This is a genomic window from Serratia fonticola (assembly GCF_001006005.1).
Lineage (GTDB): Bacteria > Pseudomonadota > Gammaproteobacteria > Enterobacterales > Enterobacteriaceae > Chania > Chania fonticola.
The window spans coordinates 1612629-1668152 of sequence record NZ_CP011254.1 but is presented as its reverse complement, the minus strand read 5'-3'; the positions used below and the strand labels follow the sequence as shown (position 1 = coordinate 1668152).

General features: G+C 54.9%; 59 protein-coding genes (2 of these 59 running past the window's edge). 28 read left to right on the top strand and 31 right to left on the bottom strand.

Features of this window, described 5'->3' with window-relative positions; translation table 11 throughout:
• Window positions 1-608 carry the 5' portion of a formate dehydrogenase subunit beta gene (gene fdxH, locus WN53_RS07420; protein ID WP_024482936.1) on the bottom strand. 286 nt of this gene lie to the left of the window's left edge, so the window shows 608 of its 894 coding nt (coding positions 1-608); the start codon lies at window positions 606-608; the stop codon falls past the left edge of the window.
• 12 nt (window positions 609-620) lie between these two features.
• Complete coding sequence (gene fdnG / locus WN53_RS07415) at window positions 621-3668, bottom strand: formate dehydrogenase-N subunit alpha (RefSeq protein WP_115159583.1); 3048 nt, start codon at window positions 3666-3668, stop codon at window positions 621-623.
• A 467-nt stretch (window positions 3669-4135) separates the two neighbouring features.
• Between fdnG and WN53_RS07405 the strand changes: the two genes are divergently transcribed.
• A complete protein-coding gene (locus WN53_RS07405) occupies window positions 4136-4525 on the top strand; it encodes a hypothetical protein (protein ID WP_024482934.1) in 390 nt (129 codons plus the stop codon).
• Between the two features lie 42 nt (window positions 4526-4567).
• Here WN53_RS07405 and WN53_RS07400 read toward each other — a convergent pair whose 3' ends face one another.
• On the bottom strand, window positions 4568-4951 hold the full coding sequence (locus WN53_RS07400; protein ID WP_024482933.1) for a hypothetical protein: 384 nt from the start codon (window positions 4949-4951) through the stop codon (window positions 4568-4570).
• 227 nt (window positions 4952-5178) lie between these two features.
• Here WN53_RS07400 and WN53_RS07395 point away from each other — a divergent pair, with 227 nt between their 5' ends.
• The 5 genes from WN53_RS07395 to WN53_RS07375 are packed head-to-tail and all read left to right on the top strand — an operon-like array spanning window position 5179 to window position 8247.
• Window positions 5179-5598: a PPC domain-containing DNA-binding protein gene (locus WN53_RS07395; protein WP_024482932.1), complete on the top strand. Its 420-nt coding sequence runs from the start codon at window positions 5179-5181 to the stop codon at window positions 5596-5598.
• Window positions 5599-5625: 27 nt separating this feature from the next.
• Window positions 5626-6204: an ECF transporter S component gene (locus WN53_RS07390; RefSeq protein WP_024482931.1), complete on the top strand. Its 579-nt coding sequence runs from the start codon at window positions 5626-5628 to the stop codon at window positions 6202-6204.
• Window positions 6204-6914: an energy-coupling factor transporter transmembrane component T family protein gene (locus WN53_RS07385; protein WP_024482930.1), complete on the top strand. Its 711-nt coding sequence runs from the start codon at window positions 6204-6206 to the stop codon at window positions 6912-6914. The genes WN53_RS07390 and WN53_RS07385 overlap by 1 nt, the downstream gene beginning before the upstream one ends.
• On the top strand, window positions 6899-7576 hold the full coding sequence (locus WN53_RS07380; RefSeq protein WP_024482929.1) for an energy-coupling factor ABC transporter ATP-binding protein: 678 nt from the start codon (window positions 6899-6901) through the stop codon (window positions 7574-7576). Before WN53_RS07385 ends, WN53_RS07380 begins: the two co-directional genes overlap by 16 nt.
• Window positions 7570-8247: an ABC transporter ATP-binding protein gene (locus WN53_RS07375; RefSeq protein ID WP_024482928.1), complete on the top strand. Its 678-nt coding sequence runs from the start codon at window positions 7570-7572 to the stop codon at window positions 8245-8247. The genes WN53_RS07380 and WN53_RS07375 overlap by 7 nt, the downstream gene beginning before the upstream one ends.
• A 183-nt stretch (window positions 8248-8430) precedes the next feature.
• On the opposite strand, the gene WN53_RS07370 is transcribed toward WN53_RS07375, so the two are convergent.
• The gene (locus WN53_RS07370; RefSeq protein WP_021181835.1) at window positions 8431-9294 is read right to left on the bottom strand and encodes a YicC/YloC family endoribonuclease; all 864 of its coding nucleotides are present in this window, start codon (window positions 9292-9294) and stop codon (window positions 8431-8433) included.
• A 126-nt stretch (window positions 9295-9420) separates the two neighbouring features.
• On the opposite strand from WN53_RS07370, the gene rph reads away from it, so the two are divergent.
• Window positions 9421-10137 carry a ribonuclease PH gene (gene rph, locus WN53_RS07365; RefSeq protein ID WP_024482927.1) on the top strand — a complete coding sequence of 239 codons (717 nt, stop codon included), beginning with the start codon at window positions 9421-9423 and terminating at the stop codon, window positions 10135-10137.
• A gap of 82 nt (window positions 10138-10219) precedes the next feature.
• A complete protein-coding gene (gene pyrE / locus WN53_RS07360; RefSeq protein ID WP_024482926.1) occupies window positions 10220-10861 on the top strand; it encodes an orotate phosphoribosyltransferase in 642 nt (213 codons plus the stop codon).
• A gap of 240 nt (window positions 10862-11101) precedes the next feature.
• Here pyrE and slmA read toward each other — a convergent pair whose 3' ends face one another.
• The 3 genes from slmA to coaBC all read right to left on the bottom strand — a co-directional run bounded on the left by slmA (window position 11102) and on the right by coaBC (window position 13610).
• A complete protein-coding gene (gene slmA, locus WN53_RS07355; RefSeq protein ID WP_021181838.1) occupies window positions 11102-11698 on the bottom strand; it encodes a nucleoid occlusion factor SlmA in 597 nt (198 codons plus the stop codon).
• 258 nt (window positions 11699-11956) lie between these two features.
• Window positions 11957-12415, bottom strand: a complete 459-nt coding sequence (gene dut / locus WN53_RS07350) for a dUTP diphosphatase (RefSeq protein WP_037411293.1) — start codon at window positions 12413-12415, stop codon at window positions 11957-11959.
• Window positions 12393-13610: a bifunctional phosphopantothenoylcysteine decarboxylase/phosphopantothenate--cysteine ligase CoaBC gene (coaBC, locus tag WN53_RS07345; protein WP_024482924.1), complete on the bottom strand. Its 1218-nt coding sequence runs from the start codon at window positions 13608-13610 to the stop codon at window positions 12393-12395. Before coaBC ends, dut begins: the two co-directional genes overlap by 23 nt.
• 183 nt (window positions 13611-13793) lie before the next feature.
• Between coaBC and radC the strand changes: the two genes are divergently transcribed.
• From radC to mutM, 4 genes are all read left to right on the top strand, one after another.
• On the top strand, window positions 13794-14477 hold the full coding sequence (gene radC / locus WN53_RS07340) for a RadC family protein (RefSeq protein WP_024482923.1): 684 nt from the start codon (window positions 13794-13796) through the stop codon (window positions 14475-14477).
• 265 nt (window positions 14478-14742) lie between these two features.
• Window positions 14743-14979: a 50S ribosomal protein L28 gene (gene rpmB / locus WN53_RS07335; RefSeq protein ID WP_004931195.1), complete on the top strand. Its 237-nt coding sequence runs from the start codon at window positions 14743-14745 to the stop codon at window positions 14977-14979.
• Window positions 14980-14990: 11 nt separating this feature from the next.
• Window positions 14991-15158, top strand: a complete 168-nt coding sequence (gene rpmG / locus WN53_RS07330; protein ID WP_004392084.1) for a 50S ribosomal protein L33 — start codon at window positions 14991-14993, stop codon at window positions 15156-15158.
• Between the two features lie 82 nt (window positions 15159-15240).
• Window positions 15241-16050, top strand: a complete 810-nt coding sequence (gene mutM, locus WN53_RS07325; RefSeq protein ID WP_024482922.1) for a bifunctional DNA-formamidopyrimidine glycosylase/DNA-(apurinic or apyrimidinic site) lyase — start codon at window positions 15241-15243, stop codon at window positions 16048-16050.
• On the opposite strand, the gene coaD is transcribed toward mutM, so the two are convergent.
• The 3 genes from coaD to waaA are packed head-to-tail and all read right to left on the bottom strand — an operon-like array spanning window position 16051 to window position 18591.
• Window positions 16051-16536: a pantetheine-phosphate adenylyltransferase gene (gene coaD, locus WN53_RS07320; RefSeq protein ID WP_024482921.1), complete on the bottom strand. Its 486-nt coding sequence runs from the start codon at window positions 16534-16536 to the stop codon at window positions 16051-16053.
• Window positions 16537-16539: 3 nt separating this feature from the next.
• On the bottom strand, window positions 16540-17313 hold the full coding sequence (locus WN53_RS07315; protein ID WP_024482920.1) for a glycosyltransferase family 2 protein: 774 nt from the start codon (window positions 17311-17313) through the stop codon (window positions 16540-16542).
• Window positions 17314-18591 carry a lipid IV(A) 3-deoxy-D-manno-octulosonic acid transferase gene (gene waaA / locus WN53_RS07310; RefSeq protein WP_024482919.1) on the bottom strand — a complete coding sequence of 426 codons (1278 nt, stop codon included), beginning with the start codon at window positions 18589-18591 and terminating at the stop codon, window positions 17314-17316.
• Window positions 18592-18714: 123 nt separating this feature from the next.
• Here waaA and WN53_RS07305 point away from each other — a divergent pair, with 123 nt between their 5' ends.
• The gene (locus WN53_RS07305; protein WP_046808036.1) at window positions 18715-19731 is read left to right on the top strand and encodes a glycosyltransferase family 9 protein; all 1017 of its coding nucleotides are present in this window, start codon (window positions 18715-18717) and stop codon (window positions 19729-19731) included.
• A 50-nt stretch (window positions 19732-19781) separates the two neighbouring features.
• Here the strand turns inward: WN53_RS07305 and WN53_RS07300 are convergent, their stop codons facing one another.
• The 3 genes from WN53_RS07300 to rfaQ are packed head-to-tail and all read right to left on the bottom strand — an operon-like array spanning window position 19782 to window position 23082.
• Window positions 19782-20879: a glycosyltransferase gene (locus WN53_RS07300; RefSeq protein ID WP_024482918.1), complete on the bottom strand. Its 1098-nt coding sequence runs from the start codon at window positions 20877-20879 to the stop codon at window positions 19782-19784.
• Complete coding sequence (locus WN53_RS07295; protein WP_024482917.1) at window positions 20876-22006, bottom strand: glycosyltransferase family 4 protein; 1131 nt, start codon at window positions 22004-22006, stop codon at window positions 20876-20878. Before WN53_RS07295 ends, WN53_RS07300 begins: the two co-directional genes overlap by 4 nt.
• The gene (gene rfaQ, locus WN53_RS07290) at window positions 22003-23082 is read right to left on the bottom strand and encodes a putative lipopolysaccharide heptosyltransferase III (RefSeq protein WP_024482916.1); all 1080 of its coding nucleotides are present in this window, start codon (window positions 23080-23082) and stop codon (window positions 22003-22005) included. The genes WN53_RS07295 and rfaQ overlap by 4 nt, the downstream gene beginning before the upstream one ends.
• 215 nt (window positions 23083-23297) lie before the next feature.
• Between rfaQ and WN53_RS07285 the strand changes: the two genes are divergently transcribed.
• Window positions 23298-24260: a polysaccharide deacetylase family protein gene (locus tag WN53_RS07285; protein ID WP_024482915.1), complete on the top strand. Its 963-nt coding sequence runs from the start codon at window positions 23298-23300 to the stop codon at window positions 24258-24260.
• Entirely contained in the window at window positions 24257-25348 is a 1092-nt protein-coding gene (locus WN53_RS07280) for a glycosyltransferase family 9 protein (protein ID WP_024482914.1), read from the top strand. Before WN53_RS07285 ends, WN53_RS07280 begins: the two co-directional genes overlap by 4 nt.
• Window positions 25349-25399: 51 nt before the next feature.
• Here WN53_RS07280 and galE read toward each other — a convergent pair whose 3' ends face one another.
• Genes galE through rfaD form a run of 6 tightly spaced genes read right to left on the bottom strand, consistent with a single transcriptional unit; the run spans window position 25400 to window position 31797 of the window.
• The gene (galE, locus tag WN53_RS07275) at window positions 25400-26416 is read right to left on the bottom strand and encodes a UDP-glucose 4-epimerase GalE (protein WP_024482913.1); all 1017 of its coding nucleotides are present in this window, start codon (window positions 26414-26416) and stop codon (window positions 25400-25402) included.
• Window positions 26417-26439: 23 nt separating this feature from the next.
• The gene (locus WN53_RS07270; RefSeq protein WP_080660645.1) at window positions 26440-27681 is read right to left on the bottom strand and encodes an O-antigen ligase family protein; all 1242 of its coding nucleotides are present in this window, start codon (window positions 27679-27681) and stop codon (window positions 26440-26442) included.
• Window positions 27666-28829 (bottom strand): glycosyltransferase, encoded by a 1164-nt coding sequence (locus tag WN53_RS07265; protein WP_024482911.1) that lies wholly within the window; start codon window positions 28827-28829, stop codon window positions 27666-27668. The genes WN53_RS07270 and WN53_RS07265 overlap by 16 nt, the downstream gene beginning before the upstream one ends.
• Window positions 28826-29791, bottom strand: coding sequence for a lipopolysaccharide heptosyltransferase RfaC (rfaC, locus tag WN53_RS07260; RefSeq protein WP_024482910.1), 966 nt, complete (start codon window positions 29789-29791; stop codon window positions 28826-28828). The genes WN53_RS07265 and rfaC overlap by 4 nt, the downstream gene beginning before the upstream one ends.
• Before the next feature lie 2 nt (window positions 29792-29793).
• Entirely contained in the window at window positions 29794-30840 is a 1047-nt protein-coding gene (gene rfaF, locus WN53_RS07255; RefSeq protein ID WP_024482909.1) for an ADP-heptose--LPS heptosyltransferase RfaF, read from the bottom strand.
• A gap of 24 nt (window positions 30841-30864) precedes the next feature.
• Window positions 30865-31797 (bottom strand): ADP-glyceromanno-heptose 6-epimerase, encoded by a 933-nt coding sequence (rfaD, locus tag WN53_RS07250; protein ID WP_024482908.1) that lies wholly within the window; start codon window positions 31795-31797, stop codon window positions 30865-30867.
• Between the two features lie 240 nt (window positions 31798-32037).
• Here rfaD and kbl point away from each other — a divergent pair, with 240 nt between their 5' ends.
• Both kbl and tdh read left to right on the top strand, forming a co-directional pair.
• Window positions 32038-33234 carry a glycine C-acetyltransferase gene (gene kbl, locus WN53_RS07245; RefSeq protein WP_024482907.1) on the top strand — a complete coding sequence of 399 codons (1197 nt, stop codon included), beginning with the start codon at window positions 32038-32040 and terminating at the stop codon, window positions 33232-33234.
• A gap of 9 nt (window positions 33235-33243) precedes the next feature.
• Window positions 33244-34269, top strand: a complete 1026-nt coding sequence (gene tdh, locus WN53_RS07240; protein ID WP_024482906.1) for an L-threonine 3-dehydrogenase — start codon at window positions 33244-33246, stop codon at window positions 34267-34269.
• An 87-nt stretch (window positions 34270-34356) separates the two neighbouring features.
• Here the strand turns inward: tdh and WN53_RS07235 are convergent, their stop codons facing one another.
• Genes WN53_RS07235 through gpmM form a run of 3 tightly spaced genes read right to left on the bottom strand, consistent with a single transcriptional unit; the run spans window position 34357 to window position 38198 of the window.
• Complete coding sequence (locus WN53_RS07235; protein ID WP_024482905.1) at window positions 34357-35307, bottom strand: divergent polysaccharide deacetylase family protein; 951 nt, start codon at window positions 35305-35307, stop codon at window positions 34357-34359.
• 2 nt (window positions 35308-35309) lie between these two features.
• Window positions 35310-36644 carry a murein hydrolase activator EnvC gene (envC, locus tag WN53_RS07230; protein WP_046808034.1) on the bottom strand — a complete coding sequence of 445 codons (1335 nt, stop codon included), beginning with the start codon at window positions 36642-36644 and terminating at the stop codon, window positions 35310-35312.
• 9 nt (window positions 36645-36653) lie between these two features.
• Complete coding sequence (gpmM, locus tag WN53_RS07225) at window positions 36654-38198, bottom strand: 2,3-bisphosphoglycerate-independent phosphoglycerate mutase (RefSeq protein WP_024482904.1); 1545 nt, start codon at window positions 38196-38198, stop codon at window positions 36654-36656.
• Between the two features lie 303 nt (window positions 38199-38501).
• Between gpmM and WN53_RS07220 the strand changes: the two genes are divergently transcribed.
• The 9 genes from WN53_RS07220 to WN53_RS07180 all read left to right on the top strand — a co-directional run bounded on the left by WN53_RS07220 (window position 38502) and on the right by WN53_RS07180 (window position 44580).
• On the top strand, window positions 38502-38936 hold the full coding sequence (locus tag WN53_RS07220; protein WP_024482903.1) for a rhodanese-like domain-containing protein: 435 nt from the start codon (window positions 38502-38504) through the stop codon (window positions 38934-38936).
• A 26-nt stretch (window positions 38937-38962) separates the two neighbouring features.
• Window positions 38963-39211 (top strand): glutaredoxin 3, encoded by a 249-nt coding sequence (gene grxC / locus WN53_RS07215; RefSeq protein ID WP_024482902.1) that lies wholly within the window; start codon window positions 38963-38965, stop codon window positions 39209-39211.
• Window positions 39212-39293: 82 nt separating this feature from the next.
• On the top strand, window positions 39294-39764 hold the full coding sequence (gene secB / locus WN53_RS07210) for a protein-export chaperone SecB (protein WP_021181865.1): 471 nt from the start codon (window positions 39294-39296) through the stop codon (window positions 39762-39764).
• Window positions 39764-40783 (top strand): NAD(P)H-dependent glycerol-3-phosphate dehydrogenase, encoded by a 1020-nt coding sequence (gpsA, locus tag WN53_RS07205; RefSeq protein ID WP_024482901.1) that lies wholly within the window; start codon window positions 39764-39766, stop codon window positions 40781-40783. The genes secB and gpsA overlap by 1 nt, the downstream gene beginning before the upstream one ends.
• A gap of 98 nt (window positions 40784-40881) precedes the next feature.
• Window positions 40882-41703 (top strand): serine O-acetyltransferase, encoded by an 822-nt coding sequence (gene cysE / locus WN53_RS07200; protein ID WP_024482900.1) that lies wholly within the window; start codon window positions 40882-40884, stop codon window positions 41701-41703.
• 184 nt (window positions 41704-41887) lie between these two features.
• Window positions 41888-42211, top strand: a complete 324-nt coding sequence (locus WN53_RS07195) for a type II toxin-antitoxin system RelE/ParE family toxin (protein WP_024482899.1) — start codon at window positions 41888-41890, stop codon at window positions 42209-42211.
• Window positions 42198-42479, top strand: a complete 282-nt coding sequence (locus WN53_RS07190) for a helix-turn-helix domain-containing protein (protein ID WP_024482898.1) — start codon at window positions 42198-42200, stop codon at window positions 42477-42479. The genes WN53_RS07195 and WN53_RS07190 overlap by 14 nt, the downstream gene beginning before the upstream one ends.
• 40 nt (window positions 42480-42519) lie before the next feature.
• Window positions 42520-44025: a MocR-like pyridoxine biosynthesis transcription factor PdxR gene (pdxR, locus tag WN53_RS07185; RefSeq protein ID WP_024482897.1), complete on the top strand. Its 1506-nt coding sequence runs from the start codon at window positions 42520-42522 to the stop codon at window positions 44023-44025.
• A gap of 99 nt (window positions 44026-44124) precedes the next feature.
• Entirely contained in the window at window positions 44125-44580 is a 456-nt protein-coding gene (locus WN53_RS07180) for a GNAT family N-acetyltransferase (RefSeq protein WP_024482896.1), read from the top strand.
• A gap of 47 nt (window positions 44581-44627) precedes the next feature.
• Here WN53_RS07180 and rhaM read toward each other — a convergent pair whose 3' ends face one another.
• The 5 genes from rhaM to rhaB form a co-directional block, all read right to left on the bottom strand.
• Entirely contained in the window at window positions 44628-44942 is a 315-nt protein-coding gene (gene rhaM, locus WN53_RS07175) for an L-rhamnose mutarotase (RefSeq protein ID WP_024482895.1), read from the bottom strand.
• A 16-nt stretch (window positions 44943-44958) separates the two neighbouring features.
• On the bottom strand, window positions 44959-46107 hold the full coding sequence (gene fucO, locus WN53_RS07170) for a lactaldehyde reductase (RefSeq protein WP_024482894.1): 1149 nt from the start codon (window positions 46105-46107) through the stop codon (window positions 44959-44961).
• Window positions 46108-46174: 67 nt separating this feature from the next.
• Window positions 46175-46999, bottom strand: coding sequence for a rhamnulose-1-phosphate aldolase (gene rhaD / locus WN53_RS07165; RefSeq protein ID WP_024482893.1), 825 nt, complete (start codon window positions 46997-46999; stop codon window positions 46175-46177).
• Between the two features lie 10 nt (window positions 47000-47009).
• The gene (locus tag WN53_RS07160; RefSeq protein ID WP_024482892.1) at window positions 47010-48266 is read right to left on the bottom strand and encodes an L-rhamnose isomerase; all 1257 of its coding nucleotides are present in this window, start codon (window positions 48264-48266) and stop codon (window positions 47010-47012) included.
• Window positions 48263-49678: a rhamnulokinase gene (gene rhaB / locus WN53_RS07155; protein ID WP_024482891.1), complete on the bottom strand. Its 1416-nt coding sequence runs from the start codon at window positions 49676-49678 to the stop codon at window positions 48263-48265. The genes WN53_RS07160 and rhaB overlap by 4 nt, the downstream gene beginning before the upstream one ends.
• A 377-nt stretch (window positions 49679-50055) precedes the next feature.
• Between rhaB and rhaS the strand changes: the two genes are divergently transcribed.
• Window positions 50056-50877, top strand: a complete 822-nt coding sequence (gene rhaS, locus WN53_RS07150; RefSeq protein WP_024482890.1) for an HTH-type transcriptional activator RhaS — start codon at window positions 50056-50058, stop codon at window positions 50875-50877.
• A gap of 85 nt (window positions 50878-50962) precedes the next feature.
• Entirely contained in the window at window positions 50963-51802 is an 840-nt protein-coding gene (gene rhaR / locus WN53_RS07145) for an HTH-type transcriptional activator RhaR (RefSeq protein ID WP_037411283.1), read from the top strand.
• Between the two features lie 21 nt (window positions 51803-51823).
• Here rhaR and rhaT read toward each other — a convergent pair whose 3' ends face one another.
• From rhaT to cpxR, 4 genes are all read right to left on the bottom strand, one after another.
• Complete coding sequence (rhaT, locus tag WN53_RS07140) at window positions 51824-52858, bottom strand: L-rhamnose/proton symporter RhaT (protein ID WP_024482889.1); 1035 nt, start codon at window positions 52856-52858, stop codon at window positions 51824-51826.
• Between the two features lie 215 nt (window positions 52859-53073).
• The gene (gene trmL / locus WN53_RS07135) at window positions 53074-53547 is read right to left on the bottom strand and encodes a tRNA (uridine(34)/cytosine(34)/5-carboxymethylaminomethyluridine(34)-2'-O)-methyltransferase TrmL (protein WP_021807233.1); all 474 of its coding nucleotides are present in this window, start codon (window positions 53545-53547) and stop codon (window positions 53074-53076) included.
• 57 nt (window positions 53548-53604) lie between these two features.
• Window positions 53605-54975, bottom strand: a complete 1371-nt coding sequence (cpxA, locus tag WN53_RS07130) for an envelope stress sensor histidine kinase CpxA (protein ID WP_024482888.1) — start codon at window positions 54973-54975, stop codon at window positions 53605-53607.
• A protein-coding gene (gene cpxR / locus WN53_RS07125; protein ID WP_021181873.1) for an envelope stress response regulator transcription factor CpxR crosses the window boundary here: on the bottom strand, window positions 54972-55524 show its 3' portion. Its footprint extends 146 nt past the window's final position; the window shows 553 of its 699 coding nt (coding positions 147-699); the start codon falls outside the window, past its right edge — the gene reads right to left on this strand; its stop codon occupies window positions 54972-54974. Before cpxR ends, cpxA begins: the two co-directional genes overlap by 4 nt.

Below are 55524 nucleotides of genomic sequence, written 5' to 3'. Positions count from 1 at the left end.
AGCTTTTCGACCCGCTCCTGTGCCACGTCCAGCATTTCTGCCTTGGTGCCAAAGTGGATAGCGCCCGTCGGGCAAGTCTTCACACAGGCCGGTTCCTGGCCCACGCTGACGCGGTCAACGCACAGGGTACATTTGTACGCCCGGTTATCTTGCGGGTTCAGCCGTGGAATGTTGAACGGGCAGCCGCTGATGCAGTAACCACAGCCGATGCAGTGCTCGGACTGAAAATCCACGATGCCGTTGGCATATTGGATAATCGCCCCGGCAGACGGGCAGGCCTTCAGGCAACCCGGATCTGCGCAGTGCATACAGCCATCCTTGCGGATCAGCCATTCCAGCTTGCCGTTCTGCTCCACTTCCGAGAAACGCATCAGCGTCCAGGATTTGGCACTCAGATCGGCGGGGTTGTCATAAACCCCGACGCAGTGGCCCACTTCGTCGCGAATGTCGTTCCACTCGGAACAGGCCACCTGACAGGCCTTGCAACCGATGCAGGTGGAAACGTCAATCAGCTTGGCGACCTCGACCTTGTAATCACGCGCTTGCGGAGGCGGTGTCAGGGTGTTGGTGGCCGAACGTTTGATAATGTCTTGGGATTGCATGGACATAAATTCGGCTCCTTACACCTTTTCCACGTTAACCAGAAACGCCTTGTATTCCGGCGTTTGCGAGTTGGCATCGCCGACAAACGGCGTCAGGGTGTTAGCCAGATAGCCTTTGCGGGCTGCCCCTTCAAAACCCCAATGCAGTGGAATACCGATGGTGTCGACATCCTGCCCGTTAACCTTCAGGGTTTGCAGACGGCGGGTCACCACGGCTTTCGCCTTGATAAAGCCCCGCTTGCTGCTGACCTTGACGGTATCGCCTTGCTCAATCCCTTTCTCTTTCGCCAGACGTTCACTGATTTCCACGAACTGCTCCGGCTGCATGATCGCGTTAAGGCGCGCGTGCTTGGTCCAGGTGTGGAAATGCTCGGTCAGACGATAGGTGGTACCGACGTAAGGGAACTCGGATTTATCACCCATGCGCTTGGCGTCGGACGGATAGAGACGGGCCGCCGGGTTAGAGATCACGTTTGGATGCAGTGGGTTGGTGCCCAACGGCGTTTCAAACGGCTCGTAGTGTTCCGGGAACGGCCCTTCCGCCATTTTGTCGAGGGCAAACAGCCTGCCAAGCCCTTCCGGTTGCATGATGAACGGCCCAACGCCGCTGCCCGGTGCTGCGGTGTTGTAGTCTGGAATATCATTCCCGACCCACTTGCTGCCGTTCCATTCAATCAGCATGCGTTGCGGATCCCAAGGTTTACCCATTGGGTCGGCGGAGGCGCGGTTGTAGATAATGCGGCGGTTCAGCGGCCATGCCCAGGCCCAGCCCAGCGTGTTGCCCAACCCGGACGGATCGCTGTTATCACGGTTGGCCATCTGGTTGCCCTTGCTGGTCCAACTGCCGGTATAGATCCAACAGGCTGAAGCCGTGCTGCCGTCATCGCGCAGCATCGCGAAGGAATCCAGCAACTGGCCTTTTTTCGCCAGCAAGTTGCCGTTGGCGTCATACAGATCTTCCAGCGCGTAGCCGTTGCTGTCTTTGGCCACTTCCTCGGATTCAGGGTGATCTGGCCGTTCATAGTGCCAGCCCATTTTCAGTAACGGCTCGACACCTTTACCGCCTTCGCTGCCGTACATCTGGCGCAGACGATGGTACAGACCGGCCAGGATCTCGCCGTCGGTAATCGCTTCACCTGGGGCATCGCCGCCTTTCCAGTGCCATTGCAGCCAGCGGCCGGAGTTGGCGATCGAGCCGTCTTCTTCGGCAAAGCAGGTGGATGGCAGCCGGAACACTTCGGTTTGGATCGACGCGGTATCGACATCGTTCATCTCGCCGTGGTTCTGCCAGAAATTGGAGGTTTCCGTGACCAGCGGGTCGATGATCACCAGATACTTCAGCTTGGCCAGTGAGGCGACCACCTGATTCTTATCCGGGAAGGAGGCGACCGGGTTAAAGCCCTGGCAGATATAGCCGTTGACCTTATTCTGATCCATCATCTGGAAGTACTTCATGACGTCGTAGGACTGATCCCACTTCGGCAACCAATCAAAGCCCCAGTTATTCTCTTTCTGAGCAGCGTCGCCGTAGAAGCTCTTCATCAGGCTGACGAAGAATTTCGGGTAATTGCTCCAGTAGTTAACCTGGCCAGGCAAGGTGGCCTTTGGCGTATTGGCGGCCAGATAGGTAGCCAGATCGGTCTGTTTATCCGAAGGCAGCGTCAGGTAACCCGGCAGGCTGGTGGACAGCAGGCCAATATCGGTCAACCCCTGAATGTTGGAGTGACCGCGCAGGGCGTTGATGCCACCACCCGCCATGCCCATGTTGCCGAGCAGCAACTGGATCATCGCCATGGTACGGATGTTTTGCGCGCCGACCGTGTGCTGGGTCCAGCCCAAGGCGTACAGGAAGGTGGTGGTTCGGTCTGCTGCGCTGGTGGAAGCCAGGACTTCACATACCTTCAGGAAATCTTCCTTCGGGGTGCCGCAGATATTTTCCACCACTTCTGGCGTGTAGCGGCTGACGTGTGCTTTCAGCAGGTTCCAGACGCAACGCGGATGCTGGAGCGTATCATCACGCAAGGCATAGCCATCTTCACCAAACTGGTAGTTCCAGGTGGTTTTGTCGTACTGACGTTTGTTGTCGTCATAACCGCTGAACAACCCATCTTCAAACGTAAAGTCATCCCGGACCAACAGGTTGGCGTTGGTGTAATGCTTGACGTATTCAGCGTTGATCTTGTTGTTGGAAATCAGGTACAGCAATACGCCCGACAGGAAGGTAATGTCGGTGCCGGAGCGGATCGGCGCGTAGATATCGGCGACCGATGCGGTACGGGTAAAGCGGGGATCGACGACGATTAACGTGGCGTCGTTGTTGTTTTTGGCTTCCATCGCCCAGCGGAATCCCACCGGATGCGCTTCAGCGGCGTTGCCGCCCATCACCATAACAACGTTGGCGTTTTTGATATCAACCCAGTGGTTGGTCATCGCACCGCGACCAAATGTTGGAGCAAGACTTGCTACCGTTGGTCCGTGTCAGACACGCGCTTGGTTATCAACTGCCAGCATGCCCAGCGATCGGACAAACTTTTGTGTCAGCATGCCGGTTTCGTTACTGGCCGCAGAGGCGCATAACATCCCGGTGGAGAGCCAACGGTTTACCGTCACGCCAGCGGCGTTGGTGGCTTCGAAGTTGGCATCCCGGTCATTTTTCATCAGCCTGGCAATGCGGTCAAAGGCATCATTCCAGCTGATACGCTGCCATTTATCTGAACCAGGCGCGCGATACTCTGGGTAACGCAGGCGGCTATCGCTGTGGATATAGTCCAGCAGGCCGGCGCCTTTCGGGCACAGTGCCCCGCGGTTTACCGGGTGATCCGCGTCGCCTTCGATATGGAAAATCGTCGATTTGGCGTTTTTTGCCCCATCGCCCAGGCTATACATCAATAAACCGCAGCCTACGGAACAGTAGGTACAGGTGTTGCGGGTTTCTTTGGCGCGCAATAATTTGTAGTTGCGCGTTTCCGCTAACGCAGCCTTGGGCGCGAAGCCTAATGCTGCCACCGTGGTCCCAGCCATCCCGCCAGCGCAGATTTTAAAAAACTGTCTGCGATTGACGTCCATTGCTTTCCCTAATGCTTATCAGTGGTTTTTTAGTCATGGCAAACTAACAGCAATAACCCAAGCGTTATTGAGGGAAATCAAAATAAGGGAGAGTTAGCGGGAAAATACTCCTTAATAAGTATCCAGCGGCACGGCGAGTAATCCTTAATTTATCGCGATCGGTCTAAATTCGGTAAGTGGTTAATTTACCTTATTAATTTCAAGTGAAAACTTTATCTGAATATTGTAGATAAACCTGTTTCACCGATTGCCGGGAGAATTATCGACGGTATTTTGTTACTCATTTCCGAATGGGTATTGTTTTTAAGTGGTTATTTTCTTGCGAAAAATGGCGTTAATTTGGAATTTGCTTCGCAAAGTTGACACGCGATCCAATCGAATTGTTGAGTAGTTCGTTTTATGAGCAAAAATAGGTAGGGAACTAGCCGCGTGAATGACGGTTAGATTTTTTAAGGACGGAAACCATGATGCAGACCTACCTGACGTTACGTGCGTTAGCGAGGGGGATTAACCCGGAAACGGGGGAGTTTTTAAATCACACCTCGCTGGTTCATTCCCCAGAGACGATCCGGATGCTGTTTGCCCTGGCGGATGAGTTTTACGCCGAGCGAGAACGAGTGAAAAAGGCAAAGTTATCACCCGAGGAGCGGCGGCAGAAAAATATTGCCGAAGGCAGGCCAGCCAACTTCAATTTCCCCTGGTCGGAAGAAGACAGGAAGCTATTGGAGGAAGGTTACAGCGCTGGCAAAACGATAGAGGCGTTAAGCGTGGAGTTTGGGCGCTCCCTGCGCGGCATTGCGGTTCAGCTTGAAAAAATGGAGTTGATCACCGAAGAGCAGGCCGCTGCTTATAACTGACCGGGTTAAGCCTCCCTTCTGGAGGCCACTTGTCAGCAAGCTTCAATCCACCGGCGAGGTGGGTAGGCGAACGATGTCCTGATTGTCGTTACCCATCCAATAGACACCTTCTTTTGCCCAGAATGGGCCTTCGACAAAGTCGAGCAGGTCGGAATACTCTTCGTAGAACTGCTTGTCGTTTCGGTCATAAACCCGCATGTAGCCGGAGTAATGCCCGCCATCGCCAGGCATGGTGAAGCGCGGAATAAACTCGAAGGTTTTATAATAGCGCACCACATACTGCTGGTTGGGGCTCCACTCTTCGTATCGCAGTGTCCCTTGTTTCCACCACAGGTAGCAGCCAACAATGGCCGCCACCAGGATTGCTACCGCTACCCAGCGCTTACGCTCGCGTACCAGAGTTTCTTGGCTTTTTATTTTTGGCATCAGTGTTCTTTCAGACCCATTCCAATTTAGCTTTTGGCCAGCATACCAGCACCGCCGCTTTTACTGACCTATGTCACATACATAGGCCGCATCAATCTTTATCATGCTGCATAACGTCCGAGGTTCGGAGTTATTTGGAGTCACATCCCTCATGCAGCATCCTACCTTCCCGACGCCATTTCCCTATTTTCCGTATCACAAAACCCACTGGGGTAAAGGATCTTAGCGTGGAGACATCAACGCCGTCTACGGCACAGTTTTATGCCTTGCGTCTGTTACCGCAACAAGACCTGCTGGTTGCACTACGTGATTTTATCCGGCAGCAGAATTTGCGTGCCGCCTGGATCAGCGGCTGTGTCGGCAGCTTGAGCGAAGTGGCTTTGCGTTATGCCGGCTGCGAAGGCACCATGTTATTGAGCGGAAAATTTGAAGTGGTCTCACTGATTGGCACGTTGGAGGCCGGAGGCGAACATCTGCATCTGGCAGTGGCCGATGAGCATGGCCATATGACCGGCGGCCATGTGATGGCAGGCTGCACCGTGCGCACCACGCTCGAATTGGTGATTGGGGAATTGAACGATGTCGTATTTAGCCGACAACCTTGCGCGCTTTCAGGCTATGACGAATTAAACGTCGAGCAACGCTAATTTTCCTACTAGTTGAGTGAGGTTGTTATGGCACGTAATGGGTTATCGAGTCAGGCGTTGGTGTTGATGGTGATTTCAATAGCCATCAACATGATCGGCGGGCAGTTGGTATCGATGTTGAAGCTGCCTATTTTCCTTGATTCTATCGGTACCTTGCTGAGTGCAATTCTCGCCGGGCCGATTATCGGCATGTTGACCGGTTTATTGACCAACTTGATCTGGGGCCTGCTCACCGGCCCGATTGCGGCGGCGTTCGCACCGGTGGCAATGGTGATTGGTTTGGTGGCTGGCTTATTGGCTAGCATCGGCTGGTTCCGGACGTTACCAAAAGTGATCCTGAGTGGCGTGGTGATCACCTTGGCCGTGACGATAGTTGCCGTACCGATCCGTACTTATCTGTTTGCCGGGGTCACTGGCAGTGGCGCAGACTTCTTTGTCGCCTATGTGCATTCGATGGGCAGCAACCTGATCGAATCCGTCGCAATGACCGTGCTGGGGATCAATCTGATAGATAAAGTGCTGGTTGCCATTATCGTCTGGCTATTGGTGCGCAATATGTCGCAGCGAACACTGCGTAATTTCCCTGCAATGGCCGCCGTGCGTTAATGCACCCGTTTACCTCGCTGGCTCTTTGGCTGGTGCTGGGTACCAGCAGCTTGCTGATGCCGTTTGGCTATCCGTTGCTAGCCTATAGCCTGGTGAGCTTTCTGTTGCTGATCTTGATGAAAAGCACCCGGCATCGCTGGCGCTACGTGGCGTGGATCATGTTACCCATGGCGGGCGGTTTATGGCTGGTGCATAGCGGTTGGCTGGCGTGGTGGTTACGGGGGGAGGCGCGTGATGATAGCGAAATGCTCAACGCCGCCGCGCTCTGGCTACGCTTGTTGGCGTTGTTAAGTTTTGGGCAAATCTGGCTGCAATACGTGCCGCCACAGCGCGTTATTCGCGCTCTGTTTGCCAGCCGTTTGCCGCTCGGGCTGGCCTACCTGTTGGCGGGGCCGTTGCTGGTTGCCGAACAGCTGCGAGCGCAACTGGCCGCGATTTACCAGGCACAGCTGGCGCGAGGCGTGCCGCTAGACGGTTATTGGTATCAACGATTGCGCTACATTCCGGCATTGGTTATCCCGTTAACCCACAGTGCGTTGAATGATTTAACCGCGCGCAGCACGGCGTTGGATATGCGTGCTTTTCGGCTGCATCCCAGACGCACAACGCTATGGGCTCCGAGCGACAGCCCGCTGCAACGTAGCGTGCGCTATGGCTTGCTGTTGGTGGCGGCATTGGAAATAGGAGCCTGGCTGTGGTTGTGGCACTGAATGCGCTGAGCTTTATTCCTCAAGGTAGTCGCTGGCAGTTGGAAAGCATCGATCTACATTGCGAGGTTCCAGGTTTATATGGCATTAGCGGTGGGAATGGCAGCGGAAAAACCACGCTTGCCCAGCTGCTGGCAGGCTGTTTCCCCGACTTCTTACCCGGCACATTACAGGGATCGGGACTGGTCCTCGGTGAGGAAATAGGTTCGCGCCCGCTGGTTGAAATGGCGCAGCAGGTGCAGCTCATTCAACAGGCACCCCAGCTGCAACTTTCCGGCTGTACCTTCACGGTCGAAGAAGAGATCGCCTTCGGGCCGGAGAATCTGTGCCTGGATGAAGCCGAGATCTTGGCGCGTATCGAACAGGCGCTGACGTTTACCGATTGCCACGCTTTACGCCATCGTCACCCGGCCACGCTCTCTGGCGGCGAGGCGCAACGGGTGGTGATGGCCTGTGCGTTGGCGATGCGTCCTCGGCTACTATTGCTGGATGAAGCCTTTAGCCGCCTGACCCCCGATGCTACCACCAAGCTGTTACAACAGCTGGCCACCTACGCTAACCAGCAGCAGTGCGTGATTTTGCTCTTTGAACGGTCGCTCACCAAGGTTGCCGCTTATTGCCTGCAAACTTGGGCGTTGGAGCAAGGCAGGCTCTCATTATGCTGACGATTGAATCGCTGGAATATCAGTGGCCAGGGGTGAGCGAACCCATCATTAGCGGTTTGGATTTGACCATTGAGGCGGGGGAATGGGTGGCCCTGATCGGGGATAATGGCGCAGGGAAATCCACGTTATTACGCCTGATTGCCGGGTTGCTAAAACCGACCGGCGGCAAGGTTCTCTTGCAGGGGCAGAATATTGCCACCCTAAAAGCGGCACAGCGTGCTCCGTTGCTGGGGGTATTATTTCAGGAAGCGGAACGGCAGATATTTCGTAACCGGGTACGCGATGAGATCGCTTTTGGCTTACGCCATCAGGGTGTGCGTGGCGATAGTCTGGAGCAGCGAGTTGCCCAAACTCTGGCGCTTTGTGAGCTAACGGATGTTGCGGATGCTCACCCATTGGATTTACACGCCGGACAGCGGCGTATGGTTGCGGTAGCCAGCCTCGCAGCTGTAGCACCGCCTCTGATACTGCTGGATGAGCCCAGTCGTGACTTTGATAGCTATTGGTTGGGGGTATTTACCCGCTGGTTAGCGGTTTGCCGTTCGCAAGGCACCACCGTGCTGGCCATCAGCCATGATTATGCTTTTGTTAAAACGCACTTTCCTCGCGTGATCCGCTTGGCCGATGGGGTTATAGCGGAGGATGGCGATGCGGGTCGGATAGTGGGTTAGCCTTCAACTCCATCATCGTTTTATCCCATTCTTGACGCATATCGAGTGATGATTTTCCCTGGTTTTTTCTTACCGTATCAATGGCTGCCTGGGCATATTTGGACATAGGAAAACCTCGATGGGTGGTGATATTAAAAAGCCCGCTGTTATGCGGGCTCTCTGTTCAATGATGGCACTTAAAACTTACTCGATATTCTGAATTTGCTCACGCATCTGCTCAATCAGCACCTTCAGCTCGATAGCTGAAGTAGTCACTTCGGCATTGATCGACTTGGATGCCAGCGTATTCGATTCGCGGTTGAATTCCTGCATCATAAAGTCGAGGCGACGGCCAACGGCTTCTTTCTTCTTCAGGATATTGTGCGTCTCTTTGACGTGCGCTTCCAGGCGGTCCAGCTCTTCGGCGACGTCGATACGCTGTGCCATCAGCACCAGTTCCTGCTCCAGGCGAGTGTTTTCCAACTGTACCTGGGCTTCTTCCAGCTTGCTGACCAAACGTTCGCGCTGCCATTGCAGGATATTAGGCATCTGGGCGCGTACTTTGATCACTTCGGCGCTCACGCCGTCGAGGCGTTGCTCGATCAGGGCTTTCAGCGCGGTACCTTCGCTTTCGCGAGCCACGATGAAATCATCCAGTGCGCCTTCCAGCGCCTGCATCAGCTCGTTGCTGATGAGGTCCAGATCCTGTTCCTGAGCGGACATCACGCCCGGCCAGCGCAGGACGTCGATTGGATCGATTTCCCCTTCGTCGCTCTGCATTTTGACCCAGTTGGCGGCTTCAACCAGCTGCTTGGCCAGTTTTTCGTTCAGGATCATCGAGCTTTGCGCGCTTGGGTCGAGCTCAAAGCGCAGGTTGCACTCCACTTTGCCACGTGTCAGGCGGCCACGGATACGCTCGCGGATCACTGGCTCGAGGCTGCGGAACTGCTCAGGCAGGCGGATGTAGGTTTCTAAGTAGCGTTGGTTAACGGAACGCAGCTCCCAAGCTGCGCTGCCCCATTCACCCTTGATTTCACGCCGGGCGTAGGCGGTCATGCTGCGGATCATTGTGCGTACCCGTAAATAGGAAAAGATGGAACGATTATAGCGTTGCACCTGCGGGCAGGATAGGCATAACGTCACGAAGCCCGTATAATGCGCAGCCAAACGTTAATAAGAAGCCGGAGAGAGCCCATGCGTCCTGCAGGCAGAGCACCACAACAAGTTCGCCCCCTGACACTGACCCGTCACTACACGAAACACGCTGAAGGTTCAGTGCTGGTTGAGTTTGGCGATACCAAAGTTTTGTGCACCGCCACGGTAGAAGAGGGCGTTCCGCGCTTTTTGAAAGGCCAGGGGCAAGGGTGGATCACCGCAGAATACGGCATGTTGCCGCGTTCGACCCACAGCCGTAATGCCCGCGAAGCGGCCAAAGGCAAGCAGGGTGGCCGTACGTTGGAGATCCAGCGTCTGATTGCTCGTTCACTGCGTGCCGCAGTGGATCTGAAAAAGCTCGGTGAGTTCACCATCACCCTGGACTGCGATGTGCTGCAAGCCGATGGCGGCACCCGTACCGCTTCCATCTCCGGTGCCTGTGTGGCGCTGGCCGATGCGCTGAATGCGCTGGTTGCCGCCGGTAAACTGAAAGCCAACCCGATGAAAGGGATGGTTGCCGCAGTTTCTGTCGGTATCGTTGGCGGCGAAGCGCTGTGCGATCTGGAGTATGTGGAAGATTCCGCCGCAGAAACCGATATGAACGTGGTGATGATGGAAGATGGCCGCATGATCGAGGTGCAAGGCACCGCCGAGGGTGAGCCGTTCAGCCACGATGAGCTATTGGCGCTACTGGCGCTGGCCCGAGGGGGCATCGAAACCATCTTCCAGGCGCAGAAAGCGGCGCTGGCAGACTGATTTTTAAAGGCGACCAAGCAGTCGCCTTTTTTATGCCCGGAAAATAGAACCAAAGTTACCGACCAAATTAGGAGAAGCAGTAATGAAAGCCTACCAGCGCCAGTTTATCGAGTTTGCGCTCCGCAAGCAGGTATTAAAATTCGGCGAGTTCACCCTGAAATCCGGCCGTACCAGCCCCTATTTCTTCAATGCCGGCCTGTTTAATACCGGGCGTGATCTGGCGCTGTTAGGGCGTTTTTATGCCGAAGCGCTGGTGGATTCCGGCATCGAGTTCGATCTGCTGTTTGGCCCAGCCTACAAAGGTATCCCGATCGCGACCACCACCGCAGTGGCATTGGCAGAACATCACAATCTCGATGTGCCTTATTGCTTCAACCGCAAAGAAGCCAAGGAACATGGCGAAGGTGGCACGCTGGTAGGCAGCCCGTTGCAGGGCCGTGTGATGCTGGTGGATGACGTGATCACCGCCGGGACGGCCATCCGTGAATCGATGGAAATTATCAGTGCCCATAACGCCAGCCTGGCCGGTGTGCTGATTTCTCTCGATCGTCAGGAGCGTGGCCGTGCCGACATTTCTGCGATCCAGGAAGTGGAGCGTGATTATCACTGTAAAGTGATCTCGATTATTACGCTCAAGGAGTTGATTGCTTACCTGGAAGAGCAGCCGGAAATGGCCGAAAGCCTGGTCGCTGTGCGGGCCTATCGCGAGCAGTACGGGGTTTAAAATAATAGCGCCGGGTTGAACCCGGTTATACCCGTCGTCTTTCAAGCTGCAGCGTTGTTACCTGCACTTACTCACCCCAGTCACTTACGAAAAGTAAGCTCCTGGGGATGAGTAAGTTTGTCGCCTAGCTGTGATGTACATGGATGTACAAATGCCGCGAGCGCAGGGATGCGCAAGAGCGGCCAACTCAAAATCCATAGGGTATAAACGGCTATGGAGTACTACCGATTCAATCCTTTATTATTGCAGTTGCGCCGCTAACAGCGGCCAGCGGGCATCGAAATCCTGCGTTGGGCGGTAGCGGAATTCAGAGCGAATATAGCGCGACAGCATCCCTTCACAGAAGGCCAGGATCTGGCTGGCCAGCAAGGTCTCATCGACGATAAAGCCCTTTCCTTCCCGGAGTTTACGTTCCTTCAACACCTGACGCAGTTGTGCTTCAATCCGCTCGAACAACTGGTTGATCCTGCCCTGCAGGCGATCTTGCTCAAACATCAGCGCGTGGCCGGTCATGATCCTGGTCAGGCCTGGGTTGCGCTCTGCAAACCCCAGTACCAACAACACAATTAGGCGTAGGCGGTTGAACGTCTCTTTTTCATCCTGCAAGATCAGGTTGATGCGCGTTATCAGGCTATCTTCAATAAACTCGATCAGGCTATCAAACATCCGCGTCTTGCTGGGGAAATGCCGATAAAGGGCAGCCTCAGAGACACCAACGTTTGCGGCAAGCTTGGCTGTGGTAATGCGCTGGCTGCCGTCGCTGGATTCCAGCATCTGGGCTAACGCCTGCAATATCTCCTCACGCCGATTCCTTTTGGTATTTTCTTTTTCTGCCATGTTTGATTAGACCCTTGCTAAAACGGCTTATCCCCTCAATCTCTTCGGGTATAGATTTGCGAAAACCCGCGCACCGGCCGTTGCAGAGTAAACTCTGTGCGGCTTATAAGATCGCTGTTGTACGGTGTAATGGCTAACAGGTCTTTTCAGACCCTTATTCTCCGTGCGTTACTCTCAATTGCCAGACCAACCGTGCCGCATTGCTAGCGGCGCGGTTGCAGGCGCCATCCCTGTAAATCATTCGGTTACGGGCAGGTTCTATTGGCGACCAGAGTGGCCAAAACCACCGGTACCCCGTTCGCTGCTATCGAACTCTTCCACCAGATTAAACTCGGCTTGCACTACCGGCACAAATACCATCTGTGCGATGCGTTCACCTGGCTCGATAGTGAAGGATTTCTGGCCACGGTTCCATACGGACACCATCAGCTGGCCCTGATAATCGGAGTCGATCAGGCCAACCAGGTTACCCAGCACGATGCCGTGCTTATGGCCCAGACCGGAGCGCGGCAGGATCACTGCAGCTAGACCGGTATCGGCGATGTGGATAGCCAGGCCGGTAGGCAGCAGGGTGGTTTCGCCTGGTGCCAACTCAACCGCGCTGTCCAGACAGGCGCGCAGATCAAGCCCGGCAGAGCCTGGGGTGGCATAGGTCGGCAGTGGGAAATCTTGACCGATACGTGGGTCAAGGATCTTAACGTCGATTTTTTTCATCATAACGGCTGACTATCTCGTCTAGTAAACGTTGGCCAAGGAGTGCCTTGTCGCTATGCGGCAGGCGCTTGTCTCCATCCTGCCAAAAAAGATGCAGGGCATTGGTATCACTGTTAAAACCGTGCTCTGCAAGCGATACATCGTTGGCGCAGATTAAATCCAGTTTTTTACGCAGTAGTTTTTGTCGCGCATATTCTTCCACATTCTGGGTTTCAGCCGCAAACCCGACGACAAAGGGACGATTTTTGCTCATCGCGGCAACGCCCGCGACAATATCCGGATTCTTGATCATCTTGAGGATGATTTCATCACCCTGCTTTTTGATTTTCTCATCGGCAATCTGTTCTGCCCGGTAATCCGCCACGGCAGCGCAGGAGATAAAGATGTTCTGCTGCGCGGCGTGTTGTTGTACCGCTTGCTCCATTTCCAGCGCGCTGACGACATCCACACGGGTTACCCAAGGCGGTGTAGGCAGGCTGACCGGCCCGGCGACCAACGTGACTTGCGCACCGCGAGCGGCGGCGGCCTTGGCGATAGCAAAACCCATTTTGCCGGAGCTGTGGTTGCTGACGAAACGCACCGGATCCAGTGCCTCACGGGTGGGGCCCGCGGTGATCATAATCTTTAAATGTTGCAGATCCTGCGGTGCAGAGAAATGAGCGTTAGCCAGCTCCACTATCGCCAACGGATCCAGCATGCGGCCAGGCCCGATATCACCACAGGCCTGGCTACCGCTGTCTGGTCCCCACAGCAGCACACCACGCCCTTGTAGGGTCTGTAGATTGGCCTGGGTGGCAGCAGCACGGTACATCTGTTGGTTCATGGCCGGTGCTGCCGCGATCGGGGCAGCGGTAGCCAGGCAGACCGTGGTTAGCAGATCGTTGGCCATGCCGGCAGCAACGCGGGCCAGCAGATCGGCGGTGGCCGGGGCCAGGATCACCAGATCGGCCCATTTGCCCAATTCAATATGGCCCATGGCGGCTTCTGCTGCGGGATCCAGCAGATCGTCGAAAACCGGATAGCCGGAAACGGCCTGCAGCGTCAGTGGGGTAATGAAGGCTTTGGCAGCGCTGGTCATTACCACTCTTACCTCGGCGCCTCTGTCGCGCAGGCGGCGCACCAGCTCAGGGCATTTGTAAGCGGCAATACCGCCACTGATGCCAAGCACAATATGTTTGCCGGAAAGTCCCGTCATCATGATTGTCCGATTGAAATCCGAAAGAGGCGGACATTTTAGCATAACCGCCGCCAGGTGGAGCGATTCTGCTGTGTATGCAGCCAGTTACATGCGGGTTTTCGTAACACTTCGCAATATTATCAATCACCTGTCGCACGATGAAATTCCCCGTGACATGCTGCTGTAGCAGGCAGGGAGGTGGCAATGAGCAATCAGGATATGTCGTTATGGTCTGGGGCTTTGGCGCCCAGGGAAAAATTGATGCGTGATGGCGCAGCGGCGCTCTCCGATATGGAGCTGTTGGCAATTTTCTTGCGAACCGGGCTACCTGGGGTTCACGTCTCACAGCGCGCCGAACAGTTGCTGGCGCACTTTGGTTCGCTGTATCACCTGGTTTCGGCGGACTACGAACAATTTCATAGTCAGAAAGGGTTGGGGATTGCCACCTATGCACAGCTGCAGGCAATTTCTGAATTAGCTTTCAGGCTGTTTTCCGGCCCCCATTTGCTGGAAAACGCGCTGCTGAATCCGAAAATTACCCAGCATTACCTGCACAGTTTGCTGGCTCACCATGAGCGAGAGGTGTTTTTAGTGTTGTTTTTAGACAATCAGCACCGGGTTATTCGCCATCAGGAGATGTTTGCTGGTACCATCAACAGCGTCGTTGTCCACCCAAGAGAAATTGTGCGTGCGGCTTTGAAGGCTAATGCAGCAGCCCTCATTCTGGCGCATAATCATCCTTCGGGTAAGGCTGAACCCAGTCACGCCGACCGTTTGATAACCGAGCAAGTGGTAAATGCTTGCCAGTTATTGGAGATCCGAGTGCTCGATCATTTGGTGATAGGCCGGGGTGAATGCGTCTCTTTTGCCGAGCGCGGATGGCTATAAACAACTTTTTCGCGATCCTTGAGGGATCTTTAGCTGTTCGGGACTTGAGCACTTACGCTTCAGAGCGTATACTACGCCACCTTTGAGAATCTTGGGTTTGGCGTTAAGAGCCTATCTCAGCAGGTTTCCAACCTGATGTGAGGTTTCTGACCTGATGACGAGAGTCTCCTCAGTATGAAGTTTGCTGAGATGGGCTCTAAAAGCCTGACGAGGCGGCCATACCCTATACGAAGCTCGAGCTGATTTGATTTTTGGAGAATAAGACATGTCACGAGTCTGCCAAGTTACTGGCAAGCGCCCGGTGAGCGGTAACAACCGTTCCCACGCAATGAACGCGACCAAACGCCGTTTTCTGCCTAACCTGCACTCACACCGTTTTTGGGTTGAGGCTGAGAAGCGCTTTGTAACTCTGCGTGTATCTGCTAAAGGTATGCGTGTTATCGATAAGAAGGGTATTGAGACGGTCTTGGCCGATCTGCGTGCCCGTGGTGAGAAGTATTAAGGAACTGCATCATGGCTAAAGGTGTTCGCGAGAAGATCAAGCTGGTTTCTTCTGCTGGTACTGGTCACTTCTATACCACCACGAAGAACAAGCGTACTAAGCCGGAAAAATTGGAACTGAAGAAATTCGATCCAGTTGTCCGTCAACACGTGATCTACAAAGAAGCTAAAATTAAATAATTTTAGTGGATTAATGAAAACCCGGCCTCGGCCGGGTTTTTTCATTTATAAAGGGTAGAAAAACGCAGAGAGGGAGCCAGTCATGCCTGAATTACCAGAAGTCGAAACCAGCCGCCGTGGCATTGAGCCTTACCTGGTTGGCCACAACATCCAGTATGCGGTGGTGCGTAACGCTCGCCTGCGTTGGCCGGTCTCCGAGCAGATCCTGGCGCTGAGCGATCGGCCGGTGCGCAGCGTACAGCGCCGTGCCAAGTATCTGCTGATCGAGTTGGACCACGGCTGGATTATCGTGCATCTGGGGATGTCTGGCAGCTTACGTATGCTGGCAGAGGAAACCGAGCCAGGTAAGCATGACCACGTCGATCTGGTGATGAGCAACGGTTTTATCCTGCGCTACACCGACCCGCGCCGCTTTGGTGCCTGGCTATGGTGTGACGATCTGGCCGCCAGCAACGTATTGGCTCATCTTGGCCCAGAACCGCTGGGTGAAGAGTTCAATGGCACCTACCTGTACGAGAAATCCCGTAATAAGCGTACGCTGATCAAGCCTTGGTTGATGGATAACAAGCTGGTGGTTGGCGTGGGGAATATCTATGCCAGCGAATCGCTGTTTACCGCCGGGATCCTGCCGGATCGTCAGGCGGGATCCTTGACCAAGGCGCAGGCGGATCTGTTGGCCGAAACGATCAAGGCGGTGTTGCTGCGTTCAATTGAACAAGGGGGAACAACGCTGCGTGACTTCCTGCAGTCGGACGGTAAGCCGGGGTATTTTGCGCAGGAACTGCAGGTCTATGGCCGGGCAGGTGAACCCTGCCGTGCCTGTGGCACATCGATTGAGAGCGCCAAACACGGGCAGCGCAGCACCTTCTTCTGCCGCCGCTGCCAGCATTGATTACTGCGCGGCGAGCTTTTCCATCAGCGCTTTGGTGACGACATCCGGCAAGAACGGTGCGATGTCGCCGCCATGACGTGCCACTTCCTTCACCAAGGAAGAAGAGATAAATGACCACTGCTCGGAAGGCATCAGAAACACGCTTTCCAACGTTGGCATCAGATGGCGGTTCATGTTCGCCAGCTGCAATTCATATTCAAAGTCGGACACCGCACGCAGGCCGCGTATCAGAATATTGGCGTTCTGATGGGCGGCGAAGTGCGCCATCAACTCGCTGAACCCCAGCACCTCGACGTTATCCAGATGAGAGGTCACCTGCGTGGCCAAGGTAACGCGTTCTTCCAGCGAAAACAGCGGTTTTTTGCTCGAGCTGGCGGCAATGGCCAGGATCACGTGATCAAACATCAGTGAGGCGCGGGTGACCAGATCCAGATGGCCGTTGGTCAGTGGATCGAAGGTACCTGGGTAGATGGCTTTGCTGCTCATGGTTTACTTCTCTGAATAGTTGCGGCCCAATGCCCACAGTGCGGCATATTTATTGAAGGTATATTGCGCGTTGACCACGGCTAACAGCAAGCCCTGTTTGCCGTCGAGGAAACCGGCCCGCAGCAGCCAGGTTTTGCAGAACGCCCCTAGCGTGTGGGTGAGGATCGACAGATAACCGCAACGCTTACCGGCCTGGTGGCGTTGGATTGCCCATTGCTCGGCGTAGTGCAGCTGTTTGCGCTGGAAGGCAAAAAAGTCACGGCAGGTCAGGTGCAGCAGATCGCCTTGCAGCGGTACGACTTTTGCACCGCCGGTGTTGAGGGATTCATGGACCAGGTCGTCGTTATAGCGATAGCGCTGATTGGCATACAGCCGGTTGACCCGATCGGGATACCAGCCGCTGTGGCGCATAAAGCGGCCAAGAAACAGGTTACGGCGGCCCAGGCTGTAGACGACGTTATCGTCGGCGTTGGCTAATACCTGCTCGATGGAGTGGCGCAATTCTGGCGTGACGCGCTCGTCGGCGTCGATCATCAGCACGTAATCCTGGGTAGCGTAGCTTTGCGCCTTCTGCCGCTGCTTGCCGAAGCCTTGCCAGTCGGTATGGGTAAACACCTTGGCACCCAGACTTTCCGCCAAAGCGATGGAACCGTCGGTACTGCCGGAATCTAGCACGATGATTTCATCAGCCCAGGCGACCGATTGCAGGCACTCGCTCAGCAACTCGGCTTCGTTTTTGGCGATCATCACTACCGAAAGGCTGTTACGGTGGCTCATTCAGTGGCTCCGTGGCGGCAGGTGTGGCTCCAACAGCTGCAGCAGGCGTTGCAACGCCCCTTGGTTCTGATACAGCACTTCAACCGCGTGGCGGCCGTAATAGCGGCGATAATCTTCATCGGTCAGCAGCGTTTCTATTTCTTTCACCAAGGAGTCGACATCACTGATGGTGATCATCCCGCCTGCTTCGGAGAGTTTGGCGCAGATATCTTTGAAGTTGAAGGTATGTGGGCCCATCAGCACCGGAATGGCATGGGCTGCCGCTTCCAGGGGGTTATGCCCCCCGCGTTCAACCAGGCTGCCACCAACGAAGGCCAGATCGGCAATGCCGTACAGCAGCATCAGTTCGCCCATGGTATCGCCAATCACGACCTGCGTGCTGCCGGAAGGGATTTCGCCGCTGCTGCGGGTGGTGTAGCTGAAGCCCGCTTTTTGCGTCAGCTCTTTGGCGGTTGGGAAGCGCTCCGGGTGGCGCGGCACCAGGATAAGTAATAGGTCGGGGTGCTTTTCCAGCAACCGGCGGTGGGCTTCCAGCAGAATGGTTTCTTCACCTTCGTGAGTGCTGGTGGCAATCCACACCGGGCGGCGTGGTGCCCATTGGCGGCGTAGCGTAATGGCTCTGGCCGCCAGCTCTGGCGTTACGGAGATATCGAACTTCAGGCTGCCGGTGACGGTCAGCTGTGAACGCTTCAGGCCCAGTTCGATAAAGCGCTCGCCGTCTTCCTGATTTTGTGCAGCGATCAGGGTGATGCGGCGCAGGATATCACGGATAAAACCGCCGATTTTCTTGTAGCCAGCTGCTGAACGGGCGGAAAGGCGCGCGTTGGCGATCACCAGCGGGATTTGGCGCTGATGCAGGGCGTTAATCAGGTTGGGCCACAGCTCGGTTTCCATGATGATCACCAGCTTGGGATCCACCTGGTCGAGGAAACGGCGCATCGAACCCGGCAGATCGTAAGGCAGGTAGACATGATGCACATCTTTACCGAAAGCGGACTGCACCCGTTCGGAACCCGTTGGCGTCATTGTGGTCACAGTAATCGGCAGGTAAGGGTAACGATGGCGCAGGGCGCGAACCAGAGGGATCGCCGCCAGGGTTTCGCCAACGGAAACGGAATGCAGCATAATGCCGCCCGATACTACTTTCCCGGCGCAGAAACCATAGCGTTCCGCCCAGCGTTTACGGTAGGCTGGTGCTTTGCGGCTGCGCAGCAGTAAGCGGAGCCAGATCAGGGGTTGGATAAGGTAGAGTAGTACCTGATATAAACGGAGCAGCATTCTATCAATTTCATTTATATGGGTTATCCAGAATAGTACCATAACCGGAAGGGAAAGGCGCTAACTTGGTGGCTCGGTGTCAGGTTGGGACAACAGGCGAGAGATGTCGCCGATAGGTTTGTAATGAAGAATATTTTAATTATCCGCCGCGACAATATTGGCGATCTCGTGTGTACCACCCCGCTGATTGAAGGGGTGAAAACCGCTTACCCTGACGCCAACCTCTATCTGCTTATCAATAAAGTCAGCCAGGATGTGGTGAAAAATAACCCGCATCTCACCAAGGTGTTTGTTTATAAGAAGGCCAAACACAAGGCCAAGAATGAGACCACCCTTGGGGTATATTTTGAGCGGCTGATGATATTTTTACAGCTGAGAAAAATAAAGTTTGATGCGGCTATTCTGGCTAACCCGGTGCCGTGCAAATATAGCCTGCGTTTGGCAAAAATGGCCGGGGTTAAAAATATTATCGGCGCAGATCTTGGTTCCAGTGAAATTCATCACCCTTTCCGCGCGGCAGATTTTCACGGCAAGCATCAGGTGGAACACACGTTCAGCTACCTGTCCGCCATCACCGATCGCTCCATTGCCATTCCTCCGGTGAAGGTTTTCCTCACTGCGGAAGAACAGCAGCAAGCGCAGCAACGTTTGCAGAGCCTGTTGCCCCCGGTTGAGCGGGTGTTTGCCGTGCATATCAGCAGCCGCAGCCCGAAACGGCGCTGGCCCATTGAGCGCTATGCCGAAATCATCAACCGTCTGGTTGCCGATCCTACCACCGGCGTGCTGATCTTCTGGTCACCGCAGGGGACGCTGACGCCTGATGATATCGGCGATCAAAAGCGAGCGGAGCAGCTATTGGCTGGCTGCCAGAATGAAAGAGTAGCGCTTTACCCAACGGCATCGGTACGCGAACTGTTGGCCGGTTTCGAGCTATGCGACAGGGTGCTGTGCAGCGACGGTGGCCAGATGCATCTGGCCGCGGCACTGAATAAAAGCATGGTGGTATTCTTTGGCGATACCAATCAGGAGCTTTGGCATCCGTGGTCTGGAAAGTACCATATATTGCAGACAACGAGTGGCGACTGTATTGATGTCTCGGTTGATGATGTATGGGAAAAAATAAAAATATTGGACCGGTAATATTATTTGTCTGCCGACATATCATGTCGGCAGGTTACTGATTTTTATTATTAAATAAGTGAAATATATTTATCTAAAATATTATCTCTATCGAATTTACGGTACGTTTCTGCAGTAATAATCGGTGGCTTGTTCCATGCAAGTCGTAATTTTTCTGCCAAAGAGTCAGGGTTCATTTCAGCCATATAGGCCGCCAATTCCCCTGTCATAATTTCGGCTACGCCGCCTGGGCAACGTGTACTGACGATTGGGGTGTGGCAGATCAAAGCTTCAATCAACACCGTGGGCAAACCTTCACTATCAGAACTGAGAGCAACTATGCGTGCCTCTTTGATGATTGGCAATGGGTTCTGGTAGAACCCTGCCAGGATTACCTTGTCTTGGAGATTTAGCGTGGTAATTTTTTGCTGGATCGCCATCTTAATCTCTTCCTCCCCTTGGCCGACTAGCACCAGCTTGCAGGGGAGTTTGGCGATGGCAAAGGCTTCTAGCAAGCGATCGTGGCGTTTCACTTGATGGAAACGTCCTACGTGCAGTATATAATCTTCACCTGCAAACGGATTATCTTTATTGGCGTGCTGCACGATTTCAGAAATATCGAACGGGTTATAAATGGTGACCAGTTGTGCAGGCTTAATCCCAAGTTTCCGCACCAAATCGCTACCTACCGCATCTGAGACAGCTATTATTTGACGGTTTTTGTACACCCGTTGCATTTTCCGCTGTTTTATGAAACGACGCAGACCTGTCTTGTTACCCAAATAAGAGCGCGAGAGCATGCCATGGACGCAATGCCACACATTGCACGACTGCAGCATTTTAGATCGCACCACAATGCGATCGGTTTTATGCAAGTTGGAGATGACCAAAATAGGGAGGCCCGCCTTGGTAAATAGGATAGATAACTGCTGGTCAAGCGAAGCGGCGCGCCGGCTCAACTCAGTAAACTTACGCAGTGGTCCCTGATTATTATCATGATCAACAACATAGTCGATCCCGACTGGAATTTCATAATCTCGCCGTTTGCTTAAGGAGAATAGCGTTACGTGATAGCCACGTTTGCTAATCCCTTTGGCCAGCGCTAATGTGACGTTTTCTGCACCACCGCCGGGCAGGCCGTCGATAATGAACAGGATGTGTTGTTTCATTCCGGCAGTAACCTCTGGTAGAGATCGATCAATTGTTGAGACAGATGGGCTGGAGTGTGAGGTAAAATATATCGGCGCGCCGCCTCTCCCATGCTCGAACCCAAGGCTTGCCGTGGCAGTGCAACGATAGCATCGGTGAGGGCACTGACGTCCAGCGCATCACAGACAAAGCCGTTTTGCCCAGGAGTGATGAACTCAGCGCCACCGCAAGTGGTGCTGGTGATCACCGGGAGTCCGCATGACATGGCTTCCAAAATCACATTGGGGAACGGATCGTACAAGGTTGGCAGCAACAGGGCGTCGGCGGCCTGATAGAACGGCAACGTCTGTTTCTGCACGCCCATGAAACGCACCCGATCGCCACAACCCAGCTTTTGCGCCAGTGAGCGGTAACGCTTTTCTGCTTTATCTTTACCCACTACCAACAGGTAGCTGTCGGTGGCGGCTACGGCGCGAATTGCGGCTGCCAGCCCTTTACGTTCAAAGCCCGAACCGACAAAGATCAGGCAGTGCGCCTGCTGCGGGAGCTGATATTGCGCCCGCAATTGCTGCCGCTGTTGCTCATTCGCCGGTAAAAATTTCTGATTGTCGATGGCATTGTAGATCACCGTGATTTTATCGGCCGGCACGCCGAAATCGGCGATGATTTCCCGTTTGATCATCTCGGCGTTGCAGATCACCGCTTTCAGCTCTGGCGCGGCATACATGGCGCGTTCGGCACACATCACATAGCGGTGATAGCGGTTGGAGAACAGCCATTTGCGCCGCCACTCCGGCAACAGGCGTGCCCGTTGCAGCAGCCAGCGGCGATGGACGCCGTCACCGGCGCGATAGATATCACAGCCGGGGATGCGTTCATGGCTTTGTACCAGATCGAAGCTCTCTTTCTGCCACAGGGCTCGAGCTGCTTCGGCAAAACCGCGTTCGCGGCTGATGCGCCCGAACTTCATCGGGTTGCACAGGTGGATGTGCCAGTTCGGGTTAACGTCCCCCTGCCATTCGCGGGTGATGACGTTCAGATCCAGATCTTGTTGTTCCAGCGCCTCCAGGGCACGGGAAACGAAACGTTCTGCCCCGCCGTCCGGGCGGTATTTTTGGCGGACAATCGCCAGGCGAAATGCTTTCATGCAAGCGTGCTCCGCGCGGCTGCAATCACCACGTCTGTAGGAATAAGGTCCAGGTAGCGCTCATCGGTGCCGGTATTGATGGCATCCGGGTCCGGCAGGCTGCCGTAGTCCCCGGCCCAAATCACCTGGCCGATAACCTGCCAGGGGCGCCAGAATACCAGCTTGGATGGCCCGAACAGCGCCACGCAGGGCGTCTGTAATGCCGCCGCCATATGCATGGGGACTGAATCTACCCCGATAAACAGTTTGGCATGGTCGATCAACGCCGCCAGCTGACGTAGGGTCAACTGCCCGGCCAGAGAAACCACCCCTTGTTGTGGGCACTGTTTCAGTATTTGCGCCACCATGTCCTGCTCTTTGGCATCTGGCCCTGAGGTGATCACCAACTGGTGCCCTTCGGCCTGCAATGCGCTGATGGTGGCCGCCATTTTTTCTTCGCTCCAGCATTTAAAGAACCAGCGCGAAGTGGGTTGTACCACGATATAGCTACCGGTGACGCCATTTTGTTGCAAAAGCTGGTGGCTGGCCTGCCAATCTTGTGGGCTGTAGCTCATGGTGACCTGCTGGTTTTGCTCAGGTAAACCCAGCGGTTGCAGCAGCGAGAGGTTTTGTTCAACGGTATGCAGATGCTCGTGCCCGGCTACCGGCACCAACTGAGTGTGGCAATAGCGCCACAGGAAGCCACGGCGCTTGGGGAAATCGAACCCCAGACGAATGCGCGCACCGGTGAGGCGAGTAATCAACGCGCTGCGCCACTGATCGGCCAGGTTGACCACCAGATCGTAGCGTTGTGCCTGCAACTGACGGATCAGATGCAGTTCGTGGCCCAAGTGTGCCTTGGTGCCCTGTTTTTTCCACTGGCGATCGATGACAAAGATTTGTGACAGCGCCGGGTTGCTCGCCAACATCTCCTGCGTTTCTTTGTACAGCAGGATGTCGATTTGAGCATCGGGATAGCTCTGCCGCAGCGTATTGATGACCGGAGTGGTCAGCAGCATATCGCCATGATGGCGCAGCTTGACGATCAGAATACGCTGTATGGGCGTGGCAGAAACAGGGGCTGGCGCGTCGTTCATAGTCAGTCGCTTTCAGGGAAACCAATCTTTGATTCTAAATGACCCGACTGCATGTGGCTACTGTTGCTCGGTTTTCTTGCCTGTGCAGAAAAAAATAGTGGCATAGGGTGACAATTACGGCTCAATGTTGTCCAAACGAGGCGATAAAGTCGTTTGCCCTGAGGAATGGGGCTGCGTAACATAATGTAAATCTGTGACTATCAGGTTCCCAATGTATGACTAAACCGGCGTTTCTTATCACGATTGATACCGAAGGCGATAATCTGTGGCAAAACCACGACCGCATTTCGACCGAGAACACGCGTTTTTTGCCGCGCTTTCAGGCGCTGTGTGAAAAATATGCCTGCAAGCCGGTTTATCTGACCAACTATGAAATGGCGGTGGATACACAGTACGTTGAATTTGCCCGCGACGTGATAGCACGCGGCACCGGCGAAGTGGGAATGCACCTGCACGCCTGGAACAGCCCACCGCTGACGCCGCTCACCGATGATGACTGGCGACATAAACCCTATCTGATCGAATACCCGGCCGACCAAATTCGCGCCAAGGTCGATCATATGACCAAGCTGCTGGAAGATACCTTCCAGACCAAGATGCTCAGCCACCGTGCCGGGCGCTGGGCGTTTAATGAGTTTTATGCCTCATTGCTGCTGGAATATGGCTATCAGGTCGATTGTTCCGTCACTCCGCGCGTTAACTGGCAATATTCGCCCGGCAATCCGCAGGGCAACGGCGGGACCGACTATCGCCATTTCCCCTCGCAGGCCTATTTTATCGATCCGGCCAATATCGCCCAACCCGGTAATTCCACGCTGTTGGAAGTGCCAATGAGCATTCAGTATAAACATTCGGCGCTGATGAATGCGGTGAAGCAGGGCTATGACAGCCTGAGGGGTAAAAAGCGTTCTCCCTCGGTGCATTGGCTGCGTCCCTCCGGTAACAATCTGGACAAGATGAAGCTGGTGGTCGAACGCTCTCTGGCACAGGGGCACGATTACGTCGAATTTATGCTGCACTCCTCCGAGTTTATGCCGGGAGGCAGTCCAACATTTAAGACGCAACAAGATATTGAGGGGTTATACCGTGAGTTGGAGCAACTGTTTGATTGGCTGCACAGCCTGACCGTAGGTAAAACTCTGGCTGAATATTATCAGGATAAAATCAATATAAAATGAGAGAGAAAAAGAAATTTAAAATAGGGTTGTGTGATTTTATTCTCAGCTTGTTTTTCCGCCGGGCAAAAAGCACGCAAGAAAAAAAGCAAGCCTTGGCTACGGAGGAGTTTGACAGCATTTTGGTTTATTCTACGACGGCTCTTGGCGATTATATGTTCAACTCGCCGGCGCTTCGGGCCATTCGTCAGCGTTATCCCCAGGCGCGGATTACCTTGGTGGCACATCCGAAATATAAGCATTTGCTGACCACACGTGATTTCTATGATGATGTGCTGTTTTGGGGGAACAAAGTCAATGACATGCTCACTTTGGTGAAACAGGCCAAACAGCGTAAACCCCAGTTGGCGGTCTTGCTACACTCCCATTTGCCCTATGATATCGTCAGTGCCGCTATGGCGGGGTGTCAATATATTGTGCGTGATAACTACGCTAAACCTGTTGGCAAAATGGCCCGCTGGCTGGCGTTCGGATTGGATTTCTTTGATGAGCACGTTATTGCGCGCAAAATGAAGTTGGTGGAGGCTCTGGGGGCACAGACTGATAATACTGCAATGGCGTTGCCTTGCAGTTATGAACGGCACCCTAAGCAGGCAGGAAAGATACGCGTGGGGTTCCAGTTAGGGGCTTCAACACGGGTACGTTGTTGGCCACCGGAGTACTATGCTGCACTCGCGCAGAAATTACTGGCCAAAGACGACAGGATTGAAATTGTGTTGATTGGTTCAGAACCGGAAATTCCATTGGCTGCTGCGTTAATGCAAAGAGTGAGTGGTGCTTGTGTGGGGAGGATCACTAGCTTTGTCGGGCAAACCACGTTGCCGAAATTATTGGGTGTAATAGCTTCAATGGATTTATTGGTGACTGGCGATACCGGGCCATTCCATTTGGCTATTTCAATGCGCGTGCCGACATTAAGCCTGTTTGTCACAGAAGATCCACGTCGCAGCGGGCCCTATCAGGATCGTGACTTGCATGAATACATCTATTTGCCGTTAAGCGATCCGAGGATTACCGATAGGGAAGCACCGTTGAAGGCTATTACTGTCGCTGAGGTTTATGACCGAGTGATATGTATGCTTGCTGTCTGACACTTAACAAAAGAGCGTGCATGCACGCTCTCTCTCTTTTAAGCCCAGCATCTACTGTGTGTAACCTTGTGGGTTATTTTTCTGCCAGTTCCACGCATCTCTCATAATTTCTTCCAAGCCGCGTTGTGCTTTCCAACCCAGCTTTTTTTCAGCCAGTGAGGCATCCGCCCAGCATTCAGCAATATCACCAGGGCGGCGTGGTGTCACCTGATAAGCTACCTGACGACCAGAGGCCTGTTCAAAGGCATGCAGCATCTGCAGTACCGAATAACCTACCCCGGTTCCCAGATTGTAAACTACCACTCCTTTGCTATCAGTGATGTGGTCGAGTGCTTTGAGGTGACCTTCAGCCAGATCCATGACGTGGATGTAGTCGCGTACACCGGTGCCGTCGGGCGTTGGGTAGTCATCACCAAACACGGCTAATTTTTCTAGTTTGCCGATGGCGACCTGTGCCACGTAGGGCATCAGGTTGTTGGGGATCCCGTTGGGGTCTTCGCCGATCAAACCTGATTCATGTGCCCCAACCGGGTTAAAATAACGCAGGATAGTGATCGAGAACGTTGGCTCGGCCTTGGCAAAGTCCTGGAGGATCTGCTCTACCATCAATTTGGATGTGCCATAAGGGTTGGTGGTGCCACCGATGCGTGAAGTTTCACGTAACGGTACCTGCTCCGGCGTGCCATAAACTGTTGCGGATGAACTGAAAATAAACTGGTGTACCCCGGCCTGACGCATTTCGTCTAGCAGAACCAGCGTGCCGCTGAGGTTGTTCAGATAATATTCCAGCGGTTTGACGGAGGATTCACCCACTGACTTCAGGCCGGCAAAATGGATCACCGAAGTGATGTTGTGCTCGGCAAAAATGTGTTTCAGTGCCGCTCGATCCATGACGTCATTGGGATAAAAGGTTGCCTGCTTTCCTGTGATCTCGGCCACGCGCTGCAGTGAAACCGCAGAGGCGTTAACCAGATTATCCAGCACCACAACTTCTTCGTTGCGTTCCAGCAAGGTAAGTACAGTATGCGAACCAATGTATCCGGCGCCGCCGGTCACTAAAATAGCCATTCATTCCCCTTTTTCAGATTCGGTTATTCCACATTTGAACACGTATTCTTATTGGCCGGAGGTGGCAGGCAGAGGTAGATGGCCAGTAGCAGCGTGAGACTGGTGACATACCGGTGATCGATAAACAAGGTATCGACCAATCCAATAACAAAAGTGGGTAGTAGAACCAATAACAAAATCGGTCTGGCTGCAACACTTGTTAGGCAGGCATATAGGCTCAGAGTGAAAAATAGTAACAGTGCCGCCATACCACCAATGCCCTGCAGCGAACCGGCTTCAATCATATCATTGTGTAGATGGAACACCAGATTGCGTAGTGCCTCAGGATTGCCACCTTCATGCTGGTTGATAAAACGGGTAGTGCCAATCAGGCGCGTATCGGCACTTTGGCCTGCCGGGTAATGCTTGATAGCATCAACCCCCGCTTTCCACATACTAATGCGCGATCCTACGGACGAATTTCCGTCACCTTTCTGGTAGTTGTTAAGCTCGGTAGCGGTTCCGATCAGGCGATCGGTTGTGCTTTCAAAAAAATGGAAGGCAGCAGCAGTTAGTACAACAATACCACACGAGATAGCTATCATTTTTATCGAGAAATGGTGCCTGCGGCAAAATACCAGCAGCAAAATTATTGGGTAGAACAAGAGAGAGGAGCGTGTCTCGGTCAGCATGAGGATCCACAACGTCACCAAAATGACCAACGAGATCGCCTGCGATTTATAACGCAGGTTGAGCGATGTAATTACATACATTGTCAACAAAGACTGCAACACGTAAATATAGGCTGTCATAGTGGAAACAGTTTTGATTTGCAACCGCAGATCGGGGGCTTGGGCATGGTAATACAACCCCATCGCGGAGGTGTAAAAGAAGCCGAAAACGATCAGACCTTTGATTAGGCTGACGGTCTTAGAACCCCAACTGTTGCGTAGGGAACCCATGGCGAAAATCAGTACCGATCCACTTATCAGGCGCAACGCAGTGGTCAAATATTCTTCATCGGCTTCGAGTGGCCCAAAAGAGGGAAAACGCCAGAGCCACAAGGCCTGGCTAAGACCAATAACAAAGATTCCTGAGGCGATGAGTATGACTTCTCGGGGTATATTACGTGGTCGGCTGATAAGCAGTGTTATAGCGGCAATCAGCGTCGCCAGATAAAACGCATTGCGGTTTAGTGTACTGTCGGTCAACGAGGTTGAGACTGCCATGGCTGCCAAAATAAATGCAAGCGTCATGGCATTGATGGCCTTTATTTTACGAAGCATGCAAAACTCCGCTCCAGCGTTTGAACAAACTGAGCGTAATCAAAATGGCTATGGGCGTGTTGTAAGGCATTTTGGCTCAGAGTCAGATAATGTCGCTGTGCCAGTATGTCGGCAATCTGTTGGGCACATAACTCGGGTGAGAGCACTAAAGGATCCATCATTTGCTGCGTCACGGTATTGAATACCTGATGCGGAAAGTCGATCTCGATGCCAGTCAGGGCTTGGTATTGTGCGAAAGTTAGAGTGGGGGTAATGCCGATGCCGCACTCACCATTGATGATTACTTCCGGCTGGCCGTCAATGAGTGGGAAGATTACCGGCACGCCATGGTACAAGGCTTCCATACAGGAAAGTCCGAAAGGTTCGGTGACCGGTGAACTGATATAGAAATCAATTTTGCTGAAGAAAGCAGTTAAATCCTGTTGAAAGCCCAGGAAATGAACCTGTTGTTGTAAACCAAGTCGAGCCACTAACTCCTGCAATGCATTCTCATCCGGCCCTTTTCCGGCAATATAGAGCTCGGTGGTGATATTCATCTGCAAAAGTGCCTGAAGGGTCAGGATAGAAATCCCGATTCCCTTGAGTGACACCAAGCGTGAGGCGGTGCCCAGTTGTATGCATTGGGTAGGTTCGGCAGTCTTTGCAATGACTGTCGCTGGTGGTGGCACACAGTTGCTGACGATCTCAATTGGGCAGGTTAACTTGAAACGTTCTTCCATCACTCGCTTGGAAGCATGACTGACGGCAATGCAGCCGTCCACTTTTTCGAAAAATCCTAGTGTTTTGCGATTTAATGGAAAGCGCCACGAGCAACCATGATCATAATAAATTGTTTTACTACCACAGATCTTACGTGCCAGATTAGGGACGAAGTCCCAGAAAATGACCAAATCGGCTCGTTGCCGCTCAATTTTGCGTAGCAGCGCGGCTTTACGCAAAAAAACTGGATATTTCAGTTTGCTGTTAGGGATGATCCGATTGGCGAAAGTTAACGGAGTGTTTCCCAGTTCACGAGCAATTTCTGGCCCAATTTTGTTACTAATACAAAGGACGCTATCGCTGCCTGAAGTGGCATTGGTGAGGAATTGAAGAAAGATCTTTTCGGCTCCACCCATTTTTTCCAGATTGATGACGTGTAACCGTTTCATCGATTTTGCTCCTGCAGCAAAGAAAATACCTCATCAGCTGAAATGGAAGCCATCTTATGGTCAGTCGATATAATTGAGTGCTGATTCTGCCCGTAACCCCCAATCAGCCCCGGATCGGTCGGGCCGAACAGGGTGATATTCGGGCGATCGAGCGCAGCGGTCAGGTGGCTTAACCCGGTATCGACCGACACCACGGCTTTGGCTCCAGCCAGCACTTCTGCGACCTGTTGCAGGCTGAGCTTGGGCAACACCTCAACATGTTCAAACCCTTCTGCCAGCCGTAAAGCGCGTTGGCGTTCGTGCTCAGCCCCCCAAGGTAGCTTGATCTTTAGGCCGCTCGGAGCGATCAGCGCGAGCAATTCGCGCCAGTTTGCCTCCGGCCAGTGTTTCTCATCCCGCGTAGTGGCGTGCAGGAACACCAGATATTGCCCGGCATCGGCGGGTGGTTGGCTCAGAAAACGAGCGGCAATGGCGTAATCACCCGTGCTCTGCGGCTTTGCATACCCCAGGCTCTTGGCGAACAGCTCGCGAATGCGTTCCACCGCATGCTGCTGCTTGTCGACCTCATGGCGATGATTATAGAACCAGCTGGCAAAAGGCTCACGGACGCTTTTGCAGTCCAGACCGTGTTTGCTGCCGTGCGCGATGCGTGTCACCAACGCTGCACTCTTGATCAGGCCCTGGGCGTCGATCACGAGGTCATAGTTGCGCTCCTGTACCTGGCGCTTGAAATCGCAGCGCTGTTGGCGCGTTTCACTACCAAACCAATTTTTACGCCAGCGGCGAATGGCTACCGGGATCACGCGATCCACCGCCGGATGCCAGGTAGGGATCTGGCTGAACCCCTCTTCCACCACCCAATCGAAGCGGATACCGGGGATGGCATGCATCGCGTCGGTCAAGGCCGGCAGCGTATGGAGCACATCCCCCATCGAAGAGGTCTTTACTATCAGCACCTGCATGATTATTCCTCGCTGGCGGCTAGTAACGGCGTCAGCGCGTCTAACACCTGCTGTGGCTGGATGTCGATCAGGCTCTGGTGATAACCCTGGTCGGCATCGCCTTTGCGTACCTTGTGATAACCACTGATCAGGCGGATCACTTTGGCCTGATGAGATAACGGCGGGGTGAAGTCCGGGCTGCTTGGGCCGTACAAGGCTATCAGAGGTTTATTCAACGCTGCTGCAACGTGCATCAGGCCGGAATCGTTACTGACTACGGCCCGGCAGGAGGCCAACAGGATCACTGCCTGTTCGAGCTGGGTTTCCCCGGCCAGGTTGAAGCAGAAATCGCGAGATTTTTCCGCCAAGGCGGCACGGATCTGCTCACCGGCCTCGTGGTCTTTGGCTGAGCCAAACAGGGCGATTTGATAGCCTGCATCGATCAGCATCTGCGCCAGCGTGGCGTAGTGGTAATGCGGCCAGCGCTTGGCCGGGCCGAATTCGGCGCCTGGGCAAAAACCGATAATGGGCCGGTGATCGGTGAGATTAAACGCCGAAGTGGTTTCGGCAATCTCTTCGTCACTGACCTGCAACTGCGGCCAGAGTATCGGCTGCGGCAGATCTTCGGCGCGCTGTATCCGCTGCTTGTCATAGGCCAGTGCGACATAGCGCTGCACCATCAGTGGAAATGCCGCTTTATCCAGCACGCGGAGATCGTTGAGCAGGCCGTAGCGCATCTCGCCGCGCCAGCCGGTACGCTGAGGCACGTTGGCAAAGAAGGGCACCAGGGCAGACTTGAATGAGTTGGGCAGCACATAGGCGCGGTCATAACCATTAGCGCGTAGCGCATGGCCAAGACGGCGGCGTTCGCCCAATGCCAGGGCACCGTGGCCCAGCGGCATTGCCAACGCCTGGTTGACTTCGGGCATCCGCGCCAGCAGAGGACGGCACCAGGCAGGTGCCATCACATCGATTTCTGCCGACGGGTACTCGGCCTTCAGGGTGCGGTAGAGACTTTGCGACATCATCATATCGCCAACCCACGAAGGGCCAATGACCAGTATTTTCATACCGTGAGTAACTTCCTTCAGCGCTTAAGCGGGACGATTCAACCAGGCCATGTATTCTTTCACGCCTTCGGCCACGGTTTTGAACGGTGCGTTATAACCGGCAGCGCGCAACTTGGTTTGATCGGCCTGAGTGTAAGCCTGGTAGCGGCCTTTCAGCTTTTCCGGGAACTCAATGTATTCCACGGCACCGGACTGATGATATTCCACCACTGCATCGGCCACCGCCTGGAAGGTTTCCGCACGACCGGTACCGCAGTTGAAGATGCCGGATACACCGTTCTTCCAGAACCACAGGTTGACTGCCGCCACGTCGCCGACGTAGATGAAGTCACGCTTGAAGTTTTCGCTGCCGGCGAACAGTTTTGGATTTTCGCCGCGGTTGATCTGGTTGTTCAGGTGGAACGCTACGCTGGCCATGCTGCCTTTATGGCCTTCACGCGGGCCGTAAACGTTGAAGTAACGGAAGCCACACACCTGCGAATCCGCTTCTGGCAGGATCTCGCGCACGTATTGGTCGAACAGGAATTTGGAGTAGCCGTAAACGTTCAGCGGCTGCTCAAACTGACGCTCTTCGATAAAGTTATCGGTGCGGCCGCCGTAGGTGGCAGCAGAAGAGGCATACAGGAACGGGATCTGACGATCCAGGCAGTAATGCAGGATGTCTTTGGAATACTGATAGTTGTTATCCATCATGTATTTGCCATCCCACTCGGTGGTGGAGGAGCAGGCACCTTCATGGAAAATGGCGTCAATTTCGCCCAAATCGTCACCGGCCATGATGCTGGCGATAAAGTCTTCTTTATCGACATAGTCAGCGATATCAAGGTCGACCAGGTTAACGAATTTGGTGCCATCTTTCAGGTTATCCACCACCAGGATATCGCGATATCCGTTTTCATTCAGTGCCTTGATGATGTTGCTGCCAATCATGCCAGCGCCGCCAGTGACGATAATCATTGGGTTTACCCCTGTGTTCTTCCCGGTGGTGCACAATGCTCCACCCTATATGCTGCCTATAATAGCATTTCATGCCATTGGGAACATCGGTACGGCTCTTAATATCCCGTGCCGTTACACGATGTGCCGGTTTGCCGTGATATCTGCTGCAATTTTCAGATTCTCTGTGGCGGAATGTCGTCAGTTTAGTAACAAAGCAGTAAAATATGCCGAAAATGCCCCTATCCTGGAGATGACCGAATGTCTGCGTCTTTTTACCAGCAGCTGGAACAGCAGCTTGCTACCACTCGCGCCGAAGGGCTGTTTAAACAAGAGCGCATTATCACGTCGGCCCAACAGGCCGATATCTCGGTGGCCGATGGTCGCCAGGTGATCAACTTCTGCGCCAATAACTATCTCGGGCTGGCTAACCACCCGGCGCTGATCGCGGCGGCAAAGGCTGGGATGGACAGCCATGGCTTCGGCATGGCGTCAGTGCGTTTTATCTGTGGTACACAGGATAGCCATAAGCAGTTGGAACAAAAGTTGGCCGATTTCCTGGGAATGGAAGATGCGATCCTCTACTCCTCTTGTTTTGACGCCAACGGTGGCCTGTTTGAAACCCTGCTGGGCCCGGAAGACGCCATTATTTCCGACGCGCTGAACCATGCTTCGATCATCGACGGCGTGCGCCTGTGCAAGGCCAAGCGCTATCGCTATGCCAATAACGACATGAGTGAACTGGCCGAGCAGCTGAAGCAGGCCAAGGCAGACGGTGCGCGCCACATCATGATCGCCACCGACGGGGTGTTCTCTATGGACGGTGTGATCGCCAACCTGAAGGGCGTGTGCGATCTGGCGGACCAATACGATGCGCTGGTGATGGTCGATGACTCCCACGCGGTGGGGTTTGTCGGCGCCAACGGGCGTGGGACGCACGAATACTGCGAAGTGATGGACCGCGTCGATATTATCACCGGCACCTTGGGTAAGGCGCTGGGCGGAGCTTCCGGCGGCTATACCGCTGGCAAGAAAGAGGTTGTTGAGTGGCTGCGTCAGCGTTCACGTCCTTATCTGTTCTCCAACTCGCTGGCGCCGGCCATTGTTGCAGCCTCGATCAAGGTGTTGGAACTGCTCGAAGACGGGGACGCCCTGCGCGATCGTCTGTGGGCCAATGCCAGCCTGTTCCGCGAAAAAATGACCGCAGCGGGCTTTACGCTTGCCGGGGCCGATCACGCCATCATCCCAGTGATGTTGGGTGAAGCAAAACTGGCGCAGGATTTCGCCAACGCACTGCTTAAGGAAGGCATCTACGTTACTGGTTTCTTCTACCCGGTGGTGCCAAAAGGTCAGGCACGTATCCGCACCCAGATGTCAGCCGATCACTCACCGGAGCAGATTGAACGTGCCGTTGAGGCGTTTATCCGCATCGGTAAGACGCTTGGCGTTATTGCATAAGGTAATTCGATGAAAGCGTTAGCAAAACTGAAAGCGGAAGAAGGTATTTGGATGACCGATGTGCCTCAGCCTGAGCTGGGCCACAACGATGTCATGATTAAGATCCGCAAAACCGCTATCTGCGGTACTGATGTGCATATCTATAACTGGGACGAATGGTCGCAGAAAACCATTCCGGTACCGATGGTCGTCGGCCACGAATATCTGGGTGAAGTGGTCGCCATCGGCCAGGAGGTCAAAGGCTTCAGCATCGGCGATCGCGTTTCTGGCGAAGGGCACATCACCTGTGGCCACTGCCGTAATTGCCGCGGTGGCCGTACGCACCTGTGCCGCAACACCACTGGCGTGGGCGTAAACCGCCCGGGTTCATTTGCCGAATATCTGGTGATCCCGGCGTTCAACGCCTTCAAAATCCCGGACAATATCTCGGACGAGCTGGCCTCGATCTTCGACCCGTTTGGCAACGCCGTGCATACCGCACTCTCCTTCGACCTGGTTGGGGAAGACGTGCTGGTGTCTGGCGCAGGCCCAATCGGCATTATGGCCGCTGCGGTATGTAAACACGTTGGTGCACGCCACGTGGTGATCACCGACGTGAACGAATATCGCCTGGAGCTGGCGCGCAAGATGGGTGTGACCCGTGCGGTAAACGTCAGCAAAGAAAACCTGACGGACGTGATGGCCGAGTTGGGCATGACCGAAGGGTTTGACGTGGGCCTGGAGATGTCCGGTGCGCCACCGGCGTTCCGTTCGTTGCTCAATGCCATGAACCACGGCGGCCGTATTGCGATGCTGGGGATCCCACCTTCGGATATGTCGATTGACTGGACCCAGGTGATCTTCAAGGGGCTGTTTATCAAAGGGATCTACGGCCGCGAAATGTTCGAAACCTGGTACAAGATGGCGGCACTGATCCAATCCGGTCTGGATCTGACGCCGATCATCACCCACCGTTTCTCGATTGACGAGTTCCAGCAGGGCTTTGACGCCATGCGTTCCGGGCAGTCTGGGAAAGTGGTACTGAGCTGGGATTGATGTGATTGGCTAAGCGGGCGCTGCATGCGGCGCCCCTTGGCTACTTGGTCATTAATGAAAGGCGGAGCGTAAGCCCCGCCTTTTATCTTATGGTTTGGTCGACTCTGAACCCATCCAGTGCTGCCAATGGCGTTTGATCACCACCACGACCGGCGATTGCGCCACGCTTTCTGCAATGATGCCCAGCGCATGGCTGGCATTCACGCCTTCCTGCGGTAATTTAACTTTGCACTGCTTGATGCCACCGGTGAACGGATTTTTCGGCTGCGGTTTGTGTGGCTTGGATGGCGGCACATAGCCGCTTCCGCTCTGCTGCGGTTCATTGAGCAGTGAGCTGGGTTTCACCAGCACAATGTCTGAAGGCAGCGTAGCCAGCATCTGTTGCAGCACTTTTACCGTTGCCGGGCGCGGGTGGCCGATGGCGATGGCCGATCCGTTGCGGCGCGCCAGTTCGACGGCACGATTAAACTGGCGGCGGATATCGTCAGGGTTGGCCGTATCGTCAAGGAACACCCTGCGTTTGATCACCTTCACGCCGGTGCCCGCCGCCGCATGTGTGGCCTGGCTGTTGCCGATGGTCATGCTGTCGAGAAAATAGAGATGGTAGCTTTCCAGCGCCTGCATGACCTTTTGCATGCCCGGCAGGCTGGAGGTCATGGCGCTGCCCATATGGTTATTCATGCCCACCGCAAAAGGCACGTTATTCACCGCGTTACGGATGATACGCTGCACTTCTTCACTGCTCATGGAGGGTTGTAAGGTATCGCGCTCCAGCGGCTGTTTGCTGAGCGGAGCCATGGGCATGTGGATCAGCACTTCACGGCCTTGGCTATGGGCTTTGGTGGCCATCAGATGGGCGTGAGGCGCATTGGGCAGCACGGCAACCGAGATCGCCGTCGGCATTTGCAGTACGGCATTTTCTTCATGTGGGCGATAGCCCACGTCATCGATCACGATAGAGAGCTTGCCTGCCTGTGCTGCGCTAACGAACAGCAGCGCACTCAGCAACAGGGCAGTACGCGTTTTGCTATAGTACAAATCTATCTTCCCAACCACGGCTGTGGGTTAACGGCCTGACCCTGGCGACGGATTTCGAAATAGAGCGATGGCGTTCCCTGACCACCGCTGGTACCGACAAGGGCGATAGGCTGACCGGCACGCACCTGCGCCCCGACGCTAACCAAAGCGCTCTGGTTGTAGCCATACAGGCTCATATCGCCCTTACCGTGTTCGACCACGACCACCAGGCCATAGCCTTGCAGCCAGTCGGCCAGCAGCACGCGGCCATCGGCAATGGCTTTCACTTCGCTGCCTTCGGCTGCGGAGATCACCATGCCTTTCCAGCGTAACTCGCCTTGCAGTTGCTCGCCAAAGCGATGTTCGATGCGGCCACGCACTGGCCATACGGCTTGCCCCCCAGGCTTGCCTAAACCGCCGGTTCGCGCCATCAGTGAACGCTCACCTTCGCTCGGCTTATAGCTGGTGCCGGTTTTCTTCGCCTGCTGCTCTTTGACTTTGACCTGCTCACGCACCTTGGCCGCTTCACGCGCTTCGCGTTCGGCTCGGGCGCGGGCTTCACGTTCGGCACGGGCGATCTGATCGCGAAGACGGGTTTCGTTCTGGCGCAGTTCCACCAGCCGCTGCTGATCTTTTTCCAACGAGGCTTCTAACGCGGTCAGGGTTTTTTTACGGGCGATGCGTGCCTGTTCCAGCTTTTGCTGCTGGGTTTGTTGCTCGCCAAGCAAGGATTTCTGCTGACCCTGTTTGGCCACCAGCGAGCTCTTTTGCTCTGCCAATTGCTTACGGGTCTGCTTGAGCTGTTCAATGGACTGCTGGCGCGCTTCGTTCAGATAGCCAAAATAGGCCAGCATGCGTTCACTGCGCTGGGTTTCTTCACCGCTGAGCACCAACTGCAAGGCGCTGTGTTGCCCTTGGCGGAAGGCGGCATCGAGCTGTTTGGCGAGGATTTCCTGCTGAGTGGACTGCTGTTTTTGTAGCTTGGCGATGGAGGTGTTCAGCCCGGAAATGTCTTTGCCCAGTATGTCGAGCGTACCTTGGGTATCACGCAGCGAACGGCTGGCTTGCGCGATGGTCTTTTCCTGGAGTTTGAGCTGATTTTGCAGCGAACTGCGCTGTTGTTGCTGCAGTTTAACCGCTTTTTCTTTTTCGGCGATGCTCTGCTGAATGTCTTTGAGCTGGGATTTGTTATCTTCCGCGGCGTTGCCGGTGAATGGCAACAGCAATGCGCCAGCGAAAAACACGCTGGCGCAGAGTGTGGTTAACTTCCGTGGCGCGGAGCGTTCAGGCAGCGGTTGGCTGCCTGAGTTTGCGCTTCGGGTTACCCTTGATAGTGCAAAATTCGCCTTCTCCCTCATGGGGAAGGATTATTCCACGATGAACAGCGGCTTACCAGTCATCTCTTGCGGGATTTCCATTCCCATCAGTGACAGCATGGTTGGAGCGATGTCGGACAGTTTGCCACCTTCCACCGCTTTGGCGGCTTTACCGATGTAGATCAACGGTACTGGCAGGCTGGTATGGGCAGTGTGCGCCTGGCCGGTAGCCGGATCGCGCATTTGCTCGGCGTTACCGTGATCGGCTGTAACCAAGAGTTGGCCGTCAACGGCTTTCACCGCTTCAACGACTTGCGCAATACAGTTATCCAGGGTTTCTACCGCTTTGACGGCTGCATCATAGACACCGGTGTGGCCAACCATGTCGCCGTTCGGGTAGTTACAGATGATGGCGTCATATTTACCGCTGTGGATGGCTGCCAGCAGCTTTTCGGTCAGCTCGGCGGAGCTCATCTCTGGCTGTAAATCGTAGGTGGCCACTTTTGGCGAGTTGATCAGAATACGGTCTTCACCTTTGAACGGTTCTTCGACACCGCCGTTATAGAAGAAGGTGACGTGGGCGTATTTTTCGGTTTCCGAGATGCGCAGCTGGGTTTTGTCGTGCTTCATCAGCCACTCACCGAAGGTGTTGGCCAGCGAGGCTGGTGGATAGGCACAGGCGGTTTTGATGTCGGCGGCGTATTCGGTCAGCATGACAAAATCACCAAACTTGACCACTTTGCTACGTGGGAAGCCGTCGAAATCGGCATTGACGAAGGCGCGGGTGATCTGGCGCGCACGGTCGGCACGGAAGTTCATGAAGATTAACGCGTCACCGTCGTTCATTTCGGCGCTGGCTTCGCCCGCTGCCTGGATCACGGTCGGTTTAACGAACTCGTCGTTTTCGCCGCGGGCATAGGCAGCCTGCAGCGCGGCCACGGCGTTGTCGGCGGTGAATTCGCCTTTGGCCTGGGTCATCAGATCGTAGGCCAGCTGTACGCGGTCCCAACGATTATCACGATCCATCGCGTAGTAACGGCCGATCACCGTGGCGATACGCCCGGCACCCAGCGTGGCAAATTCGTCACTGAAACGTTTCAGTGAATTTTCAGCACTGCGCGGTGGAGTGTCGCGTCCATCCAGGAAGGCATGCAGGTAAACCGCTTTGGCTCCGCGCTGTGCGGCCAGTTTGATCATCGCCAGGATATGTTCTTCATGGCTGTGGACGCCACCAGGGGACATCAGGCCCATGATGTGTACCGCTTTGCCTGCCTTCACGGCCTTGTCGACGGCGCTGGTCAGCGTTGCGTTGGTGAAGAAGTCACCGTCTTTGATCTCTTTATCCAGACGGGTCAGGTCCTGATACACGATGCGGCCGGCGCCGAGGTTCACGTGACCGACTTCCGAGTTACCCATCTGGCCATCAGGCAGGCCGACATCCAGACCGGAAGCGGCAATCAGGGTATGGGGCTGTTGTTGCCACAGACGGTCCATGACCGGCGTTTTGGCGTTCAGGATCGCGTTGTCCTGTTGCTCTTCCCGGTGGCCGTAACCGTCCAGGATCACCAGTACCATGGGCTTTTTCTTGCTCGACATTGCAGTAACCTCTTTATGATCGTTTTAAGTTGTGAATAGCCATCAGCCCATTGGCGCTGGAATGATGGCTATTCACCCTCTGGAACCTGATGATACTACAATGTGGCCGACTAAAAAGAGCCCAAAGAGATCAAAGATGCGGTGAACAGCCTCGACTTTCTCAACGTCATGACGGTAATTTTCCAGTGTACTCCGCAGTTTCTGCATTCCCGTTTGCTTATTGGCTGTATTTGACGCATTCGGCAGGTATACTCTGAAACCTTGACTTATTTTTCCCTTAACTGACGGGAGTTGTTACACCCCATGCTGCAAGAAATTATGCAATTTGTTAGCCGGCACCCCATACTTAGTCTGGCCTGGGTCGGTCTGCTGGCTGCCGTGATCGTCATGACCTTCAAGAGCCGTTTCTCCAAGGTTAAAGAGATCGCCCGCGGTGAAGCTACTCGCTTGATTAATAAAGAAGACGCGGTAGTGGTAGATACCCGTACCCGTGATGATTTCCGCAGAGGCCATATCGCCAACGCGATCAACCTGACGGCGAGCGAGATCAAAACCGGCAGCTTCGGCGAACTGGACAAACACAAGGCCCAGCCGGTCATCGTGGTCTGTGCCAATGGCACCGCCTCACGCGAACCCGCAGAAAACCTGAGCAAAGCCGGGTTTGAACAGGTCTATACCCTGAAAGACGGCATTGCCGGCTGGAGTGGAGAAAACCTGCCGTTGGCGCGTGGCAAGTAAATTTTAGTGTGATTGAAGGGGTTTCCATGGCTAACATTGAGATCTACACCAAGGCAACCTGCCCGTTCTGTCATCGCGCCAAGGCGCTGCTGAACAGCAAGGGAGCTGCGTTTAGCGAGATTGCCATCGATGGTGATAACGTCAAGCGCGAAGCAATGATTGCGCGCAGTGGGCGAACCACCGTGCCTCAGATTTTCATCGATGGCCAACATATTGGCGGCTGTGATGATTTACATGCACTTGATGCTCGCGGTGGGCTGGATCCGCTGCTGTAAACCAGCGGCGTCCCACTGCCAAGATGTGGGTATTGCAACCACTGAGTGTCTATAAGGATATTTAACCAAGGGTATTACACACATGTCAGAACAAAACAGCACAGAGATGGCTTTCCAGATCCAACGCATTTACACCAAGGATATCTCATTCGAAGCGCCAAACGCTCCGCAGGTATTCCAGCAAGAATGGCAGCCAGAAGTTAAGCTCGATCTGGATACGGCTTCCAGCCACCTGGCAGACGACGTCTACGAAGTGGTACTGCGCGTTACCGTTACCGCCTCTCTGGGTGAAGAAACCGCATTCTTGTGTGAAGTTCAGCAGGCAGGTATCTTCTCCATCTCCGGTATCGAAGGCACGCAACTGGCACATTGCCTGGGTGCATACTGCCCGAACATTCTGTTCCCGTATGCGCGTGAGTGCATCACCAGCCTGGTTTCTCGCGGTACCTTCCCGCAGTTGAACCTGGCACCGGTAAACTTTGACGCGCTGTTCATGAGCTATTTGCAGCAGCAGGCGGAAGGCGAAAGCGCTGAACCTCATCAGGATGCCTGATGAATACCGTCAATGCTTCAATGACTGTAATCGGTGCCGGCTCGTACGGCACCGCTTTAGCCATTACGCTGGCGCGTAACGGCCACCCGGTAGTGCTGTGGGGGCATAACCCCGAGCAGATCCAGATTATGCAGCGCGATCGCTGCAATCAGGCATTCCTTCCCGGCGTCCCTTTCCCCGATACCCTGTTGCTCGAAACCGATCTTGCTCGTGCATTAGCGGCCAGCCGTGATGTGCTGGTGGTGGTGCCTAGCCACGTGTTTGGTGACGTATTGCGTCAGCTAAAACCTCATCTGCGCCCGGATGCCCGCATCGTATGGGCGACCAAAGGTCTGGAAGCGGAAACGGGGCGGCTGTTGCAAGACGTGGCTCGTGAAGCACTGGGGGATACCATCCCACTGGCGGTCGTTTCTGGGCCAACGTTTGCCAAAGAGCTGGCGGCCGGGTTGCCAACGGCGATCGCCCTCGCCGCCACCGACGAGCAGTTTGCCGAAGATTTACAGCAGCTGCTGCACTGTGGCAAAAGCTTCCGCGTCTACAGCAACCCGGATTTCATCGGGGTACAGCTGGGTGGGGCGGTGAAAAACGTGATTGCCATCGGTGCCGGTATGTCTGACGGTATTGGTTTTGGTGCCAACGCGCGTACCGCATTGATCACTCGTGGCCTGGCGGAAATGAGCCGTCTCGGCTCGGCATTGGGTGCCGATCCTTCCACCTTTATGGGCATGGCTGGGTTGGGCGATCTGGTGTTGACCTGTACGGATAATCAATCGCGTAACCGTCGTTTCGGTATTATGCTGGGGCAAGGCAAGGGCGTGCAGGAAGCGCAGGATAGCATCGGCCAGGTGGTTGAAGGCTATCGCAATACCAAAGAGGTATTGGCGCTGGCGCAGCGCTTTGGCGTGGAAATGCCGATCACCGAACAGATCTATCAGGTGCTGTACTGTGATAAAAATGCCCGCGAGGCAGCGTTGACTCTGCTTGGGCGCACCAAGAAAGACGAAAAGCACAGTGCTTGACCTTGGCTGCGGTGCAGCAATGTATCGCGCCGCGACAATTTGACTAGGTTACCCTGCCGGGATCAGGCGGGGTAGTCTGTTTTGGCAGAGAGGAAGCGATGTCGTCAGAAGAGTTAGAACAGGTCTGGAGCAGCATTAAATCAGAGGCGAGAGCACTGGCAGATTGTGAACCGATGCTGGCTAGCTTTTTCCACGCGACCTTGCTCAAGCATGAAAATCTGGGCAGTGCGCTCAGCTATATTCTGGCGAACAAACTGGCTAATCCGATCATGCCGGCGATTGCCGTGCGTGAGGTGGTGGAAGATGCCTATCGTTCCGACGCTCAAATGATCGTCTCAGCGGCCCGCGATATTCTGGCGGTGCGGCTGCGCGACCCCGCAGTAGATAAATATTCAACGCCGCTGCTGTACCTGAAAGGTTTCCATGCCTTGCAGGCGTACCGCATCGGCCATTGGTTGTGGATGCAGGGCCGCCAGGCATTGGCGATCTACCTGCAGAATCAAATCTCGGTCGCCTTTGGGGTGGATATTCACCCGGCGGCCACCATCGGCTGTGGCATCATGCTCGACCACGCCACCGGCATTGTGATCGGTGAAACCGCCGTGGTAGAGAATAACGTCTCTATCCTGCAGTCGGTAACCCTGGGCGGGACAGGTAAAACCAGCGGCGATCGCCACCCTAAAATTCGCGAAGGCGTGATGATTGGCGCGGGGGCTAAAATCCTCGGTAATATCGAAGTGGGAAAAGGGGCCAAGATCGGTGCCGGTTCCGTGGTGCTGCAACCCGTGCCACCACATACCACCGCCGCAGGCGTGCCCGCGCGTATTGTTGGCCGCCCGGAAAGCGATACGCCATCGATGGATATGAACCAGTACTTCAACGGTGCCAATCACGGGTTTGAGTATGGCGACGGTATCTGAATAGCTTTTCAGTCGTTATTGCTAATTATCTCTAATACCCACTAAACCCCTTGTAAACCGGCATGTGGAAACAAAATCACATACCGGTTTATCCCTGTGTGCCCCCTGAAGAAAGACATGAAAATTGCACTACAATGCAAGTTGCATTATAGTGCAATAGTGGCAAAGACACAGGGATGGAAAGATGTTTACAGTAATCTATCACTACGAAGCGGAAAAGGAATTGAAGGCGTTGCCCCCGACCGTTGCGGCAAAACTGTCCCGGATTATCAGCAAGCTTGAAAGTGATCCCCGACAACTGAGAGAACCAGATACAAAGCCCCTAGGTAATGGACTCTATGAGATCCGTTCCATGGGCAAAGATATCGCACGTGGCATGTGGGTTTATCAGAAGGGTGAGAGGATCTTTATGCTCAGAATTTTTATTAAAAAGACGCCAAAAACACCAAGAAATGAGATAGATCTGGCCATGCAGCGACTGGAGGAAATGATCAATGACAAAGTATAAAACACATTCGCAAGTTCAGGCTGAGATGATGGAAAACAGCGAGTTTAAGGCTGCGATTGAGGATGAAATGCGCAAAGAGCGTTTGCAGGCAACCTTGGCAGAGTGGCGAAATATCGCAGGACTTACTAGTGCACAAGTCGCAAAGGCAATGGGTGTGAATGCTTCAACAGTCAGCAGAATGGAAAACAACGTAACGAAATCGAGCGTTGAAACCATTGCTCGCTATGCAAAAGCTTGCGGTATTGATCATGTGACGATTTCCTTCTGATTAACGACAGCGTTAATTTCTCTCTCCGTGGAGCTGCGCCTTGAACCGCCTGACCGAAAAGCAGCTCCAGACTCTCTTGCTGCAAAAAAACCTCGCCAAGCAAACAGTCCCCGAAGTTTCATTAACTACGGCTCTGGCCGCTGCTTTCAAGACGATGATCCAGCAGGGCGACTTCATCACCGGCCAACGTTTACCGGCCAGCCGTGCGTTGGCAGCCTCATTGCAGTTATCCCGAGGGACCATCGAGAACTGTTATACGGCGCTGGAAACCGAGGGATACGTCTGCAGAGAGGTGGGGCGGGGAAGCTTTGTCGCGCAAAGACAGCAACCTTTGCTGGGCCTGACTAGCGAGCACTCAGCGGCACCCTCTGGCGGCCAGCTCACATTGAGCCGGAGATCGTCACAGCATGCCAGGCCTGAACCAGGCAACCTGCTCCAGCAGCGGGCATTTAGCCCGGGCATGCCTGAAACCCGTAATTTCCCGATCCATACTTGGCTCAGGCTATATCAGCAAACCGTCAAAGAAGAGGGGCTGTCTATCTCGGCTGGCAGCAACTTGCAGGGTAATATTCACCTGCGGGAGGCGATTTGCGATTTCCTGCTGGCCGAGCGGGGCGTGAAGGCGCAGGCCGATCGAATTCTGATTGTGAGCAGTACGCAGCAGTCGCTGTCTTTATGTGCGCAGGTCCTGGCGGATGCTGACGATAGCGTCTTTATCGAAAATCCGGGGTATACCGGTGCGATTAAGGCCTTTCGGGCGGCCCAGCTAACGCCTATCCCGATTACCGTGGATGAGCAGGGGATCTGTACCGACGAAATCATTCGCTCTCAGGTTAACGGCAAATTTGTCTATGTCACCCCTTCCAACCAATATCCGACCGGTCGAGCACTTTCGCTGGCCAGGCGGTTGGCATTAATTGAGGCGGCTAAAGCTCGGGATATGTGGATCATCGAAGATGACTACGACAGTGAGTTCCACTACCAAGGCATTGCGACGGCCTGTTTGCAGGGGTTAGACCCCCATCAGCGCACCATTTATATGGGCACCTTCAGTAAAACCCTGTTCCCGGATCTGCATGTGGCTTATATGGTGCTGCCAGAGGCGCTGGTAAAACCCATGACCACCGCACGAGCGAATACGGACAGCCAGGTTTCGGGGATCGCTCAGCGCACGCTGGCAAAATTCATTATGCAGGGACATTATCGCGAACATGTCCTGATGATGAAGAAAATATATTCATCCCGTGCGGCGCTGTTTATTAACGAGATCAACAAGCACTGCGGCTTAAAGGTGAAGGTTATAGTGCCTAACTGCGGTTTGCAAATACTCTGCCTGGTGGAAAGTAAACAGCTTGAGCAAGCTGTTGCCCATCATGCTTCTGAGTATAATTTAACGCTGAGAAGCGTTTCCGAGTTTTGTACTGCAGATATTCCCTTATCTGGCTGGTTGCTGGGCTTCGCGGCTCTGGACCCTATTGAGATAGCCTATAACGTCGAGCAGTTTTCCCAGTTGCTAACGCGCTGTTTAAACGAGATGGATAATTAGCCGCTGAAATGGTCCGGTGTCTATAGCGGATTGGTCCATTAACCCCGCCCTATGGCATCGCCTATACTTGCGCCACTTTGAACATGCAGGGGTAGGACTATGTTGATGACTAAAAATGGCGTTACCATCAGGGACATAATCGCTTCAGATAGAGCGGATTGGGAACATCTGTGGCAGCAGTATCTGCACTTTTATCGTGCCGATGTCAGTGCCGAAATCACCGAAAAAACCTTTATCCGCCTGTGCCAAAAACAGGATTTGGTCGGCCTGGTCGCCGTTAACGATCAGGGTCAGATCCTCGGCTTTATGCATTTGGTTTATCACGCCTCGACCTGGAGTGATAAAAACTATTGTTATATTGAGGATCTGTTCGTTGATAAAAGCGCGCGGGGACAAAACGTGGCGGAGAGCTTATTTAATGAAGCTTATCAACAGGCGGAAGTGAGAGAGTCAAGCCGCGTTTACTGGATGACCCAGGAGTTCAATTCCTCAGCCCGTTCGCTGTACGATAAAATCGGCCAAAGAACCTCGTTTATTATTTATAGTAAAAAATAGTACGGCGTTAAAAAATAAGGCGACGGGGTTTAACCGTCGCCTGTTGATTATTCTAGATAAAACACTTCACGCAGCGGTGAGCTGACCGGGCTATGATCGGGATTGCTCGGCATCACATCGCCCATATGCTGCCACCAGCGCTGGCAGACGGCGGTGTTGGCCACTGCATCCCAACGTTCTTCAGATTCAATCTCCACATAGCCAAACAGCAGGTTGCGTGCTTCGTCCAGGAAGATGGAATAGTGGTGTGCACCGTGCTCCTTCAGCACCTGTTCCAGCTCTGGCCAGATCGGGTTGTGGCGCTGCTGGTATTCGGCGTGCGCATCCGGGTTTACCTGCATCACAAAAGCTTTACGGATCATAGGTTTTCCTTAAGGGTCACAGCGCGGCTAAATACAGCGCACGAACCTGTTCGCGATCTGCCGTGCGTGGGTTGCAAGGGGCACATGGGTCAGCCAGCGCTTTATCCAACCAGCCTTCGATATCGGCTTCCTTGATACCCAGGGCCGAGAAACCTGCCGGAATACCCACGCGCAACGAAAGCGCGCGAATGGCGGTAATTGCCTGATGGCTAGCCTGTTCTTCGTTCATGCCTTGCGTGTCCGCCCCCATTGCCTGCGCAATACGGGCAAAGCGAGCCACGGCATTCGGGCGGTTAAACTCTTCGATTACCGGCAGCAGGATGGCATTGCAGACGCCGTGCGGCAGATTGTGGGTTGCACCCGGCTGGTGAGCCAATGCGTGCACCAAGCCAAGCCCGGCGCTGTTGAACGCCATCCCTGCCAGGTATTGCCCATAGGCCATCATTTCCCGTGCCTGCAGGTTTTTGCCGTCATCTACAGCGGCAGGTAGCCAGGTGCTAATCAGGCGGATGGCTTCCAGCGCCGAGTGATCGGTCAGCGGGTGAGCGCCTACGGAAACATAGGCTTCCACCGCGTGGGTCAGTGCGTCCATACCGGTGGCGGCGGTGACGCTAGCGGGAATATCCAACATCACCTGCGGGTCGTCCACGGCGATGTCAGGGATGATGTTGGTGTCGATGATCACTTCTTTGACGTGGCGCAGGCTGTCGATGATCACCGCGTTGCTGGTCATCTCGGCTGCGGTGCCCGCAGTGGTATTGATGGCCACCAAGGCGACGCCTGGATGTTTGACTTTGCCAACGCCAGAATAGGCGGTAGAGGGGGCAGGGTTGCCGGTCAGGATTTTGATCGCCTTGGCGGTATCGATTGGGCTGCCGCCACCGAAGGCAATCAGATAGTCGCACTGCTGCTGTTTGAACGCTTGCCAGCCCTGTTGCACCAGTTCTTCAGTGGGGTTGGGAAAGACTTCATTGAACATGGCATAAGGCAGCGCATGCTGCTGCATGGCGTTAAATAGGCCTTCCAGCAGGCCGAGCTCAACCAGTTGACCGTCGGTGACGATCAGCGCCTTACCCCATTGCTTCTGCGCCAGCAGCTTGACCATATCTTCAATGGCGCCGCAGCCGTGCAAACTGATTTTCGGTAATGCCAGCATGAAACTCATGATATTGCTCCTGAAATGAGAAACCGTTGTGATGCGCCCGCCGTAGCGGACGCAGGGCACCGATGTCTCAATCCTTGAGCGCGGCGGCCAGTGGCGTTACGCCGAAACGCTTGGCCAGTGCCGTCAGTTGGCTACCGGAAATGGTTTGCTTCTTGCCCCCCATCGACAGCACTTTCACCATGATCTCGGCCGATTTTTCTGCGGTGTCGATCAGGCCGAAAGCGTCGTCCAACGTTGGCCCAGAACCGAAAATGCCGTGGAATGGCCATAGTACCAGGCTGTGTTCCTGCATCTGTTCGGCGGTCTGGGTGCCGATACCGTCAGTACCTGGCACCATCCAGGGCACGATGCCGATGCCGTCTGGGAACACCACCAGGCACTCTGTGCTGCCTTCCCACAGCAGGCGGGTGAAGCTGGCGTTGTCCAGTTCCTGCACAAAGCTCAGAGCGATCAGGTTGGTGGCATGGCAGTGCATGATGACGCGATCACGGCCAGAGGTGACGTTCATACGCACGATGTGCGACTGGAAATGAGCCGCCAGTTCCGAGGTAGGAAAACCTCCCTGCGAAAGCCCCCAGTGGATGTGGTAGGCGGTGCCGTTGTGGTTCAGTTGTAACAGCACCAGATTCTCTTGCGGTGCCAACTGCACGTTGCGGAAGAACTTGCCTGAACCGGTGACCAGGAACCAGCAGTTGGCCAGCTCGGTTGCCGGTTGCGTCAGCTCTACGCAGCGCGGCTCGGCCACGAAGTCGCTACGGAAAGGTTCAACATCTTCCGCCAAAAGCCGCAGGCTGACGTTGCCGCCGTTGCGCTCATCCCAGCCTTTGAGCCACATGTCGCTGGTGGCTTTGATCATGCCCTGGACGAACCAGGAAGAAACTATCTGTTGCATTGCGCTACCCTTAACGTTGGCTGAGGATCTGTTGTTCGTAGTTGCGTACGTTGTTGAGCCAGCTGGCATCAGCCGGGACATCGTTACGCTGGCAGTAGGTTTCCCACACGGCTTGCCATGGCAGGCATTTTTGCTCTTCCAGCAAGGCCAGGCGGGCAGTGTAATCGCCGCTCTCTTCGATCTTGCGCAGCATCTCGGTCGGCTCCAGCAGCGCACGCAGCAGGGCTTTCTTCATGTTGCGGGTGCCGATCACCCAGGCGGCGATGCGGTTGATGGAGGCGTCGAAGAAGTCCAGGCCGATGTGTACGCGGTTGAACAGGTTGTTGCGCACGATCTCACCGGCGATGGCTTGTGTTTCGTCGTCCAGCAGCACTACGTGGTCACTGTCCCAGCGTACCGGGCGGCTAACGTGCAGCAGCAGGCGTGGTACATACAGCATGGCGCTGGAGATCTTGTCGGAGATCACTTCGGTTGGATGGAAGTGGCCCGCATCCAGACAGAGTGCGGTCTGGCGGCTGGTGGCATAGCCGAGATAAAACTCATTGGAACCCACGGTGTAGCTCTCTGCGCCAATCCCGAACAGCTTGCTTTCCACCGCGTCGATATGGTGTGCCGGGTCGAGTTTTTCGCTAATCACTTCGTCCAGCGCGCTTAATAGACGCTGGCGCGGTGCCAGGCGATCGATCGGCGTATCTTTCATACCGTCCGGGATCCAGATGTTCATCACCGAAGGCGTACCGAGCTGTTCGCCAAAATAGGCCGAGACGCGGCGGCTGGCCTGGCAATGTTCAATCCAGAACTGACGGATTTCCGGGTTGGCATGTGACAGCGTAAAACCGTCGGCGCTCAGCGGGTGCGAGAAGCATGACGGGTTGAAATCCAGCCCCAACTGGTGCTGTTTGGCCCACTCCACCCAGTTTTTAAAATGGCGTGGTTCAATTTTGTTACGGGCGACTGGCGTATCAGACTCCAGATAGATCGCGTGCAGGTTCAGGCGTTTTGGGCCAGGGATCAGCGCCAGAGCCTGTTCCAGATCGGCCCGCAGCTCTTTGGCGTTGCGTGCTTTGCCCGGGTAGTTGCCGGTGGCCTGAATGCCGCCGGTCAGGGAGCCTTCCGGATTTTCGAACCCGGCCACGTCATCTCCTTGCCAGCAGTGCATCGACACTGGCAGGGTTTCCATTGCGCTAATCGCGGCTTCAACGTCCACGCCAACGGCAGCAAAGCGCTGTTTTGCCAGTTCCCAAGCTTGATCGATCGAGCTTTTCATATGCAAAGTTCCTTAGGTAATTGACTCAACGACTGAAATTGCGACCAGTGGGCGGCAAAGTCTGGATTGTCGCGAGGGGTAAAGTGTTGTAGTGGGAAGTTCTGTGCCACGATGCGGCGGAATTGCCCAATGTCGCTGACGGCGTCCAAGGCCATCAACTGGCAGCCGACGTTGCCCAGGGTTGAGGCTTCGATTGGCCCGGCGCTGATGGCCAGCCCGCAGGCATCGGCACACAGCTGATTAAGAAAATGGTTCTGGCTACCGCCGCCGACGATATGCAGATGGCTGAGCGGGCGGCCGTGCATCGTCGCCAACTCCTGTGCGACCTGGCGGTAGAGCATGGCGAGGCTGTCGAAGATGCAACGCACCAGTTGGGCTGCGGTTTCCGGCACCGGCATCCCGCGTTCGCGGCAGCTGTCCTGAATGGTTTGGCACATGTTGGCCGGGTTGATAAAGCGATCGTCATTGGGGTTAACCAATGAACGGCAGGCTGGCTGTTGGGCCGCCTGAGCGATCAGGGCAGGCAGATCGCTGATGTTCAATTCCTGAGTGGCGCGTTGCAGCAGCCACAGGCCCATGATGTTTTTCAGCACCCGATAGCCCGTTGCGCCGCCCTCATTGGTGATATTGGCCGCTAATGATGCCGGGTGAACCACCGGGATTGGGCTTTCGATGCCCATCAGCGACCAGGTGCCGGAGCTGAGATAGGCGGCATTGGCATCTTGCAATGGCGTAGCAAGAACTGCGCTGGCGGTGTCGTGCGTTGCCACGGCAATCACCGGGATCTGCTGACCACTGGCGCTGGTCCAATAGCCCACACGGTTGCCTGGAGGTGTCGGTTTGCCAAACCAGCTGGCAGGTACCCCGGCCCAGGCCAACAGTTCCTCATCCCATTGATCGCTTTCAATATTCAGCAGCTGGGTAGTGCTGGCATTGGTGTATTCCCAGTTCAGCTCCCCCGTCAGGCGAAAGTGCAGGTAATCCGGGATCAGCAGCAGGTGAGCCACGCGATCTACCAGTTCTGGCTGCTGTTCGCGCAGGGCACGCAGTTGGTACAACGTATTGAAAGGCAGGAATTGAATGCCGGTGCGTTGATAGATATTGCTGCGGCCCAAATCCTGCTGGGCGGTTGCCATCAGCCCCTGGGTGCGGGCATCACGGTAGGAAACGGCCTGGCCGACCCGCTCACCTTGGGCATCCAACAGCACAAAATCCACGCCCCAGGTATCGATGCCGATGCTATCGAGGCGAATGCCTTCTGCATCAAGCTGCGCCAGCGCCTGACGGATGTTGCCTTCCAGCGCATCCAGATCCCAGCAGTCTTGCCCTGCCCGGTGCTGCAAACGGTTGGTGAAGCGGCTGACTTCACGCAGCTTGAGTTGTTGCTGCTCTGGTTGATAGCTCGCCAGCATCACACGTCCACTGGAGGCTCCAAGGTCGATGGCGACAGTATTGCGAATAGTCATGAGAGAAAGCCCGTGATTGCTTGATGCGAGCAGTGTAGGAAGTTGCCGCTGCCCGGGCCTTCTCGCCACTGCCAACGCCAGAGGGGGATTGGCAAAATGGCAAAGGTAAAGGTGAAGTAGCTCACAGTTTACGACTCGGGCCGGTTTTCGCCCGGTTGTGACCTTGTACGCATTTCTCAACATTGCTACGGCTTTCTTAAAAAACGCGCAGCTTTAGCGTGCTTTTCGGTCAAAACCTTAAGGTTTGTTACCGGACGCTTCTCTTACTATCGATTACCGACGTTGCGCGGTAATCCCGCCGCGCCAAAGCTCCGGGGGGCAAGATGAACCTATTGCACAGTAGTGATTTTTTCCCTTCCTGCAGCGCGCCCGTGGTGATCGAACCCCGCGAGCCGCAGCAGGCTTTTCCAGAACATCATCATGATTTTTACGAAATTGTGATTGTCGAACAGGGGGCGGGGGTGCATGTATTTAATGGCAACCCCTATACCCTTAACAGCGGTTGCGTCTGTTTTGTGCGCGATCACGATCGCCACCTGTTTGAACAGACCGACGGCCTGATCCTGACCAATATTCTGTTCCGGGCGCCGGACGCCTTCCGCTTTGTCTCCGGCGTGGAGCAGTTCCTGCCGCGCGAGGCCGATGGCGTCTACCCGGCCCATTGGCGCATCAGCCAGCAGGTGCTGCAACAGGTCAAGGGGTTGATTGCGCAGCTCGCGGCGGCACCTGCAGGTGAGCGGCCAGAAGAGATTGCGCTGCATGAAAGCGTATTTATGCAGCTGTTGGTGCAGCTGTGGCAGGGCTGTCTGGCCCGGCAGGGGGACGATCAGGAGGGGCGTTTGCATCAGCTGTTGGACTGGCTCCAGGGCCACTATGCTGAATCGATCGAATGGTCCGAGCTGGCCGATCGCTTTGCCATCCCGCTGCGGACGCTGCACCGGCAACTGAAACAGCACACCAATATGACACCACAGCGCTATCTGACCCACCTGCGTTTGCTACAGGCGCGCCACATGCTGTGCCACAGCGATAGCAGTATCACCGATATCGCTTTTCGCTGCGGGTTCGGCGACAGCAACCATTTTTCGACCCTGTTCAAGCGTGAGTTTACCTGCCCACCCCGTGCGCTACGTGGCATGCGCTAGCGACGCGAAAATCACGACTGCGTCAATTTTCCTCGCCGTGGGTTCGGCAATAATGCCCAGTCGTGCCAAATAGGAAGGGTGTGAGATGAGGGAGACATTACTGTTAGAGAGCCGCGATTATCTGCCCTCTGTACAGATGCCGGTGGCCGTGGCGGAGCGCTATCCCCAGATGGGATTTGCCACGCATACTCACCAGTTTTGCGAGATTGTGATCGTTTGGCGTGGCAATGGCCTACACGTGCTGAACGATCGCCCTTACCGGATCACCTGCGGGGATATTTTTTATATCCGTGCCAGCGATTGCCACAGCTACGAGTCGGTACACGATCTGGTGCTGGATAACATCATCTATTGCCCGGATCGCCTGCGGTTGAATGCCCAGTGGGAAAGCCTGCTGCCGCCGTTTGATACCTCCAGCGAGCGCTACTGGCGGCTCTCTACCCAAGGTATGGCACAGGCCCGGCCGATTATCGCCCAGCTTTCGCAGGAGAGCCGTAAAACCGATTCGCTCTCTATCCAGTTGACCGAAGCCTTACTGCTACAGTTGGCGATCGTGCTCAAACGCTATCGCTATGCGGTGGATTGCGTGCACATGTTGCCGGACGGGGAACAGTTGGACTTGTTGATGGCGGCGTTGCAAAGCGGCATCGACGGCGACTTTGATCTGCCGGCATTTTGCCAGCAGCATCAGTTGACCGAGCGGGCGCTGAAGCTGCTGTTCCGCCAGCAAACCGGCATGACCATCAACCACTATCTGCGCCAGATCCGTTTATGCCAGGCTAAGCGTCTGCTACGCCGCAGCGAATACCGCATCAGCGATATTGCCGCCCGATGCGGATTTGAGGACAGTAACTACTTTTCCGTGGTGTTCACGCGCGAGGCCGGAATGACCCCGCGCGAGTATCGCCAACGGTTTATCGCCTAGGGGATCGTGATAGTTCAGCGTTCAAGAGGCCATGCCCAGGCCAACGATGTTGGCAGCCAGGATGATCACCAGGCAACCGAGACACAGTACCGCCACCGGCTTTCTGGTCCCGCATTTCCACTCTTTCAGCAGTAGCCCGACGATACCGCCGCACAGTACGTAGAAGCTCATGTGCAACATCCAGCTCATGTAGTCGTATTGTGCCGGGATCTTGGCGTGGCCCCAGGCGTAGAAGAAGAATTGCAGATACCACATCAGACCGCCGAGCATTGAGAGCAGCACGTTGGCGACCAGCAGTTTTTTCGGTAGTGAGAAATCGGCTTTCACCGAGATATTCTTCAGGGTAGCCAGGCGGATCAGGCAATAGCCCAGGTTGATCAACGCACCGCCGCCCATAATCACCACATAGCTTGGCAAAGCAACGTACAGCGGATCGATGCCCAGTGCTCCGGCGGCTTCATGCATCGGTTTGGCCGCGTCCATGGCGAAGGACATCCCGGCAGAGAAAATGCCGCACATCACCGCCAGCGTCAGCCCTTTCTTGAGGTTGAACTCCTCGGCGCGGATACCCATGGCCCGCTCTTTCAGCAGGCCCGCGTAGCTGACGATCACCACGCCGATCAGCGCAACAAACACGCCCATAAGCGACATACGACCACCGGCGGTGCCGAACAGAAGTTCGAAGCGGCCCTGTAACAGTGGCGTCATCAATGTGCCTATGATCAACGTGATGCCGATGGCGATACCAATCCCCATCGACATCCCGAGATAGCGCATGGTCAGGCCATAGTTGATATTACCGATCCCCCACATGGCGCCGAACAGGAACACCGGCAGCAGGGTGGCAGCGCTGAATGAGCCGTAATACTGCCAAAAATCCGGCAGCAGCATATAGCTGATGGCCCATGGCAGGATCAGCCAGGAAACGAAACCGCCGATCGACCACATGGTTTCCCAAGACCAGTTTTTGACCTGTTTGAATGGCGCGTAGAAGCAGGCCGCACTGGCCGCCCCGACCAGGTGCCAGAGTATCCCTAGCAGAATGGCGTTGTTCATCTTGTTATCCTTGTTGTTGTTGGCGTGGTGACGTAGAGCGCAGAGACCACGGATGAACAGGGAGTCTAAAGAGACAGCAGGGAAGGAACCTTCGGTTGGCTGCCGGTTGCCGGGAGAGCATGGCAAAATTCAGCGGGTGCGGGTGTTGACGATCACAAATTTGGCAGGGCGGCGATGGGGCGATGTCTGGCTGGCAGGCGATCGCCCAATAGGGGTTACTCTTTAAGCAGTGCGCCCGCATAACCCAGTTGGCGCCAGGCTTCGTAAACCACCACCGAGACGGCGTTGGACAAGTTCATGCTGCGGCTTTGGGCCTGCATGGGAATACGGATCTTCTGCTGTGCGGGCAAGGCATCCAGAATGCTGGCGGGCAGGCCACGGGTTTCCGGGCCAAACAGCAGATAGTCGCCAGCCTGATAGCTGACAGCGCTGTGTGCTGGTGTGCCTTTGGTGGTAAGGGCAAACAGCCGCTGTGGATTTTCGCTGGCGAGGAAGGCGGCATAGTCGGCATGGCGCTTGATGCAGGCAAATTCATGATAATCCAACCCGGCACGGCGCAGGCGTTTGTCGTCCCACGGGAAGCCCATAGGTTCGATCAGATGCAGTTGGAAACCGGTGTTGGCGCACAGGCGAATGATGTTGCCGGTGTTCGGCGGAATTTCAGGTTCAAATAAAACGATATTCAGCATGTAAAAAGCCCCTCATGACGAGGGGCGCAGAATAGCAAAATCTTTGGGTGCTGGCGATTAACGCTGATGCAGTGGCAACCACAACACCAGACGCAGGCCACCCAGCGGGCTGTCTTCCGCTTTCACCCAGCCGCGATGCTGATTGACGGCGGATTCGACGATGGCCAAACCCAACCCGGTGCCGCCGGATTGGCGATCGCGTGCTTCATCGGTGCGGTAGAACGGCCGGAAAATCTGCTCACGATCTTCCGGGCTGACGCCTGGGCCATCATCGTCCACCACGATGGTGATCCCCTGATTATCGGCGCTGAATGCCACCGCGATGCGCGTATTGGAATAACGCAGGGCATTACGCACAATATTCTCCAGCGCACTGTCCAGGGCACCTGCGTTGCCGTAAATCGTCCATGGGCCTGGAGGGGAGGTGACCTCCAGCTGCTTGCCCATCTGTTCGGCTTCGAAACTGGCGTTGTCCAGCACGTCGGCCCACAGTTCGTTGGCCTTCAGCAGTTCGCGCACCAGCTCGCTTTTCTGTTGGCCACGGGATAGCAACAGCAGATCGTTAATCATCGAATCCAGCCGTTGGGCTTCGGTTTCGATACGCGCCAGTTCATGGCCTTCACCGTGGCGGCGGCGCATCAGGGCGGTTGCCAGCTGTAGACGCGTTAACGGGGTGCGCAATTCGTGGGAGATATCGGAGATCAGCCGTTGCTGGGCCGTCATCATCCTTTCGAGCGCGCTGATCATCTGGTTGAAGCTGGCCCCGGTGGCAAGGAATTCCTGCGGCCCGGCTTCCAGCTCAGGGTGTTGCTTAAGGTTGCCACGTGCTACATCATCGGCGGCGTTTTTCAACTTACGCGCCGGTTTGGCCAGGCTCCAGGCCAGCCACAGCAACAGCGGGGCGCTGATTAACATGGTGACGATCAGCAGCAGCAGCGGCCGGTCGAACATCAGGTTGATAAAATCGGACTGCGAACTGTTGGCCGGGCGGATCAGGTACAGCTGATAGTTGTCTTCACCATCGCGCACCGAGAACGGGCCAACCAGCTCGACGCGGCCATATTTTTTCTTTTGCGGTTGGTCGGAGTTGTCCGACTGGCCGATAAAGTTGCGCACGATCTGCATTTCGTTGCGCTGCGCGCCGATCACTCGCCCTTCGCTGGTCACCAACAACAGGCGCTGGCCCGGCGGTGCCCATTTTTCGATGGCGCGGAACAGGCGGCGCCACCACATCAGGTCGTTGGCCGGATCGTTTTGCAGTTCGGCTTCGACATGCTGTTCCAGCATCAACCCCTGCCGCTGTTCGCTTTCCAGCAGCGTGGTCATTTGGCGGGAGTCGAGTTTGGGCACCATCAACACCAACATCAGCACCAGGGCCAATGTGAACCAGAAAATGGCGAAGATGCGTGCCGTCAAGCTGTTGATCATGCTGCAGATACCATCAGATAGCCCCGTCCGCGCAGGGTTTTGAACCAAGGATGCCCATCTTTGCGGTCCGGCAGTTTGCGCCGCAGGTTGGAGATATGCATATCAATGGCGCGATCGAACGGCGTCAGGCGTTTGCCCAGCACTTCCTGGCTGAGGAGTTCACGGGAAACTACCTGGCCGAGATGCTGTGCCAGCAGATAGAGCAGGGTAAATTCGGTGCCCGTCAGATCCAGCACTTGCCCGTCGAAGCTGGCTTCCTGGCGGCCGGGATTCAACTGCAGGCCGTCAACGTCCAGCGTAGGTGCGCTGGTATCCACATTCTGCTGCTGTTCGCTCCAGTTGGAACGGCGCAGAATGGCCCGGATGCGGGCAACCAGTTCGCGATCGTTAAAGGGTTTTGCCAGGTAGTCGTCCGCACCGAGTTCAAGGCCAAGTACCCGGTCTAATTCGCTGCCGCGAGCGGTTAGCATGATCACCGGCGTCTGGTGGTGTTGACGCAATTCTTTCAGCGTATCGATACCGTTTTTCTTCGGCATCATAATATCGAGC

Excerpts from the sequence above, each read along its gene's own strand:
- WN53_RS07405 (WP_024482934.1), top strand. The coding sequence starts at position 4,136 with ATGCAGACCTACCTGACGTTACGTGCGTTAGCGAGGGGGATTAACCCG.
- WN53_RS07400 (WP_024482933.1), bottom strand. The coding sequence starts at position 4,951 with ATGCCAAAAATAAAAAGCCAAGAAACTCTGGTACGCGAGCGTAAGCGC.
- WN53_RS07390 (WP_024482931.1), top strand. The coding sequence starts at position 5,626 with ATGGCACGTAATGGGTTATCGAGTCAGGCGTTGGTGTTGATGGTGATT.
- WN53_RS07385 (WP_024482930.1), top strand. The coding sequence starts at position 6,204 with ATGCACCCGTTTACCTCGCTGGCTCTTTGGCTGGTGCTGGGTACCAGC.
- WN53_RS07375 (WP_024482928.1), top strand. The coding sequence starts at position 7,570 with ATGCTGACGATTGAATCGCTGGAATATCAGTGGCCAGGGGTGAGCGAA.
- WN53_RS07370 (WP_021181835.1), bottom strand. The coding sequence starts at position 9,294 with ATGATCCGCAGCATGACCGCCTACGCCCGGCGTGAAATCAAGGGTGAA.
- rph (WP_024482927.1), top strand. The coding sequence starts at position 9,421 with ATGCGTCCTGCAGGCAGAGCACCACAACAAGTTCGCCCCCTGACACTG.
- pyrE (WP_024482926.1), top strand. The coding sequence starts at position 10,220 with ATGAAAGCCTACCAGCGCCAGTTTATCGAGTTTGCGCTCCGCAAGCAG.
- slmA (WP_021181838.1), bottom strand. The coding sequence starts at position 11,698 with ATGGCAGAAAAAGAAAATACCAAAAGGAATCGGCGTGAGGAGATATTG.
- dut (WP_037411293.1), bottom strand. The coding sequence starts at position 12,415 with ATGATGAAAAAAATCGACGTTAAGATCCTTGACCCACGTATCGGTCAA.
- coaBC (WP_024482924.1), bottom strand. The coding sequence starts at position 13,610 with ATGATGACGGGACTTTCCGGCAAACATATTGTGCTTGGCATCAGTGGC.
- radC (WP_024482923.1), top strand. The coding sequence starts at position 13,794 with ATGAGCAATCAGGATATGTCGTTATGGTCTGGGGCTTTGGCGCCCAGG.
- rpmB (WP_004931195.1), top strand. The coding sequence starts at position 14,743 with ATGTCACGAGTCTGCCAAGTTACTGGCAAGCGCCCGGTGAGCGGTAAC.
- rpmG (WP_004392084.1), top strand. The coding sequence starts at position 14,991 with ATGGCTAAAGGTGTTCGCGAGAAGATCAAGCTGGTTTCTTCTGCTGGT.
- mutM (WP_024482922.1), top strand. The coding sequence starts at position 15,241 with ATGCCTGAATTACCAGAAGTCGAAACCAGCCGCCGTGGCATTGAGCCT.
- coaD (WP_024482921.1), bottom strand. The coding sequence starts at position 16,536 with ATGAGCAGCAAAGCCATCTACCCAGGTACCTTCGATCCACTGACCAAC.
- WN53_RS07315 (WP_024482920.1), bottom strand. The coding sequence starts at position 17,313 with ATGAGCCACCGTAACAGCCTTTCGGTAGTGATGATCGCCAAAAACGAA.
- waaA (WP_024482919.1), bottom strand. The coding sequence starts at position 18,591 with ATGCTGCTCCGTTTATATCAGGTACTACTCTACCTTATCCAACCCCTG.
- WN53_RS07305 (WP_046808036.1), top strand. The coding sequence starts at position 18,715 with ATGAAGAATATTTTAATTATCCGCCGCGACAATATTGGCGATCTCGTG.
- WN53_RS07300 (WP_024482918.1), bottom strand. The coding sequence starts at position 20,879 with ATGAAACAACACATCCTGTTCATTATCGACGGCCTGCCCGGCGGTGGT.
- WN53_RS07295 (WP_024482917.1), bottom strand. The coding sequence starts at position 22,006 with ATGAAAGCATTTCGCCTGGCGATTGTCCGCCAAAAATACCGCCCGGAC.
- rfaQ (WP_024482916.1), bottom strand. The coding sequence starts at position 23,082 with ATGAACGACGCGCCAGCCCCTGTTTCTGCCACGCCCATACAGCGTATT.
- WN53_RS07285 (WP_024482915.1), top strand. The coding sequence starts at position 23,298 with ATGACTAAACCGGCGTTTCTTATCACGATTGATACCGAAGGCGATAAT.
- WN53_RS07280 (WP_024482914.1), top strand. The coding sequence starts at position 24,257 with ATGAGAGAGAAAAAGAAATTTAAAATAGGGTTGTGTGATTTTATTCTC.
- galE (WP_024482913.1), bottom strand. The coding sequence starts at position 26,416 with ATGGCTATTTTAGTGACCGGCGGCGCCGGATACATTGGTTCGCATACT.
- WN53_RS07270 (WP_080660645.1), bottom strand. The coding sequence starts at position 27,681 with ATGCTTCGTAAAATAAAGGCCATCAATGCCATGACGCTTGCATTTATT.
- WN53_RS07265 (WP_024482911.1), bottom strand. The coding sequence starts at position 28,829 with ATGAAACGGTTACACGTCATCAATCTGGAAAAAATGGGTGGAGCCGAA.
- rfaC (WP_024482910.1), bottom strand. The coding sequence starts at position 29,791 with ATGCAGGTGCTGATAGTAAAGACCTCTTCGATGGGGGATGTGCTCCAT.
- rfaF (WP_024482909.1), bottom strand. The coding sequence starts at position 30,840 with ATGAAAATACTGGTCATTGGCCCTTCGTGGGTTGGCGATATGATGATG.
- rfaD (WP_024482908.1), bottom strand. The coding sequence starts at position 31,797 with ATGATTATCGTCACTGGCGGCGCTGGCATGATTGGCAGCAACATCATC.
- kbl (WP_024482907.1), top strand. The coding sequence starts at position 32,038 with ATGTCTGCGTCTTTTTACCAGCAGCTGGAACAGCAGCTTGCTACCACT.
- tdh (WP_024482906.1), top strand. The coding sequence starts at position 33,244 with ATGAAAGCGTTAGCAAAACTGAAAGCGGAAGAAGGTATTTGGATGACC.
- envC (WP_046808034.1), bottom strand. The coding sequence starts at position 36,644 with ATGAGGGAGAAGGCGAATTTTGCACTATCAAGGGTAACCCGAAGCGCA.
- gpmM (WP_024482904.1), bottom strand. The coding sequence starts at position 38,198 with ATGTCGAGCAAGAAAAAGCCCATGGTACTGGTGATCCTGGACGGTTAC.
- WN53_RS07220 (WP_024482903.1), top strand. The coding sequence starts at position 38,502 with ATGCTGCAAGAAATTATGCAATTTGTTAGCCGGCACCCCATACTTAGT.
- grxC (WP_024482902.1), top strand. The coding sequence starts at position 38,963 with ATGGCTAACATTGAGATCTACACCAAGGCAACCTGCCCGTTCTGTCAT.
- secB (WP_021181865.1), top strand. The coding sequence starts at position 39,294 with ATGTCAGAACAAAACAGCACAGAGATGGCTTTCCAGATCCAACGCATT.
- gpsA (WP_024482901.1), top strand. The coding sequence starts at position 39,764 with ATGAATACCGTCAATGCTTCAATGACTGTAATCGGTGCCGGCTCGTAC.
- cysE (WP_024482900.1), top strand. The coding sequence starts at position 40,882 with ATGTCGTCAGAAGAGTTAGAACAGGTCTGGAGCAGCATTAAATCAGAG.
- WN53_RS07195 (WP_024482899.1), top strand. The coding sequence starts at position 41,888 with ATGTTTACAGTAATCTATCACTACGAAGCGGAAAAGGAATTGAAGGCG.
- WN53_RS07190 (WP_024482898.1), top strand. The coding sequence starts at position 42,198 with ATGACAAAGTATAAAACACATTCGCAAGTTCAGGCTGAGATGATGGAA.
- WN53_RS07180 (WP_024482896.1), top strand. The coding sequence starts at position 44,125 with ATGTTGATGACTAAAAATGGCGTTACCATCAGGGACATAATCGCTTCA.
- rhaM (WP_024482895.1), bottom strand. The coding sequence starts at position 44,942 with ATGATCCGTAAAGCTTTTGTGATGCAGGTAAACCCGGATGCGCACGCC.
- fucO (WP_024482894.1), bottom strand. The coding sequence starts at position 46,107 with ATGAGTTTCATGCTGGCATTACCGAAAATCAGTTTGCACGGCTGCGGC.
- rhaD (WP_024482893.1), bottom strand. The coding sequence starts at position 46,999 with ATGCAACAGATAGTTTCTTCCTGGTTCGTCCAGGGCATGATCAAAGCC.
- WN53_RS07160 (WP_024482892.1), bottom strand. The coding sequence starts at position 48,266 with ATGAAAAGCTCGATCGATCAAGCTTGGGAACTGGCAAAACAGCGCTTT.
- rhaB (WP_024482891.1), bottom strand. The coding sequence starts at position 49,678 with ATGCTGGCGAGCTATCAACCAGAGCAGCAACAACTCAAGCTGCGTGAA.
- rhaS (WP_024482890.1), top strand. The coding sequence starts at position 50,056 with ATGAACCTATTGCACAGTAGTGATTTTTTCCCTTCCTGCAGCGCGCCC.
- rhaR (WP_037411283.1), top strand. The coding sequence starts at position 50,963 with ATGAGGGAGACATTACTGTTAGAGAGCCGCGATTATCTGCCCTCTGTA.
- rhaT (WP_024482889.1), bottom strand. The coding sequence starts at position 52,858 with ATGAACAACGCCATTCTGCTAGGGATACTCTGGCACCTGGTCGGGGCG.
- trmL (WP_021807233.1), bottom strand. The coding sequence starts at position 53,547 with ATGCTGAATATCGTTTTATTTGAACCTGAAATTCCGCCGAACACCGGC.
- cpxA (WP_024482888.1), bottom strand. The coding sequence starts at position 54,975 with ATGATCAACAGCTTGACGGCACGCATCTTCGCCATTTTCTGGTTCACA.